56 protein-coding genes and 1 tRNA gene (2 of these 57 cut by a window edge) are annotated in these 57,671 nt (G+C 36.8%); 40 read left to right on the top strand and 17 right to left on the bottom strand.

Translation table 11 applies throughout. The features are described 5' to 3' along the window. The 3 genes in view from gldM to ASG31_RS13680 are tightly spaced (at most 54 nt apart) and all read left to right on the top strand, a layout consistent with a single transcriptional unit that may run on beyond the window. Positions 1-886: the 3' portion of a gliding motility protein GldM gene (gene gldM, locus ASG31_RS13690; protein ID WP_056033663.1), read on the top strand. The gene continues 710 nt to the left of window position 1, outside the view; the window shows 886 of its 1,596 coding nt (coding positions 711-1,596); its start codon lies beyond the left edge, outside the window; its stop codon occupies positions 884-886. A gap of 24 nt (positions 887-910) precedes the next feature. Further along, positions 911-1,849: a gliding motility protein GldN gene (gene gldN, locus ASG31_RS13685; RefSeq protein WP_056033661.1), complete on the top strand. Its 939-nt coding sequence runs from the start codon at positions 911-913 to the stop codon at positions 1,847-1,849. 54 nt (positions 1,850-1,903) lie between these two features. After that, positions 1,904-2,935, top strand: a complete 1,032-nt coding sequence (locus ASG31_RS13680; RefSeq protein WP_056033659.1) for an NAD(P)/FAD-dependent oxidoreductase — start codon at positions 1,904-1,906, stop codon at positions 2,933-2,935. A 21-nt stretch (positions 2,936-2,956) separates the two neighbouring features. On the opposite strand, the gene ASG31_RS13675 is transcribed toward ASG31_RS13680, so the two are convergent. From ASG31_RS13675 to ASG31_RS13665, 3 genes are all read right to left on the bottom strand, one after another. Then, positions 2,957-3,334 carry a hypothetical protein gene (locus tag ASG31_RS13675; protein WP_056033656.1) on the bottom strand — a complete coding sequence of 126 codons (378 nt, stop codon included), beginning with the start codon at positions 3,332-3,334 and terminating at the stop codon, positions 2,957-2,959. A 176-nt stretch (positions 3,335-3,510) separates the two neighbouring features. Beyond that, positions 3,511-3,597 (bottom strand) — tRNA-Ser (locus tag ASG31_RS13670). A 61-nt stretch (positions 3,598-3,658) separates the two neighbouring features. After that, positions 3,659-4,672 (bottom strand): asparaginase, encoded by a 1,014-nt coding sequence (locus ASG31_RS13665; RefSeq protein ID WP_056033653.1) that lies wholly within the window; start codon positions 4,670-4,672, stop codon positions 3,659-3,661. Between the two features lie 293 nt (positions 4,673-4,965). Here ASG31_RS13665 and ASG31_RS13660 point away from each other — a divergent pair, with 293 nt between their 5' ends. Beyond that, positions 4,966-5,625, top strand: a complete 660-nt coding sequence (locus ASG31_RS13660) for a TrmH family RNA methyltransferase (RefSeq protein WP_056033650.1) — start codon at positions 4,966-4,968, stop codon at positions 5,623-5,625. Between the two features lie 9 nt (positions 5,626-5,634). Beyond that, complete coding sequence (locus ASG31_RS13655) at positions 5,635-6,171, top strand: hypothetical protein (RefSeq protein WP_056033647.1); 537 nt, start codon at positions 5,635-5,637, stop codon at positions 6,169-6,171. Between the two features lie 26 nt (positions 6,172-6,197). Here ASG31_RS13655 and ASG31_RS13650 read toward each other — a convergent pair whose 3' ends face one another. The 3 genes from ASG31_RS13650 to tsaD form a co-directional block, all read right to left on the bottom strand. Then, positions 6,198-6,893, bottom strand: a complete 696-nt coding sequence (locus tag ASG31_RS13650; protein WP_056033644.1) for an RsmE family RNA methyltransferase — start codon at positions 6,891-6,893, stop codon at positions 6,198-6,200. A 121-nt stretch (positions 6,894-7,014) separates the two neighbouring features. Then, complete coding sequence (locus ASG31_RS13645) at positions 7,015-7,425, bottom strand: hypothetical protein (RefSeq protein WP_131725555.1); 411 nt, start codon at positions 7,423-7,425, stop codon at positions 7,015-7,017. Between the two features lie 71 nt (positions 7,426-7,496). Further along, positions 7,497-8,513 carry a tRNA (adenosine(37)-N6)-threonylcarbamoyltransferase complex transferase subunit TsaD gene (tsaD, locus tag ASG31_RS13640; RefSeq protein ID WP_056033638.1) on the bottom strand — a complete coding sequence of 339 codons (1,017 nt, stop codon included), beginning with the start codon at positions 8,511-8,513 and terminating at the stop codon, positions 7,497-7,499. A 4-nt stretch (positions 8,514-8,517) separates the two neighbouring features. Between tsaD and ASG31_RS13635 the strand changes: the two genes are divergently transcribed. From ASG31_RS13635 to ASG31_RS13590, 10 genes are all read left to right on the top strand, one after another. Beyond that, on the top strand, positions 8,518-13,296 hold the full coding sequence (locus ASG31_RS13635) for a hypothetical protein (RefSeq protein ID WP_056033634.1): 4,779 nt from the start codon (positions 8,518-8,520) through the stop codon (positions 13,294-13,296). 134 nt (positions 13,297-13,430) lie between these two features. Then, complete coding sequence (locus tag ASG31_RS13630) at positions 13,431-13,901, top strand: Lrp/AsnC family transcriptional regulator (protein ID WP_056033631.1); 471 nt, start codon at positions 13,431-13,433, stop codon at positions 13,899-13,901. Between the two features lie 68 nt (positions 13,902-13,969). Beyond that, the gene (locus ASG31_RS13625) at positions 13,970-14,359 is read left to right on the top strand and encodes a hypothetical protein (protein WP_056033626.1); all 390 of its coding nucleotides are present in this window, start codon (positions 13,970-13,972) and stop codon (positions 14,357-14,359) included. Positions 14,360-14,449: 90 nt separating this feature from the next. Beyond that, the gene (locus ASG31_RS13620) at positions 14,450-15,430 is read left to right on the top strand and encodes a pyruvate dehydrogenase complex E1 component subunit beta (RefSeq protein ID WP_056033622.1); all 981 of its coding nucleotides are present in this window, start codon (positions 14,450-14,452) and stop codon (positions 15,428-15,430) included. Between the two features lie 126 nt (positions 15,431-15,556). Beyond that, complete coding sequence (locus tag ASG31_RS13615) at positions 15,557-17,554, top strand: KUP/HAK/KT family potassium transporter (RefSeq protein ID WP_056033619.1); 1,998 nt, start codon at positions 15,557-15,559, stop codon at positions 17,552-17,554. A 69-nt stretch (positions 17,555-17,623) separates the two neighbouring features. Continuing rightward, on the top strand, positions 17,624-18,097 hold the full coding sequence (locus tag ASG31_RS13610; protein WP_056033616.1) for a Fur family transcriptional regulator: 474 nt from the start codon (positions 17,624-17,626) through the stop codon (positions 18,095-18,097). A 3-nt stretch (positions 18,098-18,100) separates the two neighbouring features. Further along, positions 18,101-19,840: an OstA-like protein gene (locus ASG31_RS13605; RefSeq protein ID WP_056033613.1), complete on the top strand. Its 1,740-nt coding sequence runs from the start codon at positions 18,101-18,103 to the stop codon at positions 19,838-19,840. A 256-nt stretch (positions 19,841-20,096) separates the two neighbouring features. After that, entirely contained in the window at positions 20,097-21,272 is a 1,176-nt protein-coding gene (locus ASG31_RS13600) for an aspartate aminotransferase family protein (protein ID WP_056033610.1), read from the top strand. Between the two features lie 125 nt (positions 21,273-21,397). Further along, entirely contained in the window at positions 21,398-21,784 is a 387-nt protein-coding gene (locus ASG31_RS13595; protein ID WP_056033608.1) for an START-like domain-containing protein, read from the top strand. Between the two features lie 129 nt (positions 21,785-21,913). Beyond that, a complete protein-coding gene (locus ASG31_RS13590; RefSeq protein ID WP_082504586.1) occupies positions 21,914-22,666 on the top strand; it encodes an aminotransferase class IV in 753 nt (250 codons plus the stop codon). A gap of 78 nt (positions 22,667-22,744) precedes the next feature. On the opposite strand, the gene ASG31_RS13585 is transcribed toward ASG31_RS13590, so the two are convergent. Beyond that, entirely contained in the window at positions 22,745-23,326 is a 582-nt protein-coding gene (locus ASG31_RS13585) for an N-acetylmuramoyl-L-alanine amidase (RefSeq protein WP_056034042.1), read from the bottom strand. 101 nt (positions 23,327-23,427) lie between these two features. Next, complete coding sequence (locus ASG31_RS13580) at positions 23,428-23,976, bottom strand: YqgE/AlgH family protein (RefSeq protein WP_056034040.1); 549 nt, start codon at positions 23,974-23,976, stop codon at positions 23,428-23,430. Between the two features lie 24 nt (positions 23,977-24,000). On the opposite strand from ASG31_RS13580, the gene pdxH reads away from it, so the two are divergent. Then, complete coding sequence (gene pdxH, locus ASG31_RS13575; RefSeq protein WP_056033602.1) at positions 24,001-24,642, top strand: pyridoxamine 5'-phosphate oxidase; 642 nt, start codon at positions 24,001-24,003, stop codon at positions 24,640-24,642. Between the two features lie 67 nt (positions 24,643-24,709). On the opposite strand, the gene ASG31_RS13570 is transcribed toward pdxH, so the two are convergent. Further along, the gene (locus tag ASG31_RS13570; RefSeq protein WP_056033598.1) at positions 24,710-25,012 is read right to left on the bottom strand and encodes an HU family DNA-binding protein; all 303 of its coding nucleotides are present in this window, start codon (positions 25,010-25,012) and stop codon (positions 24,710-24,712) included. A 398-nt stretch (positions 25,013-25,410) separates the two neighbouring features. On the opposite strand from ASG31_RS13570, the gene panD reads away from it, so the two are divergent. From panD to ASG31_RS13555, 3 genes are read left to right on the top strand one after another with little or no spacing between them, the layout of a single operon-like run. Beyond that, positions 25,411-25,761 carry an aspartate 1-decarboxylase gene (panD, locus tag ASG31_RS13565; protein WP_056033595.1) on the top strand — a complete coding sequence of 117 codons (351 nt, stop codon included), beginning with the start codon at positions 25,411-25,413 and terminating at the stop codon, positions 25,759-25,761. A gap of 6 nt (positions 25,762-25,767) precedes the next feature. Beyond that, positions 25,768-26,808: a lysylphosphatidylglycerol synthase transmembrane domain-containing protein gene (locus tag ASG31_RS13560; RefSeq protein ID WP_056033590.1), complete on the top strand. Its 1,041-nt coding sequence runs from the start codon at positions 25,768-25,770 to the stop codon at positions 26,806-26,808. A gap of 56 nt (positions 26,809-26,864) precedes the next feature. Next, positions 26,865-27,926, top strand: coding sequence for an NAD(P)H-dependent flavin oxidoreductase (locus ASG31_RS13555; protein WP_056033587.1), 1,062 nt, complete (start codon positions 26,865-26,867; stop codon positions 27,924-27,926). Between the two features lie 55 nt (positions 27,927-27,981). Here ASG31_RS13555 and ASG31_RS13550 read toward each other — a convergent pair whose 3' ends face one another. Genes ASG31_RS13550 through ASG31_RS13535 form a run of 4 tightly spaced genes read right to left on the bottom strand, consistent with a single transcriptional unit; the run spans position 27,982 to position 31,231 of the window. Beyond that, complete coding sequence (locus tag ASG31_RS13550) at positions 27,982-29,322, bottom strand: UDP-N-acetylmuramate--L-alanine ligase (protein ID WP_056033584.1); 1,341 nt, start codon at positions 29,320-29,322, stop codon at positions 27,982-27,984. A 2-nt stretch (positions 29,323-29,324) separates the two neighbouring features. After that, positions 29,325-29,765, bottom strand: a complete 441-nt coding sequence (locus tag ASG31_RS13545; RefSeq protein ID WP_056033582.1) for a hypothetical protein — start codon at positions 29,763-29,765, stop codon at positions 29,325-29,327. A 6-nt stretch (positions 29,766-29,771) separates the two neighbouring features. Continuing rightward, complete coding sequence (locus ASG31_RS13540; protein WP_056033580.1) at positions 29,772-30,575, bottom strand: lysophospholipid acyltransferase family protein; 804 nt, start codon at positions 30,573-30,575, stop codon at positions 29,772-29,774. A 26-nt stretch (positions 30,576-30,601) separates the two neighbouring features. After that, on the bottom strand, positions 30,602-31,231 hold the full coding sequence (locus ASG31_RS13535; protein WP_056033576.1) for an NUDIX hydrolase: 630 nt from the start codon (positions 31,229-31,231) through the stop codon (positions 30,602-30,604). Positions 31,232-31,460: 229 nt separating this feature from the next. Here ASG31_RS13535 and ASG31_RS13530 point away from each other — a divergent pair, with 229 nt between their 5' ends. From ASG31_RS13530 to ASG31_RS13500, 7 genes are read left to right on the top strand one after another with little or no spacing between them, the layout of a single operon-like run. Next, entirely contained in the window at positions 31,461-33,257 is a 1,797-nt protein-coding gene (locus tag ASG31_RS13530; RefSeq protein WP_056033573.1) for a beta strand repeat-containing protein, read from the top strand. Between the two features lie 29 nt (positions 33,258-33,286). Continuing rightward, the gene (locus tag ASG31_RS18590) at positions 33,287-33,484 is read left to right on the top strand and encodes a hypothetical protein (protein WP_157844470.1); all 198 of its coding nucleotides are present in this window, start codon (positions 33,287-33,289) and stop codon (positions 33,482-33,484) included. Positions 33,485-33,541: 57 nt separating this feature from the next. Beyond that, a complete protein-coding gene (locus ASG31_RS13520; protein WP_056033565.1) occupies positions 33,542-33,949 on the top strand; it encodes an RIP homotypic interaction motif-containing protein in 408 nt (135 codons plus the stop codon). Positions 33,950-33,951: 2 nt separating this feature from the next. Then, complete coding sequence (locus tag ASG31_RS13515) at positions 33,952-34,677, top strand: CsgE family curli-type amyloid fiber assembly protein (RefSeq protein WP_056033562.1); 726 nt, start codon at positions 33,952-33,954, stop codon at positions 34,675-34,677. A 12-nt stretch (positions 34,678-34,689) separates the two neighbouring features. Then, the gene (locus ASG31_RS13510) at positions 34,690-35,109 is read left to right on the top strand and encodes a curli production assembly/transport component CsgF (protein ID WP_056033559.1); all 420 of its coding nucleotides are present in this window, start codon (positions 34,690-34,692) and stop codon (positions 35,107-35,109) included. Between the two features lie 6 nt (positions 35,110-35,115). Beyond that, complete coding sequence (locus tag ASG31_RS13505) at positions 35,116-36,516, top strand: CsgG/HfaB family protein (protein WP_056033555.1); 1,401 nt, start codon at positions 35,116-35,118, stop codon at positions 36,514-36,516. Next, positions 36,513-38,015, top strand: a complete 1,503-nt coding sequence (locus ASG31_RS13500) for a carboxypeptidase-like regulatory domain-containing protein (RefSeq protein ID WP_056033552.1) — start codon at positions 36,513-36,515, stop codon at positions 38,013-38,015. Before ASG31_RS13505 ends, ASG31_RS13500 begins: the two co-directional genes overlap by 4 nt. A 97-nt stretch (positions 38,016-38,112) precedes the next feature. Here ASG31_RS13500 and ASG31_RS13495 read toward each other — a convergent pair whose 3' ends face one another. From ASG31_RS13495 to ASG31_RS13480, 4 genes are all read right to left on the bottom strand, one after another. Continuing rightward, positions 38,113-38,760 carry a response regulator transcription factor gene (locus ASG31_RS13495; RefSeq protein WP_056033549.1) on the bottom strand — a complete coding sequence of 216 codons (648 nt, stop codon included), beginning with the start codon at positions 38,758-38,760 and terminating at the stop codon, positions 38,113-38,115. A 249-nt stretch (positions 38,761-39,009) separates the two neighbouring features. Further along, on the bottom strand, positions 39,010-40,569 hold the full coding sequence (locus ASG31_RS13490; protein WP_056033547.1) for an Rne/Rng family ribonuclease: 1,560 nt from the start codon (positions 40,567-40,569) through the stop codon (positions 39,010-39,012). Positions 40,570-40,909: 340 nt separating this feature from the next. Next, positions 40,910-41,200 (bottom strand): HU family DNA-binding protein, encoded by a 291-nt coding sequence (locus ASG31_RS13485; RefSeq protein ID WP_034674127.1) that lies wholly within the window; start codon positions 41,198-41,200, stop codon positions 40,910-40,912. A 131-nt stretch (positions 41,201-41,331) separates the two neighbouring features. Then, complete coding sequence (locus tag ASG31_RS13480) at positions 41,332-42,003, bottom strand: response regulator transcription factor (protein ID WP_056033544.1); 672 nt, start codon at positions 42,001-42,003, stop codon at positions 41,332-41,334. 181 nt (positions 42,004-42,184) lie between these two features. Here ASG31_RS13480 and tssO (ASG31_RS13475) point away from each other — a divergent pair, with 181 nt between their 5' ends. The 14 genes from tssO (ASG31_RS13475) to ASG31_RS13410 all read left to right on the top strand — a co-directional run. Continuing rightward, positions 42,185-42,715 (top strand): type VI secretion system TssO, encoded by a 531-nt coding sequence (gene tssO / locus ASG31_RS13475; RefSeq protein ID WP_056033541.1) that lies wholly within the window; start codon positions 42,185-42,187, stop codon positions 42,713-42,715. Positions 42,716-42,731: 16 nt separating this feature from the next. Beyond that, complete coding sequence (gene tssO, locus ASG31_RS13470) at positions 42,732-43,253, top strand: type VI secretion system TssO (RefSeq protein ID WP_056033539.1); 522 nt, start codon at positions 42,732-42,734, stop codon at positions 43,251-43,253. 30 nt (positions 43,254-43,283) lie between these two features. Then, on the top strand, positions 43,284-44,192 hold the full coding sequence (locus tag ASG31_RS13465) for a PKD domain-containing protein (protein ID WP_056033536.1): 909 nt from the start codon (positions 43,284-43,286) through the stop codon (positions 44,190-44,192). 54 nt (positions 44,193-44,246) lie between these two features. After that, on the top strand, positions 44,247-46,649 hold the full coding sequence (tssR, locus tag ASG31_RS13460) for a type VI secretion system protein TssR domain-containing protein (protein ID WP_056033533.1): 2,403 nt from the start codon (positions 44,247-44,249) through the stop codon (positions 46,647-46,649). A 108-nt stretch (positions 46,650-46,757) separates the two neighbouring features. After that, positions 46,758-47,261 (top strand): DUF4280 domain-containing protein, encoded by a 504-nt coding sequence (locus tag ASG31_RS13455; RefSeq protein ID WP_056033530.1) that lies wholly within the window; start codon positions 46,758-46,760, stop codon positions 47,259-47,261. Between the two features lie 18 nt (positions 47,262-47,279). Beyond that, positions 47,280-49,715, top strand: coding sequence for a glycosyl hydrolase 108 family protein (locus ASG31_RS18770; RefSeq protein WP_206549400.1), 2,436 nt, complete (start codon positions 47,280-47,282; stop codon positions 49,713-49,715). 3 nt (positions 49,716-49,718) lie between these two features. Then, the gene (locus tag ASG31_RS13445) at positions 49,719-50,603 is read left to right on the top strand and encodes a hypothetical protein (protein WP_056033528.1); all 885 of its coding nucleotides are present in this window, start codon (positions 49,719-49,721) and stop codon (positions 50,601-50,603) included. 333 nt (positions 50,604-50,936) lie between these two features. After that, positions 50,937-51,890 carry a hypothetical protein gene (locus tag ASG31_RS13440; protein WP_056033527.1) on the top strand — a complete coding sequence of 318 codons (954 nt, stop codon included), beginning with the start codon at positions 50,937-50,939 and terminating at the stop codon, positions 51,888-51,890. Between the two features lie 138 nt (positions 51,891-52,028). Beyond that, on the top strand, positions 52,029-52,433 hold the full coding sequence (gene tssD, locus ASG31_RS13435; protein WP_056033525.1) for a type VI secretion system tube protein TssD: 405 nt from the start codon (positions 52,029-52,031) through the stop codon (positions 52,431-52,433). 236 nt (positions 52,434-52,669) lie between these two features. Further along, the gene (gene tssD / locus ASG31_RS13430; protein WP_056033522.1) at positions 52,670-53,074 is read left to right on the top strand and encodes a type VI secretion system tube protein TssD; all 405 of its coding nucleotides are present in this window, start codon (positions 52,670-52,672) and stop codon (positions 53,072-53,074) included. Positions 53,075-53,265: 191 nt separating this feature from the next. Further along, positions 53,266-55,398, top strand: a complete 2,133-nt coding sequence (locus tag ASG31_RS13425; protein ID WP_082504563.1) for a type VI secretion system Vgr family protein — start codon at positions 53,266-53,268, stop codon at positions 55,396-55,398. A 4-nt stretch (positions 55,399-55,402) separates the two neighbouring features. Continuing rightward, the gene (locus ASG31_RS13420) at positions 55,403-56,458 is read left to right on the top strand and encodes a hypothetical protein (protein ID WP_056033518.1); all 1,056 of its coding nucleotides are present in this window, start codon (positions 55,403-55,405) and stop codon (positions 56,456-56,458) included. Positions 56,459-56,471: 13 nt separating this feature from the next. Further along, the gene (locus tag ASG31_RS13415; protein ID WP_131725554.1) at positions 56,472-57,005 is read left to right on the top strand and encodes a hypothetical protein; all 534 of its coding nucleotides are present in this window, start codon (positions 56,472-56,474) and stop codon (positions 57,003-57,005) included. A gap of 9 nt (positions 57,006-57,014) precedes the next feature. After that, on the top strand, positions 57,015-57,671 hold the 5' portion of the coding sequence (locus tag ASG31_RS13410) for a DUF4280 domain-containing protein (protein WP_117585851.1). Its footprint extends 618 nt past the window's final position; only the first 657 of its 1,275 coding nucleotides appear in the window; it begins with the start codon at positions 57,015-57,017; its stop codon lies beyond the right edge, outside the window.

Genomic DNA, 57,671 nt, shown 5'->3' with positions numbered 1-57,671 from the left:
TGAAAAAGTGGATGCCAGCATTAAATTTAATCAGTATGAAGCTATTGTTTCGGCACCTACAGACATTGTTGCTGGCGGTAAAGCTGAAGCAGTTGTAATGTTAGGATCTTATTCTAACAGTGATAAAATCAGAATTCAGGGCGTGAGCAGACAGGAAAACGGTAAAGGTTATTTACCATTGAACACTGGTGGTATAGGTAAAAGAGAATTTGGAGGTTCTATTACTCTTACAGATTCTGAAGGTAAAGTACAGTCTTTCCCTTTCACACATACTTACAACGTGATCGCTGGTCCTCAGGAAGTAAAACTTGAAAAAGGTTTATTGCTATCTGCTGATAAGATGAATGTAATGTATAGAGGTTTAGAAAACCCTGTATCTGGTTCAATCCTAGGTGCTGATAATGCTAGATTATCACTAAGTGCATCTGCTGGTGCTACAGTGAAAAGTACAGGTCAAGGTAAATGGAACGTAATTCCTACAACTGGAACTGTGGTGAAACTTACACTTTCAGGAACTGAGCCGAATGGGAAATCTGTTTCTCAAGTATTTGAATACAGAATTAAAGGTATCCCTAAACCTCAGGGTCAAATTAGAGGTAAGAGTGTAAACTTTATGCCAGCAACTTCAATTGCTAATCAAATTGTTACTGCAGCTTTACCTGACTTTGATTTCCCTGTTTCATTTACAGTTAACAGTTTTATCTTAAAACTTCCTGGTAGAGCAGGTACAATGATCCAGGGTAACTCTCTGTCATCTGCTGAAGGTTTAATTAGAAACTTAAGGTCTGGTGATGTGGTACAGATATACGATATTAAAGTTACTGCGACAGGCTTGGGTAATCAGATCTTAAAAGAGCTATCTCCTGTAACAATTAATGTACAATAAGATTATAATTTGAAAAATCATATTATGAAAAAATATATAAGCAGTCTTTTAGTTTTAGCCTCTGGGTTAGCTTTTTCTCAGACTATTCTAAATGCTTCTTCTCCGGAAGAATTTAGACAGATGAGATCTGATAACATGAGAAAAGTAGGAGATACTGTGATCAGCAATAAAGTAGCACCTTTAGAGTATGGCTTTGTAGATGACAAAGATATTCTAAAGAGTATGATGGTATGGGAAATCATTGATTTAAATGATAAAATCAACCAGCCCTTCTACTACGATAACCCTAATGGTTTGTTATCTAAGAATACAAGATCTTTATATCAAATTTTGTTAGATGCAGCTTTGAACGGAGAAATCGAAGAAGTATATGATGATGAAAATTTCACAACAAAGTTATCACCGGATGGTATTAAAGCTAAATTAGAAAGTGTTAGAATAGCAGAGGAAGCTATTGAGATTCTTAATAGCGGAAGAGCTCTTACTGAAGAAGAAAAGAAAAGATATACTGACTACATTAGAACAACTACTGATAAAGTAAAAGTTCTGAAAATTATGGGAATGTGGTTTATTGATAAGAGAGACGGACAAATGAAGTACAGACCTCTTGGTATTGCTGCAATGGGTCCAGATCCAACTTCTCAAGGTAGAGTAGATGCTGAAGGTAAACTGATGGAAGGAGCTAACGATCTTGTTGATTTATTTTGGGTTTATTATCCAAAAGCTAGAGATATCTTAGCAAACAATTATGTTTACAACAAGAAAAACTCTTCAGCGGATATATCTTTTGACGATGTAATCAATGCAAGAAGATTCTCTTCAGTGATCTACAAATCTTCTACTGGAACTGGAGATGGAAAAATTGAAGATTATATTCCTAAAAACGCGGAAGAGCAGTTAGCTGAAAGCGAAAGAATCAAAGCAGAGATTCTTCAAATGGAAAATGATATGTGGAATTATTAATATCCACTTGATATTTATAAAAAACCTGAGTACTTTTACTCAGGTTTTTTTATTATGGAAAATGTAGATTATATTATTGTAGGAGATGGGTACGCAGCGCTTTTCTTTGCACATCATTTGATCAGAGAGCAAAAGTCTTTCAGGCTGTTTTCAGAGGGCAGAAAAGGTGCCTCTCAAGTTTCTGCAGGAATTATAAACCCTGTAGTGCTTAAAAAATTTACTACATTCTGGAAAGCTCAGGAACAAATCAATTATCTGAAAAATACCTTAGCTGAAATAGAAAGATATACCGGCAAAAATTATCTTGTAGCTCAGCCCATTCACCGAATCTTCCATGATGAGAATGAAAAAAATCTGTGGAAAAAAAAAGCCGGCACCGATGAACTGAAGGATTTCCTGGCAACAGAATTTTCTGAATTGAGTGAAGTGCGAAATCCATACGGAACGGGAACTGTAAGCCAATCTGCACGCCTTGATGTAGCCTCGTTTTTCAGCGATATGTTTACCTGGTTAATGAAGGAGAATTATCTGGTCAGCGAGAAATTTGATTACAGTAAGATCAGTCCTTCAGATAATATTTATAAGGAATATAAGTTTAGAAATATAATCTTCTGCGAAGGAATGGGAGTTGCTGCAAATCCGTTTTTTAAGGATATTCCCGTCATCCCGAATAAAGGTCATCACATCAAAGTTCAGCTACAAAATGATTTGAAAACCAAGGTTACAATCAAGAAAAAGCACTTCCTTTTTCCTTTAGACAGTGGATTGTATTTCTACGGTGGAACGTACGACAGAGACCAGCTGCATTTAAAAATTGATGATTCTGCTACAGATCAGCTCGTGAGTGGTCTGGCAGAAATATATCCTTTTGATTTTGAAGTAAAAGACATCAGCTTCGGCTTCAGACCTACCGTTAAAGACAGAAGACCAATTGTGGGAAGACATCACATCCACCAGAATTTCTATGTTTTCAATGGTTTAGGCGCACGCGGAATCCTGAATGGTTGTTACTTCTCAAAACATCTCTACGACTTTATTGAGACGAATGTTCCGTTGCCTGACGAGATTTCCTCAGACAGATTTTAAGCTAAAATTTATAAAAAATTATTAGTGCATTTGAGCAGTAGCCGGCTCGGCACTTTTCTTTGATGTAAAAAGAACCATGTTATAATTCTTTTTCAGAAAAGTAACTTCCCTGTTGTTCTCAGTAAACTGATATTCGTTATCAGATGTAGAATAGGTGTTGCTTTCGAAATCTTTCTCCAGAACATAAACGCTTCCGTTGTATTTAACCGTTTTAGCCTTATCTTCCTTGTGAGTTCCTACTGAAAGTTTCTCACCCATCATATCTGTATAGTCACGGTATTCAATTTCTTCGCTGGGCTTTACTTCCTGGTTGTTGATCTGCACATCCGGATCTTTTGATGGAGCGCTGCAGCTGAATAGAAGAACAGCCGTCATAAGAGTAAATAGTTTTGCAGACATATTGTGTTTGTTTTGTAGATTTAGTGTGGTGCAAAAATACAATATATTTCGATTATAAATGTTAATTTTTATTAAAATAACAAATAATTTTTAATAAAACTAAAATATTCTGCGAATGTGGTATTTTAAAGAAGGATAAAGCCACAAAAAAACCGCCTGTTAACAGACGGTTTCAGCAGAGAGGAAGGGATTCGAACCCTCGATACAGTTACCCGCATACTACCTTTCCAGGGTAGCTCCTTCAACCACTCGGACACCTCTCTATGTTTTGAAGACTGCAAAAGTACAGTAATTTATTGAATTTACAAAAGCTTAATTTACACTTTAGCTAATTTCACCACAAATATTTTCAGAAAAATGATCTGCAAATTTTCCCTGATACTTTGGGTTGTCGATTAGATGCATGGCCTTCGTTATTGCCGCTTCAGCAGTCATGTCTTTACCGCTGATGGCTCCGATTCTTGCAAAAATATTACTGTTTTCGTATTTTCCAAAAGATATTCCGCCAGAGATGCACTGGCTCACCACCACAATTTCAGTTCCGTTATTCCTGATCTGCTGGAGTGTTTCAAAAGTCTTAGAACTGCTGAAAATAGTTCCGGAGCCGAAAACCTGCAAAATCAACACCTTCATTTTCGGGATGTCTTTAAAATGATTCAGATTCATACCCGGGAAAATTCTCCAGAATAAAACATCCTCACAAATGTGATCGTCCACAAAAAAATCAGATTTTGAAGGCACTCTCCAGAGATTGTCTTTGTCAATATTCAAATGCACTCCGGATTGCCCAAGAAGAGGGTAGTTCGGACTGGAATAGGCATCAAAAAATTCCGCAGAATATTTCAAAGTACGGTTTCCTCTCAGAAGTTTATATTCGAAATAAATTGCAACCTCCTGAATAACCGCCTCGTTATTTTCGTAAAGACTTGCATAATATAAACTTGTCAGCAGATTTTCCTTCGCATCGGTTCTCAGATCTCCAATCGGCAATTGAGAGCCCGTTAAAATCACAGGTTTAGAAAGACCTTTCAGCATAAAACTCAGTGCTGAAGCTGTGTAAGACATAGTGTCAGTACCGTGGAGAATCAAAAAGCCATCATATTTTGTATAATTATTGAGAATGTAATTGGCAATAATTTTCCACTCAGTGGGTCCCATATCCGAAGAATCCAGTGGTTTAGCAAACGGATGCACAAAAACCTCGCACTCCATCAGCTTCATTTCGGGCATTTTCTCAAAAATATTTCCGAAATCAAACGCACGAAGACTTCCGGATTCGTAGTCCTTTTCCATCCCGATGGTGCCGCCGGTGTAGATCAACAGTACTTTTCTTTTCATGAATTCAAAAATACGTTTTTTTTACAATATTATTTTCGTTTTGGGCGCCTGACAACTACATTAGTAAATTTCTCTAAAAGCTTTCGCTTTTTACTCATTTATGTCTTCCACTCCCGCTTTTTTATAAGACAGCTTCGTACCTCAGCTATTATAAAAAGAGCTCCGTTCAAGCCGGAGCGCAGAGTTTTTTGTTAATCAACAGTATTTCGGTCATCACTTTCATTTTATTTTCCGTCTTATTTCAAACCCTTTGATCACTCGTTTTGCCTCGAAAAAATTATTATTTTTGCAGGATGAAAGACCAGCAGATTTACGATTACCTCAAAAATTTCCTTACAGAAGAAAGACTTTCTAAAATAGAACATTTTGCTCCCGAAAGTTCAGATTTTATACTACCCGTAATTGAGGATATTTATCAGTTCAGAAACGCAGCAGCCATTGTGCGTTCTGTTGAAGCTTGTGGTTTTCATAAAGTGGTGGCTCTGCAGGAAGAAAATAATTTCGAACCCAATCTCAGAGTCACCAAAGGTGCAGATACCTGGGTTGAAGTAGAAAGACTTCCCAGAAATATGGAGTCCTTCCAAAATATTAAAGACCGTGGTTACAAAATGGTCGCCGTTTCACTGGAGAAAAATGCAAAATTTATTCCCGAATACGAAATTACCGAACCCATTGCTTTGGTCTTCGGAACCGAAATGCAGGGTGTTACTGAAGAAATTCTTGATTTTGCCGACGAGACTTTAGCCATTCCAATGTATGGTTTTACGAGAAGTTTCAATGTTTCAGTTGCCGCTTCAATCTGTATGTATGAATTAAAACAGAAACTGATAAAATCGAATCTCGATTATAAACTTAATGAAAAAAAACTGCTTCAGATGAAAATCCGCTGGGCTGTAAATTCCATCAAAAGCGGACAGCAGATTTTGGAGAAATATTTACGTGAAAATTTTTAATTTTAGAGAATGAAACTTTTATTCTTACTGTTTATTCCTGTTTTTTGTTTTTCTCAGACAAATAATTTGAAATTTTCAAGTCCTTCTGAAACCAATGCGGTTTTAGTAGGGTATCAGGCATCATTCGATCCTAAAAAAAACGAAGATGACCATGATATTTTGAAAACGGTACACATTGTAGAAATCAGTTATTCAAAGATTTATGATAGAGGAGGAAGGCATCCTGCATCAGTCAATTATTATGTAGGTAATGATTTTATAGTTAATTTCAAACAATTTATCATCGGTCCTAAATTTGGAGTTAATTTCAGTGCAAGCGCGCTGAGTATTGGTTCTGAAATGAGTTTTTATACAGATTTTGAGAAGTTTTCGCCTAGATTAAGTCCATTTATAGGTTTCGGAGTAAATGGTTTCAAATTATTTATCAGCTTTCCGATAAAATTTTCAAAAACTGAATTTATACCTGTTAATACTTTAAATCTTGGGATAACTGTGCCTGTTTTTAGCACAAATAATAAGAAATCTCAAACAACCACGGAGAATTAGTTTAATTTTAGAAACAGTTTTGGAGATTAAAACATCTGATTGTAATTCCATGCAGCTACAAAAACGCCAGCAGTTTCTGTTCTCAATCTCTGATTGCCCAAAGAAACCGCTCTAATTCCCTTTTCGGCCAAAAATAAAATTTCCTTATCCGAAAAATCGCCTTCAGGGCCAATCAGAAAAGTATAATTTTCTAATTGTGGAATTTCATTTAAATTAATTCTGTCTAAATTTTCGTTGCAGTGTGCTACAAAAGTGGTTTTTGGATCAATACTTTTCAGAAAATCGGGTAATTTAATTAAATCATTAATAACAGGAAAGTGAAATCTTAAACTTTGCTTTGAAGCCGCAATCGCCTGTTTTCTGATTTTATCAATATTAAGATTTTTGCGCTCTGTTTTTTCGGTTTGAAGAATTGTTACTTCAGATATTCCCATTTCTACGGCTTTTTCTACGAAAAATTCAATCCTGTCAATGTTTTTTGTAGGCGCGATTGCAATGTGGAGCTTTGGATTAAAATCTGGAGTTTCAGTTTTAATTTGTGTAACCTCAATTCCTGCTTTTTTTCCTTCAATAATCAGTGTTCCGGAGGCCAGATTTCCCGTTCCATCGGTTACGTGAATTTCCTCACCACTTTTCATACGGAGAACTTTTACAATATGCTGTTGCTCTTCGTCGTTGATGATTGCCTTTCCGTTATTGATTTCTCCAAAAAAAAGTTTCATAAATGGAATAATTAAAATCGTCTAAAATTCTGTTTAATTTGTGTTGGAAGATTTTTGTGTTATCATATTGAGCCTGTCGAAGTTCCATTATATACACGTATCCCGTCAAGTGGTTTAATTTTTAAAAATAAATCTCATTCTCACTCACGAAAGCAACTCCCGTCTTTATTGTCGTGTAAACATCGCCTTCACAATCTCTGTAAGAACACATGTAAATTTCTTCCACCCAAAGATTATTCATAAAAATCAAATTCAGATATTCATTTTTTCTTAAATTATTTTTGATGGAAAGATAATCGCCTTCCTTCGGCTCATATTCAAAACTGAAAACATTCTCAGCATTGATTTTCTCAATAATTTCTTCCTTTACATTCTGAATAAAACCGGTCTCTGAACTGATCATCTGGAAATCATCTTCATCAAATTCAGACGTAGCATCATTTTTTCCGGTAATGGTTTCAAGGACCCAATAATATTTTGAATTCTTTTTAGATTGGGTTCCCAGTATTTTTTCTTCCAGTAATATTTTCATCTGTTGATGTTTGATTAAATTGTTTTTTAGAAATTTTATTTCCAATAAATGTGAAACAGAAAAATTTCTCTCTACAAATCATATCTTGAAGTCGCCGTCGTCCTCAAATCTGTAAATTCTCCTCTTTCAAATTTCAGTTGAGCCACCATCGCAATCATCGCTGCATTATCAGTTGTATATTCAAATTTAGGAATGTAAATATTCCAACCCAGTTTTTCGCTGTTATTCTGCATCACTTTTCTGAGTTCAGAATTGGCGGAAACACCGCCGGCAATCGCCACATCTTTTATATTTAAATCTTTGGCGGCTTTTTGAAGTTTATTCATTAAAATTTCAACAATACACTTCTGTACCGAAGCACAGATGTCATTCAGGTTCTCTTTAATGAAATCAGGATTTTTCCTAACCTCTTTCTGAATGAAATACAAAACAGAAGTTTTTACACCACTGAATGAATAATCATAATTTTCAAGCCGTGGCTTGTTAAACTGAAATGCATCGGGATTTCCTTCTTTAGCTAATTTATCAATAATGGGTCCTGCAGGATAATCAAGATTTAAAATTTTTCCGATTTTATCAAAAGCTTCGCCCGCTGCGTCATCTATTGATTTTCCGATAATTTCCATCTCAAAGTAATCCTTTACAAGCACAATCATGGTATGGCCGCCGCTTACGGTGAGGCATAAAAAAGGAAATGTGGGAGGCACAGGATTTGCATCGTCGATGAAATGTGCCAGAATGTGCGCCTGAAGATGATTTACTTCTATTAAAGGCACGTTAAGGCTCATCGCCAGAGACTTAGCGAAGGATGTACCCACAAGAAGAGAACCTAAAAGTCCGGGGCCTCTTGTGAAACCTATCGCAGAAATTGCATTTTGTTGTATATTTGCTTTGACGAAAGATTTTTCAACAACAGGAATGATGTTTTGCTGATGTGCCCTGGAAGCCAGTTCCGGAACTACACCACCGTATTCATTATGAATTTCCTGATTGGCTGCAATATTGGAGAGAATGGTATTTCCTTTGATAATCGCTGCTGAAGTGTCGTCACAAGACGATTCGATACCTAAAATAATAGAGTCGCTCATTATAATGGCAAAGTTAGAGAATAATAACGAAAATAAGAACAAAAAATCGGTGGGTGAAAATCTGGGAGATCAGGTGCAGAAAACCGTAGATAATGTTCAGGAGTCGGTGAAAGAAGCTTCAGATTTTGCTGCCGAAGCCATTAAACATCCAATAGACACAGCTCAGGAATTAGGAAAACAGGCTGCTAAGGATGTGGTGAGCTATTCCTGGTGGGCAAAATTACTGCTCATACTTTTCTGGACGGTACTTTCAATTGTTGTTTTGGTTTTTATTGCTATTAATTTGCCGGTTACCAAAAGATGGGCTGCAGATCAGGCTTTGCAGATTGTCAACAGAGATTTTAAAGCCAAAATGTCTACAGAAAGTGTTGAAGTGGATTTCTTTGGTGATGTTACTATTAAAGGTTTAAGGATAAAAGATTATAAGGATCTCGATTTTATTAAAGCAAGAGAATTTAAAGCCAATTCAGACTGGTTTTCTCTGGCAACCAATATCGGAAAACACAATTCTTTAAGTTTTAACGGGTTACGATTGGTTGATGCTGATATCAAAATAATTACTTATAAAGGCGATAGTATCTCAAATTTTATCAGATTTACAAAACTTTTCGACAGCGGAAAAAAGGCTGATCCCTCAAAGCCACCATTCCAGTTAAATGCAAGACTTGAACTTTTAAATTCCAAAGTCTCTATTGTCAACCAGAACTCTCCGGGTGAGCCGGGAAAATGGCTTACTGCAACCAACGTCAATCTGATTGCTCCAAAAGTAAAAGTGAACGGGGTAAATATTGCCGCTACAATCAATAATTTTTCATTTGTTACCAAAAGATGGGGCAAATCTCACGTTGTGGAAACTTTTTCTACAGATTTTGCAATGACCAAAGATTTCCTTCTGCTCAAGGATTTAACTTTCAATACAGATCATTCCCTTCTTCAGGGCGATATTAAATTTAATCTGAAGGACGGCTCGTGGGCTGATTTTGCTGATAAAGTGAAATGGGATATGGATATGAAGATTGGAAGCCAGATCAGTGGTTATGACATCAGCTATTTTGTGACCAACTGGGATAATTTTATTCCATTTAATGTATCCGGTAAAATGGCCGGGCCGTTAAATAATTTTACATTGGATAATTTTCTGATCAGAAATCCCTCAGTTAATATTGCTACCAAAAAAATGGACGTCAAAAATCTGTTGAAGGGTAATTTTTTAATTGAAACAAAAGCTCTTTCAGCAGATTTCACCTACAAAGATTTAAAAGCAATGATGCCAACATTCATTTCTGCTAAGATGAAAAACTTTGCAGATGATTTTGGTAAATTAAAATACAACGGAAGCGCAAGTGTAAATCCGAAAGAGGTTTTTGTTTCATCTGGAGATCTGATCACCGGAATCGGTCAGGCAAAAATCACCAATTTTTCTTTGAGAGAATACAGCTCGCCAGTTCCCAAATATTCAGGTTTAGCGGTTGTAAAAGATTTGAATACTTCTGTTATTACAAAAAACAAGGCAGTAGGCTTAATTTCCGGAAGATTTGATCTGAAAGGGGAAAGTTTCGATGTGAATACGATGAGAATTTCCACTAAATCTCAGATTTCCAGCATTGAAATTATGGATAAAGAAATCAATAATCTCTATCTTGACGGTTTGCTTGATCACAGAACGTACAAAGGTCTTATTACTCTGAATGATGAAGAAGTAAAAGGTTCTGTAAAAGGATTAATTGATTTCAGAACCAAAAGAATTTCTGCGGATGTAGATGCAGATATCAATTCTCTGAATCTGAATTATTTTACCGGGCAGCCTGGAAGACAGATCGTCAGCGGAAAGATCAGCGGGAAAATGGCGATGTCTGATCTTAATGATTTAGGTCTGGATGTAAGTGTAGATAATGTTTATTTTGCCAACGGCGGAAAGCAATATCACATTCCTCACGCAAAAATTAATACCAGAGCAGAGGGCGGAAACAGAATCATTGATGTTAATGCTCCGGGCGCTATCGACGGGCAGATTTCCGGGAAATTTAATCTCGCTGATCTCTCCGGAATGGTGCAGAATGGCTTCTCAAAAATTTTAGTAGGTCCCGCCCCAAGAAAACTGTACCGCGGACAGAGATTTAACCTCGATTTTAATGTGGAACAGGGCCTGGTGGCTTTGTTTATGCCGGATCTTCAGTTATCACAAGGTGCAAAAGTTTCGGCACAATATGATGGTGACAGCAATAATTTAGTTCTTGATCTCGATGCCGCTTCACTAAAGTACATCATGACCAGGCAGCAGGAAATTACAGATGCAGACCGCGCTCTGGCAGAAGCTAATCCTAATTATCAGATAAATGACCGGGTGTCAATCACCCGCGACAGTGCGATGGTTGACAGTGTGAAGGTGAGAATTAATACGGCAAATTTAGATCAGCAGATTTTCACAAAGATCAACAGACTTCAGTACAATCAGAATGTTATTAAAGATATTACAATCACAGGTGAGAATGAAGATAATACTCTTCTGAAAATCGCTGCGAGCTTTAAACATGGAAGCCCGCAGGATGAAGAAGATGAAAATCTTAAGAGTTATACCATCAATTTTAATCAGTCTGCCAACGAATTTGGGGATTATGTTTTCAGGTTTGAGCCTACGGAAGTTAATTTTAATAGTGTAAAATGGGCGGTTGATACCAGTCCTTCGCTCGACCACTCGATCACGTACCGGAAAAAAACTGCCGATTTTGAGATAAAAAATCTGAGGATTTTTTCTGATGAAAGTTCGCTTCAGATTAATGAATCCACTTTTAAATCTGCAAAAGATTTCTATCTGGATGCCGAAGTGAGCAATTTTGCTATTGGAAAGATTCTAGAGATGACTCCCAACGGAAATACCATGGATATTAAAGGTGTAGCCAACGGAAATGTGAAAATCAAAATGGATCAGAGCACACTCCAGCCATTGGTAGACCTTACCGTTGATGATATCATGATGAATGGAAATGACATGGGAGATATCACCATCTCTGCTACCAACAGTTTTTCTTTAAATGTGTATGATATTGATGTGAAAGTGGCATCTGCAGGAATTATCGGGAACAATAATCTTCATCTTACAGGAACTGTCAACAACAATACTGCTACACCTACAATTGATCTGAATGCTGCTTTGGATGATTTTGATCTTTCTTTTACACAGCAATTTGTGCAAACCGTTTTCGGAAATATGAGAGGAAAGGCTACCGGAGATCTGAAAATCAGCGGAACAATGAAAAACCTCGATTACAGTGGGAATATTGCGCTGAAAGATTTTGGATTAAAACTTCTTTTTACAGGTGTAGATTATTCTTTTGATAATACAACGATTGATTTAACCAAAGGTCTTGCAATCCTCAACAACATCGGCGTGCACGACGGAAGATCAAATTCTAAAGGAACCATTTCAGGATTGATCAGATTTGAGACACTTTCTTCTATGGGTGTTTCTTTGCTGATGAGAGCAGACAATTTACTGATGCTTGATACCACTCAGAAAGATTATGATTTGTTTTGGGGCAGAGTCTACGGTCAGGGCGAACTTTTCGTAGACGGGCCGGTTTCTGCTTTAAGTATTTCTACACCGAATATGAAAGCTCTCAACGGAAGTAATTTTACCTTCAATTCAGCTTCTACTTCAAATGTGGAGGAATTTAAAATGCTGAGATTCTTAAAGGAAAATAAAAGCGGATTCGTAGTTTTAGAGGAAAAGAAGAAAAGCGGTGCCAATATGGATATTGACTTCACTCTTGATGTAGATAAAGGAACAAATGTAAACGTTCTGGTAGGGGATGATGTAGGAAATATCAATGTGAAAGGAGTGGCTGATGATCTCAGATTCAGAATGAGCCGTGCCGGAAATATAGAACTTAGCGGTGATTATATCGTTGAAAACGGAACTTTCGTTTCTAAAGCAATTCTAAACAGAACATTCCAGATTCAGAAGGGCAGCAGTATCACCTGGGATGGCAACGCCATGACTCCCGTGCTTGATATCACCGCAAATTATGTAAGAATGGTTTCCAACGCCGCACAGTATCTGAATATCGGAGTGGGCCCAATCAGTGTTTTGCTGCAGGCTAAAATTACCAATACTTTAAATGATCCTGATGTGAAACTGGGAGTAACCGCTTTAGATGTTTCCAGCCAGGTGAAAGAAGCGTTGGCCACAAGAATTAATCAGGCGGAAGGTGAAGATGTTCTGCAGTTTGGTTCTATTCTGCTTTTAAACAGTTTCAACACCAGCGGTACTGTAAGTTTAGATGCGGCTGGTCTGGCAGAGTCATCCGGTTATAATCTTGCCCTGAAACAGCTGGGTTCTATCATCAATACCATGAGCAGCGAGTTTCAGATTGATTTGAATTATGTGAGAGGTGATCTGGGATCCAATACCGGAGACCGCGCCAATGCAGGATTAAGCTTCGCACTCTCACCAAGAATTGAAGTAAAAACAGGTCTTGGAATCCCTTTAAATCAAACCGAAGGAACTACTCAGAATTACCTGTCTGGCGAAGGCTCAATAGAATACGATATTTCTAAAAAGAATGACGGAACGCTGATCTTGCGAGGGTATTCCAAACCTACAAACATCGGGATGGGCAATGGTGCTGTGGTGTCTAACGGATCTGCAAATCAGGCGTACGGCGGTGGTATTGTGTGGAGTAAAAGTTTTAATTCTTTCTTTAAAAAGAAGAAAAAAGACAAAAAACCGCTAATAAAGAATGATTCGATAAAAACAGATTCCGTAAAATCAGCGAAGAAATAATCATAAAGTCATAATGATTTTTATCATATCTGTTAATTATAGTTAATATTTGATATTTTTTTTTCAGTTAAATTATTTTTCCTAATTTTGTAAAAAATTTATGGATTTTTTAGGAAAAATATAATTTCACTATTATGAACTATCAACTGGACGAAATAGACAAGAAAATTCTTGATTTCTTAGTAGAAAACACAAGAATGCCATTTACAGAAATTGCTAAGCAGATGGACGTATCTGCAGGAACAATTCACGTTAGAGTAAAGAAAATGGAAGATGCAGGTATTATTTTAGGATCATCTTTAAGCATCGACTACAGAAAATTAGATTATCACTTTACTGCCTTCATCGGTATCTTATTAACAAAATCAAACCGGACCCAGGAGGTTTTAAAAGAACTTTCTACATTACCAAACGTAATTGAAGCGAGCGTTATTTCAGGAAAATACAATATTTTCTGCAAAGTAAGAGCTAAAAATACGGATGATGCGAAGAGAATTATCTATCAGATAGATGATATTCAGGATGTTATGAGAACTGAGAGTATGATCTCTATGGAAGAATTCCTCAGCGACAAAAACAGATTGATCAACGCAATCACGATTTAATTTTTTTTACGATATAAATATTCAAAGGAACTTATGATTTTTTTTCATAAGTTCTTTATTTTTGCACCATGGAAAGAGAATATAAGGAATACAGCTATTTTGATGAAGACCCGAAGAAAGGCTGGGGTTTTATTTTGGCAATGGCTTCACTGCTGCTGTTTACTTTGATGGGTTTTGGGCTGGATTTTGACGAATATCTTCAGCACAAAACGTTAAACATTCCCGAAGGTTATTTTTATCTCATTTTCTCTGTTGACGTATTGATGATTACAGGAATAGTCCTGATGTATTTTTACAGAAAAGCAGGAATTATTTTGTTTCCGGTTATGTTGTTGCTGCATTTCTTTATGCACAACTATTATCTTTCTACATTTCTCTATTCAGATGTAACCAATCTTTTTCTGTTTACCGGCTTCGGAATGCTCGCAATTATCCCAAAATGGAAGTTTTTCAGATAAATATTTTCGAAAAATTAATATTGAAAAGAGCCTTTTCTTTCGATTAATAAATAAAAACATTATTTTTGTATCTAAATTTTTAAAATTACTATGGCAGAATATACTTTTCGTGAGGTGATTGCACAGGCAATGAGTGAGGAAATGCGCAAAGACGAATCTATCTTTTTAATGGGTGAGGAAGTTGCAGAATACAATGGTGCATACAAAGCATCAAAAGGAATGTTGGATGAGTTTGGTGCTAAACGTGTAATCGATACACCCATTGCTGAGCTTGGTTTCACTGGGATTGCGGTAGGTGCTGCAATGAACGGTAACCGTCCGATTGTTGAGTATATGACGTTCAACTTTGCTTTGGTGGGTATTGACCAGATCATCAACAATGCTGCAAAAATCCGTCAGATGAGTGGTGGACAGTGGAACTGCCCAATCGTATTCCGTGGTCCTACAGCTTCTGCAGGTCAGTTGGGTGCTACACACTCTCAGGCTTTCGAAAACTGGTACGCAAACATTCCAGGTCTTAAAGTGGTAGTTCCTTCTAATCCTTATGATGCGAAAGGGTTGTTAAAATCTGCAATTCAGGACAACGATCCTGTAATCTTTATGGAATCTGAGCAGATGTACGGAGATAAAATGGAAATTCCTGAAGAAGAATACTATTTACCGATAGGAAAAGCAGACATCAAAAGAGAGGGCACGGATGTGACTCTGGTTTCTTTCGGAAAAATTATGAAATTGGCACTTCAGGCAGCTGAAGATATGGCTAAAGAAGGTATTTCTGTAGAAGTGATTGATTTGATTACCGTTCGTCCTTTGGATTTTGAAAGCATTCTTACTTCGGTAAAGAAAACAAACAGATTGGTAATTTTAGAAGAAGCATGGCCATTTGGTTCAGTATCATCGGAGATTACTTATATGGTTCAGCAAAAAGCATTTGATTATCTGGATGCGCCAATCAAGAGAATTACTACTCCTGATGCTCCTGCTCCTTACTCATCAGCACTGTTTGCAGAATGGTTCCCGAAACTTGAAAAAGTGAAAGAGGAAATTAAAAATGCGATGTACGTAAAGTAAATCTTCAACGATTATAGAAAAAAACTTCCGAAAGGAAGTTTTTTCATTTATTATATTCATCGATAAAAATTCTTCGGGTTATAATTTTAGTATAAATTTGCCCGTTTAAAATTTAAAATTGCTGATATGGCAGAAGTTACAGAAGGCGGTCATCATATTGATCTTAAAAAGCTTTCTTTTGTTGGGGTTTTGGTCTCTTTAGGGATTGTATTCGGGGACATCGGAACCTCGCCTTTGTATGTAATGAAGGCCATTGTAAGTGCCAGACAGGCTGGCGCAGCGATGCCTTTTGACGAATATATTGAGGGAGCACTATCCTGTATTATTTGGACTTTGACTCTCCAGACTACTCTGAAATATGTTATTATTGCTCTTCGGGCAGATAATAAAGGAGAAGGAGGGATTTTAGCTCTTTTTTCACTGATCAAAAATCTTAAAAAGCGCTGGCTGTATTTAATTGCAATTATTGGTGCATCTGCCCTGGTTGCGGATGGAGTTATTACTCCATCATTAACTGTAATGTCTGCCATAGAAGGCTTGGAAATCTACAATCCACATACTCCAGTGGTCTTGATAACGTGCTGTATATTGGTAGTTATTTTTGTTGTTCAGCAGTTTGGAACCTCTTTTATCGGAAAGTTTTTTGGACCGGTGATGGTTGTTTGGTTTATCGTTTTGGGAGGTTTGGGATCTATCCATCTTTTTGAAGATTTTTCTATACTTAAATCTTTCAATCCCTATTATGCCTACAAATTAATTGCAGATTCTCCAAGTGCTATAATAATTTTAGGTGCTGTTTTTCTTTGTACTACCGGAGCTGAAGCATTATATTCAGACTTGGGACACTGTGGAGCTAAGAATATCAGAGTCAGCTGGGTTTTTGTAAAATTAATGCTGATATTAAATTATCTTGGTCAGGGAGCATGGTTATTAAAAAATCATCAGCTTGTACAGGAGAGTGGTGTTAATCCATTTTTTGGTATTATGCCAGAATGGATGATAATACCAGGTGTGGTTTTGGCAACTGCTGCGGCAATTATTGCCTCTCAGGCCTTGATTACCGGTTCTTTTACCATCTTTTCAGAAGCAATGTCGCTTAATCTATGGCCAAATCAAAAGATTGATTATCCTTCAGGTGTAAAAGGTCAAATGTATATTCCGAGAATTAATTGGGGGTTATTGTTGTTCTGTATCGTAGTAGTACTGCATTTTAAAGAATCTCATAAAATGGAAGCAGCATATGGGCTTTCTATTACAGTCACTATGTTTATGACCACAATATTATTGACATTCTGGCTACTTAAGAAGAGAGTGAATAAACTTTTGATTCTTGGTTTTTTCCTTATTTATGGAGCTATAGAGCTAGGTTTTTTCAGTGCCAATATCATAAAATTCTTTGATGGCGGTTGGATTACTGTGGTTCTGGCAGGATTTATCGGGGTTTGCATGTATTCTTGGTATAATGGAAGACAGATTAAAGGTAAATTTATTAATTTTGTTAAGATAAATAAATATGTCTCTATTATTAAAGACATGAAATTAGATGAAACAATACCAAAATACTGTACAAACCTTGCCTACCTAAGCAGAGCTAAGTATAATGATGAAATAGAATCTAAGATTATCTATTCCATTGTTAAAAAACAGCCTAAAAGAGCAGATCATTATTTTATTTTAAGCATTATCAATCAGGAAGATCCTTACACTTTTAAGTATACAGTGGAAGAAATCTTACCCGGCACAATTTATAAAATAAATTTTCTCCTTGGCTTTAAGGTTGACAGAAGAATTAATGATTACTTCAGTGTAGTGCTGAAAGATTTGATGGCAGAAGGTACAATACCGTCCCGAAGCAGTCATCCATCACTCAGAGCATACAATATTCCGCCAGATTTGAAGTATGTGGTTATTGATAACACTTACATCAACGATATACTTCTAACAGTAAAACAGAAAATAATATTAAGTTTATACAACTTCGTGAAATATATTGGCAGTGATGATTTCAAATCGTGGGGCGTCACATCACACAATGTTGTAGTAGAATCTGCACCGCTTACGGAAGAGGCAGTTTCAGACAAAGACAGAATTCAGCAGACAAAATTTGAACGTCGCAGCTCTTAAAAAGGGTCATAAAATTAAGCGGTGTGCTATTCAATAAAAAATCGGTAAATTTGTAGTATAAATTTTTTAATGGATACTTTACAGAAAGAAAAAAATATAACGCTGATAAAAGATGTTTTACGAAACTATTTATTAGAAAAAGGTTTTAGAAATACGCCTGAACGTTACACGATTTTAGAAGAAATATACGGTATGGAACATCATTTCAACGTTGATGATCTCTACCTTCTGATGATGCAGAAAAAATATCACGTTTCTAAAGCCACCATCTACAATACAATTGAAATCTTCCTTGATGCAGGGTTGATCCGTAAGCATCAGTTTGGTGAAAAGACTTTAACATCTTCTTCTTACGAAAAGTCTTATTTCGACAAGCAGCATGATCACCTGGTGATTTATAAGAAAGATTCAGACAAAGAAATTCAGGAGATTATTGAGTTTTGTGATCCCCGTATTCAAGGGATTAAAGAAGCAATAGAACAGGCTTTTGACGTAAAAATAAACTCTCATTCACTGTATTTTTACGGTACCAAGAATGATTAATTAATGAAGATATTCTGTTTTCTGTTAATTTTCCTTGCAGCATTATTCAATGCGCAGGATAAACTCAAACCTGTACAAAAAGATCCTTTTTTACAGAATAAATCTGCAAAAACGCCATCAGGCCCGGGAAAGAAGGTGAAGATTATCAATGCAGATGAAATTATAAAAGATCCTAAAATCTACGATGGCAATCAGACACTTAAAGGAAATGTGAAAGTTGAGCATCAGGGGTCTATTTTAAGTGCCGATATTATTGTAATCTATGAAGAAGAAAACTTTGCCAGAGCAATAGGAAATGCGAGACTTGAAAATCCCGACGGATCAGTAATTACCTCTTCAGAAATGGAATATGACGGCAATACCCAAAAAGGCGTTGCCAGAACAAACGTTGTTCTGAATGATCCAAAGGGCACCATCATCAAAACCGAAACTCTGTATTACGACAGATTGGGAAATCAGGCCTATTACAATACGGGTGGAACAATTAATGATGGTAAAAGTACAACCTATTCTAAAGCAGCAACCTACTTTTTAGACACCAGAACTATCGATCTTACGGGAAGAGTGAAGATTGAAGACCGTGAATACACGCTGGAAGGTGATAACGTGGTTCAGAACCAGAATACCAATATCGTAACTATCAACGGTTACACGGTAATCACCAACAGGAAAAATCCGAAGAACAGGATTATTACAGAAAAAGGTACTCATAATATGAATACCAAAGAATCTTTTCTGACAAAGAATTCCAGAATTTATTACAATGATAAAATCCTTACGGGTGACGCTCTGTACTTCAATCAACTCACGGGTTACGGAACGGGAACCGGGAATGTAACACTGGATGATCCTTTGGAGAAACGATACATCAAAGGCGGATATGGCGAAATTTATGAGAAAAAAGATTCTGCAATGATGACTAAAAGTCCGTATGCAGTCAAGATTTTAGAGAAAGATTCCATTTATTTTGCATCCGAAAAAATCCTTTCCTATCAAAAGCCCGATTCGGTAGACGCTACCAAAAAGAAAAGTTTTATACGCGCATTCAGAAAAGTAAGAATTTACAAATCTAACGCGCAGGGAAGAGCAGATTCTATCGCTTTCAACGAAACCGACGGTGTTATCCACATGTACAGAGATCCCATCCTTTGGAGCGACCAGAAGCAGGTAACGGGCGACAAAGTTGAAGCCTATTTCAATACCGGAAACGAAAATATAGATTCACTCAAAGTAATAGGGAATGCCTTAGCCATAAGTAAAGTAGATTCTCTGAATATGAAAGACGAGTTTAATCAGGTGAAAGGTAAACTGATGTCTGTATTTTATGAAGAAGGAAAAATAAAAGAGGTAAGAGTAATCGGGAATGCGCAGTCTATCGCCTATGTAGATGATGAAGATTCAGCTACTAAAAAGCCTGTGAGAATCGGAGTCAACCTTTCCTCATGTGGAATTATCGGAGCTTTATTTGTAGAACAGCAGTTACAGATTCTCTCCTGTAACATCGGCGCCACAGACGATACGTACCCGATGAGTATGATAGAACCCTCCAAGCGGAAATTCCCAGACTTTAACTGGAATACCAAAGACCGAATAAGGAAATGGCAGGACATTCTCGTTGATACTCCGAATTACGAGGAAATAAAATACGAATCGGATACCTCACTCTACGATCAGTCTCAAAAGATTATAGATGATGCTAAAGCCAAAGAAGAGGCAAAAAAACCGAAAAGAGTACGTAAATAAAAATAGAAAATCAGAGTTATTGGCTCTGATTTTTTTTGGTTAAGATTTTTTTTGAAAAGTTGTCAGCTTGAGGGTATCTTTAATCTTCTGCTGGCGCAAGCGTCTCGCTTGTGTCCGCATTATTAACGCTCGAGCCAGCGATGAGTACAAACTTACTCTCCGAAGCCTCCTCACTTCAAAGATTTATTTTAAACCAATTTCTAAAACACTTTCCTCCCAATCTTATTATCTTTGCGAAATCATTTTAAAGGAAATCATGCAAAAGAAATTTTTTAAATATCAGGCGCAGACAACGCAGTTTGCTGCAGGTTTTGAAGTTGAAAAAGCGGTGGGAAGTTACATTTACGGAACTGACGGCAGAAAGTATCTTGATTTTGTTGCCGGTGTTTCTGCCAATACATTGGGGCACTCTCATCCGAAAATTGTCAGTGTGATTAAGGAGCAGGCAGAAAAATACCTTCACGTCATGGTTTACGGAGAATATGCTCAGGAAAAACCGGTTGCACTTTGTCAGCTTCTGGCAGAATCTGTTCCTGATCCTTTGGAAGTGACCTACCTTGTAAACAGTGGTGCAGAAGCCATTGACGGAGCTTTAAAATTAGCCAAAAGATATACCGGAAGAGAAGAAATTATCTCGATGAAAGACGCTTACCATGGTAATACCCACGGTGCACTTTCGGTTTCCGGAAACGAATATCACAAAAGAGAATTCAGACCACTTTTGCCGATGGTGAATTTTATTGAATTTAATAATGAAGCAGATTTTTCGAAAATCACAGAGAAAACGGCCTGCGTTATTGCCGAAACTATTCAGGGTGCAGCTGGGTTTCTGATGCCTTCAGAAAACTATTTCAGAAATCTTAAAAAACGATGTGAAGAAGTTGGTGCTCTTTTAATTTTAGATGAAATTCAACCGGGCTTTGGTAGAACAGGAAAACTGTTTGCATTTGAACATTACGGAATCGTTCCTGATATTCTCGTCATGGGAAAAGGAATGGGCGGCGGTGTTCCGGTTGGCGCATTTATGAGTTCCAAACAAATTATGGAAACGCTTTCACATTCTCCGAAATTGGGTCATATCACAACATTCGGGGGAAATCCTTTGATTGCAGCATCAAGTCACGCTACTTTAAAAGAAGTTCTGGAAAGTGGTTTGATGAATGAGACTGATGCCAAAGAAAAACTTTTCAGAGAACTTCTGGTTCATCCCAAAATTAAAAACATCAATGGAAAAGGTTTGATGCTCGCAGTAAATTTAGGCTCACCTGAATACACTATCCATATCGCCAAAAAATGCATGGAAAAAGGTCTGATTGTTTTCTGGCAGCTTTACCGAAATGAATACATGAGAATTTCCCCACCACTAACGATTTCTGAAGATGAAATCAGAGAAGGGTGTGCTGTCATAATGAGTGCTTTGAATGAAAATTAGTCCGGAAAAAATGGTTTTATATATTTTATGACAAAAATCATAAACCTTTTATAAAAAAATATCCTCTGTTTTGTTAAATAAAAAAATTAATTTATATATTGCGACACGATTAAAATAGAGAATATATGGCGAAAAATAAGGTCCATTATGAGTTTCCAATGCACTGTCTTTCAGAGATTTTATACGAATATCTGGCTACAGCAGAGGGTTTGTCAGAATGGTTTGCAGAGGATGTTGTAGAGAAAGGAGACGATTTCTTTTTCAGCTGGGGTGGTGGTCCTGCTGAGAAGGCTACTTTGATCAGATATAAGCCTGAAGGTTTTGTACGTTTCAGATGGGAAGAAGATGAGGGAACCAAAAATTTCTTTGAAATGACCATCACAATTGATGATATTACAGAAGATTTAGCTCTTAATATTACCGATTTCTGCGAAGAAGGAGATGAGGAAGAAAACGCAATGTACTGGGAAAATCTGATCGAAAACCTCAGAATTAAACTTGGCGCTGCTTAAGAATAAAATATCAATGAAGAAAACTGATGAACGATTTATCGTTCATTATTTTTTTAGCTAAATCAAAGAAAATTGAAAAATTACACTTTTAATTCCGGTGCTGTGGACCACGCAAACAGAGCATTCACAATGGGAGACGCCGTAAAAGTTTCCTTCTTTATCCGAAATTCAAAACTGATTTTGGATGAAGAATGCTATTTCTTTTTAATGGCATCCATGCGTAAAATGAGATTGAATATTCCTTTGAGCTATACTTTGGAATTTTTTCAGAACCTTTTCACCTCAGAAATTATTCAGGGCAAATCAATAGAAAACGGAATTATTAATTTCTTAGCATACAGAAACAACGACGGAATCACGCTTTCAAAATCTACTGTTTCCTATTTTTTTGAAGTTAACGAAGTTGATGACGTCTTGAATATTCATCAGCGTTCTTTGGAACTCGATTTAATTAAAGAAATCAACGTCAATACCAATCTTCTAAGCAATATCAGAGTGCATTCCCCCGAAAATATTTACGGAAGTATCTACGCTCAGGAAAATGATCTCGATGACGTCATTTTTCTCAATCCGAACAAAAGGATTGCACGAACTGCAATGGGAAATCTTCTTCTTTTGGAAGACAATACTGTCAAAACTCCGAAGCATACGGAAGGTGCCTATATTTCGCCTTTGCTGGAGAACTTTGTGACGTTTTTAGATAAAAATAAACTGGCAGCGATTCAGGAAAGTGAGATGATTGCTTTTGAGTCTCAAAAAGCGGAAGAAATACTTTTAATTTCTGATGAGAAGGGAATTTTCTTTGTAGGAAAAATCAGAAATAAAACTTTTGCCAACGCGAGATTTCATGATCTCGTGCAGAAATGGAAAGAAAGTTTCTAAAATTGACAAACCCGGTAAACAACGTTTCAAGTCCTTTACCGGGTTTTTTTCTGAACTGGTCAGAATTGTATTTTTGATTTATAATTCTTTAAAAATTTTATCAAATTTTGCAGCCACTTCTTTCTGGCCTTTTTCACTTGAAAGATATTCTCTGTCTTTCGTGTTGTTGATAAAGCCTAATTCCACCAAAACTGCGGGAGATTTTGACTCTCTTAAGATATGAAGATTTTTCTCTTCGATATTACATTCACCAAGATTTTTAGAAATAGTTTTAGCTAAATTTTTTGATCCTTCAGAAGATTGAGTGTAAATTTCAGATCCATGTCTGTCAGACTCGCGCTTCGGGCTACTGTTCATGTGAAGAGAAATAACAGCAACAGGATTTAGTGTATTGATTTTTTCGGTTCTCTCTGATAAAGAAATGTTTTCATCAGAAGTTCTTGTCATAATGATTTCATAGTCATCATTATTTTTATTAAAATTTATGATTTCGTGAGCGATATTTAGAACAAGGTCTTTTTCGAAAATATTTTCTCTGTTTGACCCGAAGTCATTACCACCATGACCTGCATCAATGACGATTATTTTTTTATTTAACGGTGCAAAAAATAAAAATGATGCTGCAATCAGGCTGCAGCTCAGGAGTTTAATTGCTTTCATTTTCATTAATTTATTTATCCAAAGAACGTGAATTCTATCTTAAAAATTAGTTAAAGCAAACTTAAAGATTTGTTAATTGTTGATAGCCAAATATTTAAAATCTAATTCATTGAAATGTCTTCAGGAGAATTAGCCCAAAGTAAGAAATCACCGCCAAGATTCTGCATAATGGTTTTCCATAAAGTCTGATCGTTTGGTAAGGTGTAATCAAGATTGTAAACATCCACAACCGTCCAGACTTTTAAGGCAATTTCATTTTCAAGCTGTCCTGCAGACCATCCGGAATAACCTGAGAAAATTTTCAGATCCTGAACACTCAGTCTGTTGGTCATCACCGCATTAATCACTTCTTCAACATTTTCTGTAAGATAAAATTCTTTCGTGATTTCAGAATAAGTGTCTGTAATTTTTTCTCCTTTGATGATGAAAAATACTTTGTCATTTTCTACAGGACCGCCGTCATACACGTCAATCTTAAATTCAAAAATACTTTTGAATCTGCTGCTGATCTGGGTGTTTTTCTTATTGAGAATCAAACCGAAACTACCGTTTTCATCATGATCTATTATGAGTACTACAGACCGCGAAAAAATATCCCCCGAAATATCAGGCGTAGAGATTAATATTTTACCTTTGTATGAGTAATTCATACTCAAAAGTAATAAAAATTCTTTATGGAAAATCTGCACGATAAGAGAAAAGTTTATGCAAAATCACAACTTATTGAAAATGAGATTAAACAAAATCCTTTTGAGCAGTTCAGAGATTGGTTTGCAGATGCTACAGACAGTCCTCTGGTAGCAGAATCTAACGCCATGTGCGTCTCTACAGTGGAAGATGACGGATGCCCGCGAAGCAGAATGGTACTTTTAAAATCTTACAGCCATGAAGGATTTGTTTTTTACACCAATTACAGCAGCAGAAAAGGAAAGTCTATCGAAAAGACCCGCAAAGCATGTCTTCATTTTTTCTGGCCTTCTTTAGAAAGACAAATCATTATTAAGGCAGATTTAGAAAGGGTTGCAGAAAATCTGAGCGATGGTTATTTTCATTCAAGACCGAAGGGAAGTCAGCTTGGAGCGGTGGTTTCTCCTCAGAGCGAGAAAATTCCAAACCGTGAATTTCTTGAGGAAAAACTTAAAAATCTAGAGGAAGAATTTGAAAATAAAGAAATCCCACGACCTGAAAACTGGGGCGGCTATGTAGCAAAACCCTACGAAATCGAGTTCTGGCAGGGAAGACCAAACCGTCTGCACGACAGAATTATGTACAGTCTTGGAGATTTAGACTGGGAAATATCACGTTTAGCTCCGTAAGCTCAATTTCACAGCAGAAAAAAAACCTCATCAGACGATGAGGTTCAGTTTTTTTATAATCGTGTGATTATTTCTTCTTTTTCTTGTCGCTTGCACCTGCAACAGCAGTAGCAAGCTCAGCGCCAGCTTTAAATTTAGCTACTTTCTTGGCAGCGATTTTGATTGGCATCTTGGTAGCAGGGTTAATACCTTGTCTTGCAGCTCTTTCAGCTACAGAAAAAGTACCGAAACCTACTAAAGAGATTTTTCCGTCTTTCTGCTGTAAAGTAGAAGTTACGTTAGACATAAAAGATTCTAAAGCAGCTTTTGCTGCAACTTTAGTAATTCCTGCATCCTTTGCAATTGCGTCGATTAATTCAGACTTGTTCATAATTTGTAATATTAAAAGTTAGTTTGTTATAAAAGCAAATTTAAAACAATTTTCATATTGTGCAAATTTTTTGATAAAACTTATTGAAATTTTCATAAAACTGAAAAATTCTTTACAATATGTTAATTTGAAAATTGTTGAAAAATACGCATTTACGGCGGCTAAAATTGTGCCAAATGCCCTAATTGAAAGGTTTTAGGATTTTGCATAAATTATTTTATCATTTTATTAAATCCGAAATTTGTATTAAACGTAATGTGTTTTAAAATTATGGTTGAAAATATGCTAAATTTAATCGATTATAATTCAATTATTTTTAATTTTCAGAAACCTAAAATTAAACGTTCAGAAAACCGGTAAAGAGTTACATTCTGAAAAATAATTAATAAATTTGCACCATGTTTATAGAAGTTTTCAAATCTAAAATTCACAGGGTAAGAGTTACGGCTTCAGACCTCAATTATATCGGAAGTATTACCATTGACGAAGATCTGATTGATGCTGCAGGATTAGTGGTAGGCGAGAGGGTTTATATCGTGAATGTGAACAATGGTGAGCGTTTCGACACGTATGTGATTAAAGGAAAAAGAAAATCCGGGGAAGTTTGTCTGAACGGTCCTGCGGCAAGAAAAGTGCAGCGTGACGATATCATCATCATTATTGCTTATGCACAGATGAGCCCTGAAGAAGCGAGAGATTTTCAACCAAAAATTGTTTTTCCTGACGAAAAGACCAATCTTCTTACCTAAAACAGAATGGAAGATAAGAAAAATAATCCTCTGAAAAGTTTTATAACGATTCTTATTTCATTGGCATTTGCTGCATTTTTTTTGTGGCTGGCTTTGAAAGATTTTGATTTTAAGAGATTTCAAAATTCAATGTCGCAGGCAAACTACTGGTGGGTTGCTTTTGCTGGAGTTTTCGGGCTTTTGGCCTATTGGTTTCGGGCTGTACGTTGGAATTTACTCATGGAACCAATGGGTTACAGTATTTCAAACTCAAACGCACTTTGGAGTATTTCTTTCGGATATCTGATGAATCTTACCATTCCCAGAAGTGGGGAAGTGGCTCGTGCAACGGCTTTGTATGGTGTTGAAAAAGTTCCTGTAGATAAATCTGTAGGTACAATAATTTTGGAAAGAGTTGTAGATCTAATCTGTATGATTGCTTTTCTTGGTCTTACTTTAATTTTTAAATTTTCTAGTATCCTTTCTTTTTGGAAGTATATCGAAAAAGAGTTCTCAAAGAAATTAAATAATGCATTAATTTATCTTTACATCTTTATAGCCGTCTCTATTTTTCTTGTTGTGGTCTTTATTCTTCTTAGAAAAAAAGTCAATGGTAGTCCAATTTATAAGAAAATTCGAGGCATAATCTATGGTGTTGTTGAAGGTATAAAATCAATATTTAAGTTAAAGCAAAAAGGCAAATTCATTATCTATACTATTGCGATCTGGGTTTCGTATTACTTTGCTTCTTACTTGGTATGCTTTGCTCTTCCGGAAACTTCTAATTTTGAATTCTCAGATGGTTTTTTCATACTTGTAGTGGGCACTCTAGGAATGATTATCCCTGCCAGTGGCGGAATTGGTGCGTTTAATTTTGCCATGAAATTTGGCTTCATGACACTCTTTATTGCTATGGGGAAAGACGGAGCAGCAGGTGGTGAGCTTGGTCTTACATACTCCTTTATTACTTTGCCTTTACAATTGTTTTTAATGCTGATTATGGGAGGAATCTCAGTAGTAATGCTTGCAAGAGAGCGAAACCGGATTGTAGAATCTTCACAAAATTAATCTGAAATAAAAGTCAGTCTGACATTAATTTTTTAATTTTACTGAAACCGATTTTTATGCATTTAAAAAACGATCTCAGTAAAAAGCTTCGTACCCAGTTTCCTGTTATTCAGGCACCAATGTTTGGGGTGAGCACTCCGGAAATGGCTGCTGCTGCTAATAATGCAGGCTGTCTGGGTTCTTTGGCTTTGGCAGATTTGTCCGCTGAAAAATCTTTAGAATTGATTCAAAAGACGAAAAAACTTACGAATCATGATTTTGCCGTTAATATTTTCGTTCATCATATTCCGGAGATTACTGAAAAACTGAAAAGTGATTTTTCTGAAACTAAAATGTTCCTCGAAAATTTCGCTTCAGAAAATAATATTCAAGTTGATTTGCCTGATTTTGAAGATATTAAACTGAATTCTTACCACGAGCAGATTGATGCCGTAATTTCTGAAAAATGCAAAATCCTGAGTTTCACATTTGGGAATTTAGATTCTGAAAGTATTCTTAAATTAAAAAATAATAACGTCCTTCTCATCGGAACCTGCACTTCTGTGGAAGAGGCTCAAGAGCTTGAAAATTCCAGAATCGACGTCATTTGTGTTCAGGGTTGGGAAGCTGGCGGTCACCGGGGAAGTTTTACCTCAGAAAATATTCCTGAGATTGGCGGTTTTTCTTTACTGGCACAGGTTTCTGATGCTGTAAAAGTTCCTTTGATTTACGCTGGCGGAATTTACAGTGCTCAAACTTTAGTTGCTGCAAAACATCTGGGAGCAAGCGGATTTCAGATTGGAAGCATGTTTTTGGCTTCAAAGGAAAGTGCTTTACAGAATTTTGAAAGACGACGTTTGTTTGAAGTTAAGGAAAACGAAATTATCATTACAAAATCTTTTTCCGGGAGGTTTGCGAGAGGTATTAAAAATCAATTTACAGAAACGCTTGATTCCTCAAAATATATTTTGCCCTATCCATATCAGAATAAACTCACTGGAGCTTTGAGAACAGCAGCAAGAACAGCCAAAAATGCTGATTTTGTTAATCTTTGGCTCGGGCAGTCCGTTCAAAACTACAGCGAAGATTCTACTGAAGATATTTTGAAAAATTTCATCAGAGACTGCGAATCTTTATAACGAAAAAATCCCTTTCAAATGTGAAAAGGATTTTGAATTTTTATTTTAAAACCAGTTACTTCGTCAGATCAAGCCCGCCGAAATTTCCTGAGCTCATCATCATATAAACGCCGTCGGTTTTGTCTAAGGTATTCCAGTATTCATGAAGATCTTCAGCGTTTGTAAAGACTTTCAGATTTTCATTTTTAAACTTTTCCTTAATCAATTCAGGAGAAATAGCTTCCATCCTTTTGATTTTCAAAGCGTCTTCAGAATAAAAAACTACCGCATCTTCCGGTCCGTCCATCGCATGATCATATTGCTCCAAAAATACAGGATTCAGACTTGAATACGTATGAAGCTCAAGAAAAGCATGTTTTTTTTCATTTTTAAACTGTTCACAGAATGCTTTTACAGCAGCTTTTACTTTGCTGGGAGCGTGTGCAAAATCTTTGTATAGAATTCCGCCGTCATTTCTTTCCACCTTCTCCAGACGTTTTGAAGCACCTTTAAAACTCATGATTGCTTCATAGAATTCTTCATCCATAATGCCTAAAGTGTGGCAAATATGTCGTGCTCCTTCAAGGTTTAATAAATTATGAGCTCCAAAAACAGAAAGCGGAACATCGCCCATTACTTCTGTCTTCAAAAGAACTTTTCCGTTGCTGATTTCGTATTCAGGAGTTCTGTAAGGCATTTTTCTGAAATAATTTTCAGCATTTTCGACTACTTTTACGACTTCGGCATCTTCTTCATTATAAACCAAAACACCCCCAGGCGTAATGCTTGCGACGAATTTTCTGAACTGCTCTATATAATCATCAAAGGTTTTAAATACATTAATGTGATCCCACGCAATGCCGCTCAGAAGAGCAATATTTGGCTGGTACAATAAAAATTTTGAACGTAAATCGATGGGAGAGCTTAGGTATTCATCTCCTTCCAAAACCATAAAATCGTTATCCTGAGTAAGTTTTACCATACAGTCAAAACCTTCCAACTGTGCACCAACCATGTAGTCAACATCTTTATGATGAAAATTAAGTACGTGCAAAATCATTGATGTGATCGTAGTTTTACCATGAGAGCCTGCGATTACCACTCTTGTTTTGGTTTTAGACTGTTCGTACAGAAATTCTGGGTAAGAATAAATTTTTAAACCTAATTCTTTTGCTTTAGCGAGCTCGGGATTATCCTGATGCGCATGCATTCCCAAAATAACGGCGTCAATATCAGAAGCGATTTTTTCGGGAAACCATCCCAGTTCTTCGGGAAGAATATTTTTGTTTTCGAGTCGTGATCTTGAGGGTTCAAATATTGCATCGTCTGATCCTGTTACAAGATATCCTTTGTCTTTTAAAGCGATGGCCAGATTATGCATCGCACTTCCTCCAATGGCAATGAAATGGGTTTTCAAAATTATTTTGTGTTATTTACGTTGTTGTCTATAATTTTCTGGAAAACTTCTACAATGTTTTCCCATTTTCTTTGATCTACAGCCATGATGAGGCTTGCATCAGATTTGCTTCCGGAATTTTCGCCTTTATGCACGGTGATGGTTACAGATGCACGGTCGTAAATCTTTTTACGGTCTTCGATGATTTTTCTAAATTGATTTTCACCTAAAACTTTATCAATATTCTGAATTTCTGCATCAGAAATATTAAATTTTTTATTGGTTTTTTTTCCGTTTGATTCCAGAGAGTATTTTACTTTATTGCCTTTAATCAGTAGGTTTTCGTACATCGGGGCATATCCTCCGCTTTTTGAATAACTGAAATCGAAATCTGAAAATGCTTTCTGCGTATTGCAAGAAATGAAAAAGGTGATCAGCAGAAAGACGGCGATTAATTTTTTCATTGGTCTTTAGTTTTGATTATTTTCCTGAGATTTTTTAGCCTTAAGTTCTTTGTCGTAGGTATGAAGTACGTTGAAATCTTCTGTCTGCTCAATGGCTGTCATAATTTTCAAAAGAATATCGTTAGAATTTTCTGTTTCGTAATCGATATCAAGAGGGGCTTTAAATTCCATCGTTGGTTTTACACCGGTAACCTTTACACGAAGTCCTTTTTTGTCAAACGCTCTTCTGAAACCGTTTATTTTAATAGGAATTACAATAGGTCTCTGGTTTTTTACAAGTTTTGCCGTACCTCTTCGTCCCTGGGCAAAAGCGGCGGTAGTTCCCTGCGGAAAAGTTGCAACCCAACCGTTTTGCAGTGCTTTCATAATGTTATCAACCTCGGTGAGATCCACCATTCGGTTGACGTTCTGACCTTCGGCTCTCCAGGTTCTTTTTACGGTAACGGCACCGGCAATTTTAAATATTTTCGGAAGAATACCTTTATTCATAGTTTCTTCTGCCGCCACGTAATAAAAGTCAATTTTAGGATTCAGAAGATAGATTGGGTTTTTAATGCTGTTCAGATATCCATTATTCAGTGAATTGATGGCGTGATACATCGCAGCAACATCTGCAAAGTAAGTCTGATGATTGGATACAAAAAGAACATTACAATCCGGAAGATCCAATAAATGCTCAGTACCTGTGATTTTCAGTTTGTTGAAACCGTTAAATCTTCTGTAAGAAACGATACCGAGTATGAAGATGATTAATCTTTTAAGAAAGTAAGGGGTTCCGAATGCATCGGTAAATATATTTTTTTTGGCCATGCTTCAGTAAAAATGATTGTACAAAGTTACATTTTTTTAAGTAATTGGCTGAATTCACTGAGGATCATCGCAGTAGCTCCCCAAATAATATATCCGTTAAAATTGATTACAGGAACTACATTTCCGCCTGCTGCCTCAAGTGCCATCAATTCTGGTGTATCAGACAGATTCAGGAAAGAAGTAATTGGAAATTCTATTATTTCCACTGCTTCAGTTTTCTGGAGTATGAATTCAGGATTTCTTTTTGAATAGGAAATGAACGGATACACATAAAAATTACTTGGCGGAATATAAATAGGCGACATCTCACGTATAATCCTTACATACGGTTTTTCCAGACCAATCTCTTCGGAAGTTTCGCGGATGGCTGTTTCTGCAAAATCTCTGTCAGACTCTTCTCTTTTACCTCCCGGCAAAGAAATCTGCCCGCTGTGTTTGTCTCTTTTATTTTCTGTGCGTTGAATAAGAGGGAAATACCATTCATTATCTTTCAGATAGATCACAATATTAACTGCTGCAAGTTTTGGATTTTTCTCTAAAATCTGGTCATAGCTGAACAGTGGTCTTGACGGGGGCGAAAAAATGCCGTGTGCGTACTCACCATTGAGTTCTGTGTTTTTAATTTTATTCAAAAGGTCTTTTCCGAAACTTTTCATATTGTAAAAATAATAATATATGATAAAAATCCGAAATAAACTTTCTCAAATAACGTACCGTATTTCTACGGTAAAAAAAGTAACGGTTTACAGTGATGGGGGAGTAGCTGGATTCTTTATACAATATAGCTGAAACCATGATTTTTGAAATTTACCCTTTTCAGGTGGCATTTCGGGGTTGCTGATAGGTCTATATTTGTTTCATTAACAAAATAAAAATTTTTACACCATGAAAAAATTGATCTTTAGTGCAATTGCACTTTCCGGGGCATCACTATTTTATGCTCAAGGAACTAACAATAACAATAGTGTGACGCAATCAGGAGGCGGCGGCAATCAGTCTAACGTTAATCAAATGGGGTTATCTGAAAAAAATACAACTATTCAGAATGGTAACAATAACCAATCCATAGTTGTACAGAAACATCAGCTGAACGAAACTTCTACAACGCAGACGGGCGACAGTAACAAAGCCAGTTCTATACAGGGAGGCACTTCTAACTGGTCAAACAAAAGCTACGTAACGCAGGTACAAAGTGGCAACGGTAATGAAGTAAATGCCTTGCAGACAGGTACATACATGACTGTAATTAACCAGACGCAAACTGGTGGAAATTCTAACCTGGCAAATGCATCCCAGGCTACTGCACCTAGAATGTATATTGATCAGGTACAGACAGGTTCTGGTAACGTTGCTGGTGCAAGTCAGACTGGAGCTAATCCGCTTGGAGCTGCTGTAGATCCAAATAACAGTAGAGTTGATCAACAGCAGACGGGTCTTAGCAATTATACCAGTGCAAACCAAAATGGGTTTAACAACAACTCTAAGCAAACCCAAATGGGTAACAGCAACCAGGCATTTACCAACCAACAGTATTATAACAACAAAGCAACACAACTGCAGGATGGAGATGCTAACTTCGTTAGTTCACGTCAGGAAGGAATGGCATCTGACAACATTTCAAATCAAAATCAGGACGGTAATAATAACTCAGGCATTTCTCTACAGGAAGGTTCTTTAAACCTTGCAAATCAAACGCAGACTGGTGACCGTAATTATGCTAATGCATATCAAAATAACAGTGGGCACAAATCTACTCAGACACAAACTGGAAATGACAACGTTGGAAACGCTCTTCAATATGGTAATGGTAACACTTTAACTCAAACTCAAAATGGGGATGTCAATAATGCTTACACATATCAAAGTGGCAGTACCAACTTAGCAAGTTCCACTCAGACTCTTAACAATAATATCTCAAACCAAAGCCAGGTTGGTAATACAAACAATGTTCAGTCAACACAAAATGGCCTGAGAAACCAAAGTTATCAAAATCAACAGGGTAATAGCAATGTAATTTTCGCTGTGCAAAGTGGTAATGATAACGTTCAGAATCAAGTACAAAATGGTAGTAATAACGTTGGATACGGATTCAATGGTGTAGAGCAAAATGGCAGCAATAACACATCTTCTCAATCTCAAGTAGGAAATAGTAATATCAGATTACATGTTATTCAAAGTGGCAATGGAAATGCAGCAATTCAAAACCAAGCCGGAAACCAGAATGATTCTGATGCTCACACTTTTGGAAGCAATAACAAAACTACACAGGTTATAACCGGTAATTCAAACTTTGAAGGTATTTATCAAAATGGTAACAGCAGTGAGGGTACTCAAAGTCAGACAGGAAGCAACAACAGTGCTTATCTATCACAGGTTGGCGACTCACACAAATCTGTGTCTACTCAAAACAGCAGTAACAACATTTCTAATACATACCAGTACGGAGGAAACGGAAGCCAGGCTTACACAACTCAGTCAGGAGGAAATGGAAACAACTCAATGATTGAGCAAAATGGATCTTTTAACTGGACTTCTGTAAACCAATTGGGTCTTACCAATACTTCAAACAACACACAGAACGGCAGCTATAACCAAGCTACAATATCACAAAATGGTACATCAAACGTACACATGGGTATGCAGTCTGGTACAGGCAACGTGATTGTTGCAACACAGCATTAATCTTGTGAAAAATCGTCAATATGGGAGTCATGAATGATATAACATTGAATCAAATCGGATCTGATCATATTTTGCACTCTGAACAAAATGGAGTAAACAAAATGACATTTTCAATACAATGGGGTAATCAAAACAATGCAGCCATGAGCCGAATGAATAAAAATCAATCACACAACGATTTACAGCAAGGTAGTGGAAATTCTATTGTAGTAACACAATCTAACTAGAGTTTCTTCAAATGTATAGGAGAGCAATCTCCTATACATTATACTATTTTTTTTAAGATGAAAAAACTGGCTTACATATCAATACTACTTTTTTTCTGCTCTTTTTTTAAGGCACAGAAAAATATATCATTTGAACAGCTGAATTCACAGAATGTCCTGCAGCTTTTTGGCAGCGCCAATTCTACGGTGAATGCAACAACGGGTTTCAACTCCAATGTTGTGCAGATTGGGAACAATAACGACGTTCAGATTTACGATCTTAATCCTAAAAAGCTTTCTATAAGCCAAATAGGGAATGACAATAAAACTGTTTTCATCAACACCGGTAATAAACCCAGCACGGCAACCATCAATTCTGTAGGAAACAGAAATTATGTGGATGTGGTGGGCAGCAACAGCATCTCAGAAAAAATGAAAATTAATATCCAAAACAGTAACATGATTATTTTTATCAGAAATTATTAATAATGAAAATTAAATTTCTATGGATAATCTCAATACTTTTTTACTGTAATTTTTTCTCACAAAGTAAGGCCTACAGTGGTCTTAAAGCCAAAATAATTACAGAAAGCGCAGACGGTCTTTACAACATTATTGCTACAGCAGAAAACCAATCAGATTTCCATTACCCAATAAACTACATTCTGCTATCAATAAAAAAAGGAGCCACAGGCAACACTTCCACCAATAAACAGGAAGGTAAATATGTCGTAAAACCCAAAGAAACTTTAAAACTTTCTGAGGTGAAAACCAATCTCGACAGAAAAGATGTGCTCAAGGTTTTCCTCTTTATAAAAGACGAAGAAAGCGACAAGGTGATTTCTAAAGACAGTTTAGAGATACGTCCGGAAAAAATTGCTCAGCAAAATACACAGTCAATTTCTGAAAATGATATCGAACTATCGGGCCTTACCATAGACGATACCAGAAGCAGAAACGGAAAGTATTATTACGATCAGTTTTACATGAAGTATCTGCAGACCGACGAGAAATTTCCCGGTACCGTAAAAATCATTGAGATCCCCGGATTAGGACAAAGTACCAGAATTTCTGTACTGTACAATGAGCAGGAGATTTATCTCTTCAATACATCCCCGGATGAAGAAGCGATGGAACAGGAAGCTCAGACTACTTTGCAGATTCTCAAAGAAATGATTCTTCCCAAGAACGAATTGTTAAGAAGTTCAACTTAAAAACTTTACAAAATGAAACTCTTTTATACTACTACAATATTATTTCTAACAGCATTTGGCTTTACCCTAAAAGCACAACAGCTGGTTTACAAACCCATAAATCCCGCGTTCGGCGGCGATACGTTCAATTATCAGTGGCTTCTGAGCTCAGCAGCCGCACAAAATCAGTTTGATAACAATACAGGAGGCAGCTCTCTTTCAAATCTAAACTCATTAGGCAGCTTTACAGACAGTTTAAACAGACAGCTTTTAAGTCAGCTTTCTACAAAACTGTTTGGTAATCAGTTTGGTGATGGTGATCTGAAACCGGGAACTTACGTTTTCGGTTCAATGTATCTTGAAGTGACGCAGGCCAATGGTGGGCTTTTGATTAAAATTCTGAACACCAGCACCGGCGAACAGTCTGAAATTATAATTCCCGGACAAAACTAATTTACCATGAAAAAGACATATACATATCCAAAATTTTGGATATCATTACCTGTGTTTTTTATGGTAATGATTGGATGTAATTCTTTACTGAATTATCCCTCGCACAGCGAAAAATCTACGTTGGGCGAAACCACAAATTTTACTTCAAAAATTAAAAATCTGCCGGTGCCAACTGAGAAAGTGGTGGTGGGAGTTTATAAATTCCGTGATCAGACCGGGCAGTACAAAGCTGCAGAAAATGGTGCGAGCTGGAGTACAGCAATTCCGCAGGGAACAACCACCATTCTTATTAAAGCTCTGGAAGACAGCCGCTGGTTCAGACCTATTGAAAGAGAAAATATAGGCAATCTTTTGAATGAAAGACAGATTATACGCTCTACAAGAAAAGAATATATGCCAGGGCAGATCAATGAATCGGGAAATCTTCCGCCGCTTCTGTATGCCGGCATTATCCTGGAAGGCGGCGTAATTTCTTACGATACCAATGTTGTAACAGGCGGTTTGGGAGCAAGATATTTCGGTATAGGTGCCTCTACACAGTACAGACAGGACAGAATTTCTGTATATCTGCGCGCCGTATCTACGCAGACCGGTGAAATACTTAAAACCGTTTACACTTCCAAAACTATACTTTCCACCTCAATCAGCGGAAGTTTCTTCAAATACGTAGATACTGAAAGACTGATGGAAGCCGAAGTGGGAATCACTCAAAACGAACCCGTGCACCTTGCCGTAACCGAAGCTATAGAAAAAGCTGTTTACGGAATGATAGTAGAAGGTGTAAGAGATAATATCTGGGGCAGTACCGTGCAGGATCCCGCCAAATTTACCGGCCTTATTAAAGAGTACAGCACTGAACAGGCCGACAACGATATGAAAGTTTTAGGCAAAAAATTAGCAGATAACCAACGCGCAAAATTTTCGATGTACGGTATGGCAGAAGGTACGCAGATCCGCGGGGATTATGTGAATGCCAAAATACATCCCGGAGTAAAAGGTGGATTGAAATATTTCGTAAGTGACCATTTTAATATTGACGGAAATGCAAGTTATTTCATCTTCGAAAATAAAAATATCTTCTGGCGGCGTGCCATCGCTTTTGATTTAAACGCAGAATACATGCTTTTGCCAAAAAGTAAATTTACACCCTACGCATTTGGCGGCATTGGATCCGTATTCTATAGAGACAAAAATTATTTCAAATCTCAGTTTGGCGGAGGTCTGGAATATCTGGTTAACCGAACTTTTGCATTGCGTTTAAACGCACAGTATGATCTCGGATTTAATGACGACTGGGATTTTAAAGTGCAGGGAAAGAAAAAAGATCAAAGTGTAAGAATTGGTCTGGGAGTAAATGTGTATCTCAACCGAAAATCTACGAAACCTTTAAAAACAGTGAATCCATGAAAAAATTATTAAAATATATATTGATTTTGATGCTTGGCGCTTTAGCAAGCTGCAGTGAAGATTTAATCGCTGAAAACACAACGGGAGCTATCAGAGGAACCGTGGTGAAAAAAGGTACGAATACACCACTTGCGAATGTGAAAATCTCTACGAGCCCCACCACAACCACCACTTTCACGGGTACGGACGGAAGTTTTACCATCACTGATGCCCCAGTAGGAGACTATTCTGTGAAAGCAGAATACAGCGGATATGTTACAAATTATCAGGGGATTAATCTGAAAAATGAAGGTCAGACGGTAACAGTTGTATTTGAAATGTCTGATGACGCAAGTTTAAACTCTCCTCCTACAATTCCTGTGTTGGTGAGCCCTGCAGATAATTCTGTGGAACAACCTTTATCACTTAATTTATCATGGACGGCAACTGATCCGGAAAATGACAGCTTAAAGTTTGATTTGATTTTGAAAAATGCCAACAATACCATAGTTCAGAATATCAACGGAATTAAAACCAAAAACTATAACGTTACCAATCTGCAGTACAACAATACTTATTTTTGGCAGGTCGCAGTTTCAGATGGGGTGAATCCTAAAGTTTTCAGCGAAACAAGACAGTTTAAAACCGTAACTACGCCTACCAACAGATTTCATTACGTGAAAAAAGATTCTAACGGTAATTATTACATTCTTTCAGCCAACGAAACAAACGTTAATTTTAATCTTACATCCAGCTCGCAGAACTCTTTCAGGCCGAGACTGAACAATGATGCCAACAAAGTGGCTTTCCTCAGGAATGCAGGCGGAAATTTTCAGATTTTCACCTCCAAAAGAGACGGTTCAGATATGATGCAGGTAACCACTCTTCCGGCAACAGGATTCAGCAATGCTGAGATTGATTTTTCCTGGAACAAAGTAGGAAGCCAGTTAATTTACGCAAATTTTGATAAGTTATACAGAATCAATTCAGACGGAACGGGTCTTACATTAATTTACTCTACCCCAGACGGCAGCCTTATTTCAGAATGCGACTGGAGCTATGACGGCAGCAAAATCGCCCTGAAAACAAATAACCTGAGTGGTTATGGTGTAAAGGTATTCATTATAAATATGTCGGGAACTGTTACACAAACCGTTCTGAGCGGCGTAAGCGGTGGAGCAGGAGGTATCAACTTCTCAGCAGACAGCAAAAAACTTCTGTATACCCGTGATTTAGCAGGCTTTGAAAATGTGCAGTACAGACAGCTGGATTCCAGAATATATATATATGATCTGGAAAATAATACCCAGCAGGATATTTCAGCAATGAGCCAGAAGGTAAACGGTACGAACGATCTGGATCCGAGATTTTCTCCTAACGATGCCGAGGTCATCTTTGTCAATACTTCCAATGATAATGTCTCGGCTAAAAATGTAGTGAAAATTACACTTACAGCAACCAACGGAAATTATCCCCGAACAGTACTTTACACAGATGCAGAAATGCCGGATTGGGAATAAAACACATTACCCAGTACTATAAATTAAAAGTCAAAACCGGATATTGGTTTTGACTTTTTTTAGTAAAATTAAATTTAAAATGATGAAAGGCATGAAGTTACTCGATGATGTTGTTTTCCAGTGCATATTTTACAATGCCTACAGAATTCCGTACATTGAGCTTTGTCAGTATTTTTTTTCTGTGAGTTTCCACTGTGTTGATGCTGATAAACAGTTTGGTGGAAATATCCTTGCTGCTGAGGCCATCGCAAATCAATTTTAAAATTTCTGTTTCTCTTTTTGTGAGACAATCTTTAATTGGAGCGGCTTCAAAATTTTTACCGTTACTCACAAAACTGATCATTTTTTCTTTAGCGTGTGCACAGAGAAATATTTCTTTCTTGGCTAGAGCCTGCAGACAGTCTGTAAACTCGTCAAAAGAACTCATTTTATCAAGATAGGCAGTAATACCTTTATTAAAAAGTTTACGGATAGATGTTACATCATAATCATTGCCGATGATGATGATTTTGAGATTGGGATTACTGCTTTTCATCTGTTCAGTACACTGATAGATTTCTGAAAGCATCATCATATTGGAGCTGAACATTAACAGATCAAATTCTCCAGATTTCAAATATTCCTGAAGATTAAGGTGGCAGCTGCAAACCTGAATACGGTCTATAAATGTAGTTTGTGAGAGAAGTTTTGCAAGACCTTCTGCGTATAAAGCAGGCTGATCAAAAATTATTAAATTTGATTCCATCTAGGTGTGTGTTAGAAGTTCATAAAAATAATAAAAATTATTCAGTTAGCAATAATATTATAAAAATTTTACATAAAAATACTCCATTAGTGGTATGTTTTCTCATAGAGTTAGCCGTAATGAATAAAATTTACAAGTAATGTAAAATATATAAAAAGATATTAAAACCGGCTCAAAAGTATTCTCTGAAGGGTATTGTACTGCTGCTATAAAGAAAAAACCTCTATCGGTATAGAGGTTTAGTTGATTTTAGTTTGAGTAACTGGCGAGTTCTTCTTTTTTAGAATTATAAACCCTGTATTCTAGGTATTTAAAAGAATCGCGAGGGATGATAGTTACCCATTTTTTGTACTTGATGAACCATTTCATCTGAATACTTTTAATTCCCTTCGTAAGGTAAGCCTCTACGAAAGGATGTACGTGAAGGAAGAGTTTTCCTTTTTCTTTTTGCAGAATCGTTCTCAGGGTATCACCCATTTTTTCAACGATTACGATTGGTGCAACGATTTCACCGGCTTTGTTCGGGTTTTCTTCGCTGGTTTCAATCTGTTTTTCCGGGCGGTTTCTTTGCCTGGTAATCTGGATAAGTCCAAATTTACTTGGAGGAAGAATTTTGTGGCGGGCTTTGTCTCTGCTCATTTCATTGCGGAAATGTTCGTAGAGTTCCTTTCTGTGCTCGGGATTTGTCATGTCGATAAAATCAACAACGATGATGCCTCCCATGTCACGAAGTCTCAGCTGTCTCGCAATTTCTGTAGAGGCCATTTTGTTTACATTCAGGGCATGCTCGCGGTTGGCAGTATTTCCAAGGCTGATGTTGTTGCCGGAATTTACGTCTACCACGTGCAGAGCTTCGGTATGCTCAATAACCAGATAAGCACCTTTTGAGCTGGGGATATTTACATGTTTCCCAAAACTCTGCTTCATCTGCTTTTCCACATTGTAATGTTCCATTAGCGGAATGTGCGAATTGTGATACTGAACGATGTTTTTACGTTCTGGAGCAATGACCTCAAGATACGCTTTCATTTCTGAGACCATCTGCTCGTCATCACAAATGATATTCACAAAATCCTGATTGAAATTGTCTCTCAGAATCGCAGAAGCTTTATCGTCTTCGCTCAGGATCTTTGAAGGAACTTTGTTTTTCTGAATGTTTTTAAAAGTGCTTTCCCATTTCTGAACCAGCTGATTCATGTCATTATGCAGGTCTGCTACTTTTTTTCCTTCAGCTACCGTTCGGATGATTACGCCGAAGCCTTCAGGTTTAATACTGTCTATCAGCGTTTTCAGTCTTTCCTTTTCTTCCGTAGTTTTGATTTTCTTAGAAACAGAAATCTTGTTGTCGAAAGGGATCAGTACTAAAAATCGCCCTGTGAGAGATACCTGTGTAGATATTCTTGGGCCTTTTGTAGAGATAGGTTCTTTGGTAATCTGCAGAATAACGATGTCGTCTTTTGCAATTACTTTATCTACAATTCCGTTCTTATCGATTTCCGGTTGAATTTCAAAATTCTTCAGGCTTGAAGAGCTTTGTTTTTTTGAAATACTGTCTTTCAGGAATTTTTTGTAGGTAAGAAATTGGGGTCCAAGATCCTGATAATGTAAGAATGCGTCTTTTTCGTAACCAATGTTTACAAAAGCTGCGTTGAGATTCGGAGCCAGTTTTTTCACTTTTCCGATGAACAGGTCGCCTACTACAAAGTCATTTTTGTCTTCTTCCTCATGAAGTTCGCAGAGTTTTCCGTCTTCCAGCAAAGCAATTTTGGTGAAATCGTCTTCATGCGAAACTAGCAGTTCTGTCTTCATTTTGTTGTAAGATAATTTTTTTTGATTGAGGAATTTTTTCTAAAGTCCGGAATTTTTAAAAATACAGATAATCCCGGTATTTTTAAAAAAAAAATTATGAGTTGTAGATATCCCTCCGAATCACACTTTGTACAAATAAAAATATAGTTAGTGATTTATTAAATATTAAAAAAACACCAACTATATTATTATATTAGAAATCTCAGTTGAGATTATTTCTTCTTATGTCTGTTCGCTCTTCTTCTTTTCTTTCTCTTGTGAGTCGCTACCTTGTGTCTCTTTCTTTTCTTTCCGCTTGGCATAATTTTAATTTTTAATAACTAGTTAATATTCTATTAATTTATTTTACTGCAACTTTAGTTTTCACTTTCTCCACAAAAGATTTTGATGGCTTGAAAGCAGGAATATTGTGTGCAGGTATTTCGATTGCAGTATTTTTAGAGATGTTTCTTCCCGTTTTTGCTGCTCTGGTCTTCACGATGAATGATCCAAAACCTCTTAAGTAAACATTATCCCCATTGTACATAGAAGTTCTGATTTCCTGCATAAACGCCTCTACAACTTTCTGTGTTTCATTCTTTTCTGTTCCCAATTTATTTGAGATGGTGTTTACCAATTCTGCCTTTGTCATTTCCTGTGTAATTTTAAATTTTAGGTGTGCAAATTTAGTTAAAAAAATTGAATATTAGCAAATTAGTAAAAAAATAATTTTCTTTCTGAAGGCGAAATATCAGGCAGATAAACTTTGAATAATGCGGAAAATTACATGCTGCTGTTGTAATATCCGTTCTCTACACAGAATCTTATGAGATGCAGTTTGGTTTTAAGACCCAGTTTTTCCGTAAGTCTGTTGATGTAAGTGTCAATCGTCCGTGTGCTGAGGTTCAGTTTTTCGCCTATTTCCTTGTTGCTGAAGCCTTCATAGCAGAATTTCATCAGCTGGATTTCTGCTGGCGAGAGCTCATCCTGGCTGTTTTTCTGCCTTGCCATATATTCCTGTACAGAAAGGGGCTGCTGCCTCCATTTCTCTGTGTATTCGGCATAGTTGAAAGCATCTGCTTTGGTAAGTCCTTTTATCATTTCTTTAATAATCAGACTGTTTTTCTGGCAGTAATACACATTGGGAATTTCTGAAAGAATATCCGCAATATCTTCCTGATACATCCCGGAATAAGTAATAATAGGCGTTTCTGAGTTGTTTTTACGGATGATTTTAATGGCTTCAAGACCGCTTAAAACCGGCATAAAAAGTTCAATAACAAATACGTCTTCCTGGCGGCGGTAAATTCTGTTAATAAGCTCGTGGCCGTTATTGCAGTCATTCAGGAGAATGTAAAACGGATTGTCTAAAAGTGATTTTACCATTATTTTTTTAAAATAGTAATCACTGTCGGCAATAGAGAACCGAACGGTACTGGAGATAATCTTATTCATGTAATGTCTGTGAGGTTTGGTGCCTGTAAATTAAGAAAAATCTGCGGAATGTGAAATTAATGTTTGTTAAATCTTGGTTAAAGACTTTATTATCCTTTGAAAACAATAATTAATACAGTTTTTTTTTGTGAGTCTGTTTTTTTTTTATAATTTTCACCTACCAAAAAACCAAATACTTAATATGTCTGTTTATAATGATAAAAAATTAAACAGAAGTGACGTCCGTACAGGGATCTGGCGGTTTGTTATTTCATTTATCGTATTATCTGCTGTTTCCTTCACGGCAGTTTTCTTCTTTTTTAAAAGCTACGATACGCAGCGTGCAGGCATTTCCAAAGAAGTGGAAAAATACGAAAACCTTCTGAGCAAAAATCAGCTTCTGAAAATCTCTTTAGACAGCATTCAGTACAATATGTCTATTCTCGGGGCAAACCGTGTAGAAAACGATATTTATCTGCGCGAATCTATCATGGGGAAAATGCGTGATGCCAAAGATATTATGGGAGAAGACAGCGCTACCAATTTTAAGCATTACAATGTTCTGCTTAAAAAGGTTGAAAAGATGCTTCTGCTTAAAAGCCAGATCATTACGGCTAATAATGACGAACAGGCAATCCTCAGGAGTTTAAATAACTGTCAGAGCAAAGATCATCAGATACTTGGCGAATTGAGAAAAGATCCTTCGAGAATTTTTACAGGAAGAAGACGTTAATCCCAAAAACAGTATTATGCAGGCTCACATTACCTTATCAAAAAAAGAAAAACGGTATCAGTTTTTGTATCTTATTTTAATGCTTCTTTTGGCGCTTCTGCTTTTGGGAATTATTTTTCTGCATCAGTTCAGATCTCCTTTTTCTGAAACAGATATTCTGAAAGTGCAGACTCTGGAACAGAAAAATAAATTTGATATTCAGCAGAAAGTTACCCAGCCCATAGTAGATACCACTTTTTCTAAAATCGTTTCTTTATCTGAAGAAAATCCCGATCCCGTAAAAGAAAGTCAAATCGAATACGATATCAGTACCATCAGAAATTCTTTTGAAAATGCAGGCATCAATGACGAAAGAAAAGTAGGCTACCCTCTCATCGCAGAATTCTACAAAATGTTTCTGGAAGACAAAAAATGGCTCGTCAAGAAAAAAGAAAACATCAAAAAATACGAAAAACAGTATGATGACTGCACAATTGGCTATCAGCAGAGAAAAGATCAGTTAATTGACCGCAGAAATTCTTTTAATGCCCAAAAATAATCAAACACAAAACCATCACAAAAATTTATTATGAATTACTTTCAGAAAAACCGAACAAACATCATCATAGGTGTAATCGCTACTTTGCTTGTGGCAGCACTTATCGCGTTGTGGTTTCAGAAAAAAACAATACACTCTTCCGATGATATTGTTGCAGAAGTTTATCCTAAAACAGTAAATGTAAAAGACAGTCTTTTTTTTGTAGATAAAACCCCATTTGCCAAATCAAAGAGATGGGATTTCGGAGACGGAAGTACCTCAGACAAATCTAACGGAGTACATTTTTACAGCAAACCCGGATATTATCAGGTAACTTTAATAATTGATAATAAATATTCTAAAAATTATGGGATTTTAGTATCTCAGCCACAGGCGGTAAGAAAAGACAGCCTTGGGTTGTTTACCGGCATTGAGGCTGTGTCACAGGCACGTCAGTTTGAGAATGTTCAGTTTAAAGCCATTTCAAACGCGAAACAGTTTACGTGGAGATTTGGAGAGACAGGTAATATTGATTCAAAAGACAAGCTTGCTTATTTTACGTACTCGAAACCTGGAAATTATGTGGTAACTCTCTATACAGAAGAAAATACAGCTCCCGTGCAGCACGCAATCACCATTTTACCTGCTTATGATCAACTGGATGATTCTGAACTGAAAATTGAAGACAACTATCAAAAAATGGATAACGATTTTAAATACCGCCTTCAGCAGATTGCCAATGGCAACAGTTTTAATCTGAATTACAATTATCTTTTAAACAAATATCTGTGTAATAACGAAAACGCAACCGTAAGCGTTAACGACAGTAAAATCAATAATTTCTATCTCTACTGCGCAGGTCTTCAGTTTGACAAAAATACAGTGATACAAACCGTAAAGCTGAATTTTGATGACGCACAGAACTGTGTAACCAAAGTAGATATCAACCAGACCAAATAATTGAAGATTTTAATATTTAAAATTAAAATCAACCAAATCATAAAGTTTATCAAGATGAAAAATAAATTTCCTCTCGCCGCCTATTATGCAGGGTTAAGCATTTTGTTGACCGCCTGCAGCGTGAAACTTCCTTCAAAAAAAACTCCCGAGCCGGAAAGATACGGGCAGATTGACGGTAACGCAGTGATCAACGGTTTTCCTAAAAATTCTGTGCCCTGGATCGTTATTTCAGACCGTTCCAGAAATACGGCGTATTTAGATAAAAATGACGAGAAATCTTATAAAGAAGTCAAATTTTTAGAACCTCTGATGGTTGTGAAAAAGCGTGACGGAATGCTCAAAGTTGCAGAGTACAATCCAGATGCTTTGATGACAAAAAAAGTTTCTGCAAAAGAGGTGAAAACTTACGGCTGGATTCCTGAATCTGAACTTCTGCTCTGGACGTCTTCTCTCAAGAGCGAGAAAACAGGATATCCCGCAAGAGTTGCCGTTGTGCCAAGTAACAGTGAAGTCATCCGTTCTTCAGAAAAATATTATAAAAATGACTCTATTGTTGTTTTTAATTCTCCGGCACTCATTGAAGCTGCTAACGTAAAAATACCGAACGGACAAATGGTTTACGTTTACAAACAGGCAGAAAACAACAGGAGATACCTTGTGGGGAAAAAACCGTCTCTGGAAATCGACAGCATTGGTAAAGGTCTTTATGGCTGGGTAGATTCTCACGTCATCTCTTCGTGGGGAGAAAGATCTGCGGTGAAGATGGTTAATATCACAGGAATCAAAGAATCTGCGTATGGTATTCACGAAGGGTCACCCAATTCTGCTGATACAGAAGACCGTACAGCAGTTCTGCTTACAGACGTCAACAAAAGAGCTCCTCTGGAAAATATTTTCCCCGTAACTCTTCCTTTAAATGAGGCCGAAACGCCATACTACAAAACTAAATATTTCACCAATATTTTAGATTACAGCAAGAATTATGTATTTAATGTTTTAGGAGAACCGGTTTATTTTGACCGCTACCGGGAAATTACCGAAATGAGTAAAAAGCTTAACATTGTTTTTGTACTTGATACAGGCAGCTCTAATGCTCCGTATATCCCGATAGTAAAATCTTTACTTCAGGATTTGCAGTTGAAATTTGAAAAACCTACTTATTTTACCCAAGTAAAATACGCAGCAGTACTGTATAAAAATAATTCCTGCGGAGACAATGTAGTTCCGTCTGGTCTTTCTTCAGATTATAATACAATAACTAAGTTTATCGACGAAAAAATGATTGAGACAGACTGCCCGGGAAGCAATATCAATCAGCCTTTAGCAGAAGGTCTGGTGGCAGCAGGAAATCTTCTTTCAGGAGTTCCGGATGAAACCAATATTGTGGTCACTTTAGGCACATCAGCAAGCAGGAGCACAAACATGTATGAAGTGATTAATTCCCTTACGCAGGCGCAGGCAAGGCTGATTATGTTTCAGTCTAATTCAAGGTCGTCAGACACGTACAATGATTTTGTTCTGATGTCTGAAAATATTGTTACAAATACTGCTAAAAACTCTGCGGAACTGAAAAAGCAGAAAATTATAGATCAGAACGAGGTTTTAACCAAGAATAATTTCAGTCTTACGGAAGGTGATGAAGGATTTTACAGTTTAGATTTCCCTAAAAAAAGCATGTCTCAGGGGTTTGTAATTTTCCCAAAAAAAGGGGATGTGGCACCTCCGGGATATCTGAAAAAATCGGTTGACAGTCTTTTGGCCCAGGTAACCTTGGATAATGAAATTATTGAGCGTTCTCTGGATAAAAGCTTTCATTCTTCGGTAGGAGCGGGGCATACAGATGTAGATTTTAAGTATAAATATCTGTATCCGGGACTTACGAATCCTGTGCCCTCCGGAATTGCTGCTCAGCTGATCAATTACGGGAATCCGTTTTTAGAAAAAGGGTACATTCCTGCTGATTTAAAAAACTTTGAGCCAGGTCTGGAAAAAGGAATTCTGATTTCTGAAAAAGAATATGACCAGCTCAAAAATTTCTATCAGGAAGTTTACGAAAATACCGGTGCCGCTCGTACAGATTTTAAGCAGTCAAGAGCTGTAAAAGAATATGTAAAACTTCTGAAGAAATACAATCCCACTTTAGAGTTTGCAAAAGATACCGATATTTATGAGCAGCCCATGGCTTACGCAGTAGGCATTTCAACAGGGTTTGATCTTTCCGGTGAAGAACTGATGGCAAAATATAAACTTAAAGCCTGGAAGAAATCAGATATCATAATACCCGGTACAGCCAAAACTTATTTTGAAAACTACAAAAGACTTTCAGACAGAATGCTGGCACAGAGAAACAATCCTGCGGTAAAAATTCAGCATAACGGGCAGACGTTTTACTGGCTGAATGAATATTTTACCCCAACCATGACGGAAGTGGAAGAGCCAAAATATAACAAGCATTAGATTTTATATTTAATTCATTAATAATATGTTAAAACGGAAATTTTTGTTTCCGTTTTTTTTTATGTTAAATAAGTTTTATTTATCTTTGATTACCAAATTTCGCAGAATATGTCTACTCAATCATCATCCCATGATGGCAAGCACTTCGTTGTTCAGAAAGGAACATGCAAGTGTGATCAGGGAGATCTCTTCCCGAAGCATATCGTAAGCACGCATCAGAAACATTATTGGAATGATTCTGCAGGTGAAGCAGATTATCTTGCTGTAACCGAAGAGGACTTACAGTTCAATCCTCCAGGCCCAAGTTTCGGAAAATGTAAACTCAAACCCAGCTCCGGCGGCTATCTTCCCTGTGCCTATGCGCCGGCCGGAAAATGGCAGAAAACCTATGACAAGGTTTTGATCTTGGGTAAAAAGGCTGTTACCGAGGTCTCGGAACTGCAGTGTTCTACAGGGGGCAAAATAACCATTAAAGATCACGGACAGCGGGGTGAGATGAGCAAAAGTAATGTGAAAAATGCTGATCCAAAGACGGCTCAGCACATCAATCCTTTGGTGGATATGAATGACTATCAGGAAACTGTTTCAGAGAATGAAATAGACGCTTATTAACCTAATTTTCTTTTCACCATGTCAAAAAAAGGAGTTTCAGGAATTTCAGGAAATACATCTCCCAAAACAGGAGAAGCCACCACCTATACCATTACAGACTGGTATTCGGCAACCCCACAAAATGAGAGAAATCCGGCAAATGTTACCTGGGAGCTGTTTAAAAAAAGGGAAAACGGCAGATTCACTACCACCAATATAAAAAAAACTGGAGCGGGAACTTTCACTTTCGGTGAGGTAGCACACCGTCATACTTACCGCATTGAAGCGTATCTGTACGAATCTGAAGGAGATGGTGCTTCCACACTGGAAATCACTCCTCAACCTGCGGCCATCCCAAGAATCAATAAAGTTGAACTAAAATACATCGACGATACACCAGGAAAAGTTTTCAGCTATACAGAAAAGCTTGTTGCAAGTGCGGAAACAGTTAATTTGGGTGGGGAAAAACTAAAATTCAGCCTTTGGGAAGATGATGTCACAGGAGATGGTCACAGCTCACGAAACCTTTTAATTGAAACCAAAGAAGCCACTGTTAACAGACAGGGAACTGCTGCGGCGGAATTCATGTTAACAAGAGCTCTCTTGCAGAAGGCAATGCAAGGGGAAACCGATCCCGGAAAACTTGAATTTTATGTGACGGTAGAATATTTTTCTCACAACAAACATGCTACCAACAATGTACATGTAAACAATCCGCTTCCTACACCGCCCAGACCTCAACCCAGGCCACAGACAAATAACCGTCCGGCTCAGCCAGCCCAAAATCAAAACAGAAATACGCCGCCACGCGCTCAGAATTCTCCTGCCGCCGAAAAGCCTCAATCCCAAAAAGAAGAAAAGGGAATTCTAGATAATGTACGCGACTGGTGGAATAATCTTGAACTTTGGGACTGGGGTGAAGCCAGAGGAACTGTACAGCCTCAAAAAAAGCCAACTCCACCTGCTGGTGGTGGCAGAACGGTGAGTGTAGTAAATCAAGCCCCGGCAAGCCAGCAGAATTGTGGCGAGAGATATTGTATTAAAATAGGTGATAAAAATGAACTCATCAGAGAAATTAATATCAGACTTGCTGGTTTTGGGGGTAATATTCCTACCGATGAGTTTACGGAACGGACTGAAAAAATGGTCAAACAGTTCCAAAAAGATTACATGAAAGTTCCTGAAACAGGAAAGGTTTGTGGAAATGTCTTGCTGGCAATCGATGATTTTACCACAAAATGGACAGAAAATATCAGCAATTATTTATGCTTATGTAAAAATGAAAGAGCTATTACAAATAAATGTACAGGATTTGGTAAGGGACGATATGATGGAGAGTATTCTAATAGAAATCACATAGAAAGATATCATAAATATGAAAGACCGGGAATTCACCGAAGTTTACTGTGGGGAGTGAGTGCTCTGAAATTCTATTTGAGCACACAGACTGTTTATAAATATTATGGCATCACAGCAGGATACAGATGTTGGGAACACAATACACTTAAGGGTAGAACCAGCACAAACCATATGGGTAAAGCTGTAGATCTGCAATTTTCAAAAAATGGAAGAGCAATTACTGGGAAGAGTCAATCCAACGTTGCTTTGTTGGTAGAGCTTAGAGATAATTTTTTTACAAAATACCTCAACAGCAAATATCAATGGGTAGATGGACAAAACAATTACTCACTTGAACCTTTTGGTCTCGGATCGGGGCAGACTTGGAGCTGGATTCATATGGACGTAAGAGAATTTCAAAATACTTATTTAGATGATAAGTATTTTGTAAAGACACAGGATAAAATAAGAGGAAAAAGCATTGTAGAATTGGCAATAGAATCAGGATTTCAAAATACATGTAACTGTCTTAAAGGGTTTGTTGCTCCTGTAAAACCTGCTGAAACAAAGGCGGAAGTAGGAAACTGTGAAGATAAATTTGCGAAAGTTGCACCAATTATTTTACGACATGAAGGAGGTTTTGTAGATCATAAAGCAGATAAAGGAGGTGCTACTAATAAAGGAATAACATTTGCCACATGGCAAAGGTATGCAAAGGAAGATTTAAATATTGATCCTACACTGGATAATCTTAAAGCGATTACCGATGAGCAGGCTACAAAAATCTACAGAAAAAGATATTGGGAACCCAAAGGATTCTGTAGAGTTGAAGATGAAAGAGTCAGCCTCATGATTTATGATTGGACGATTACTTCAGGTGGTGCTGCAAAGCAGGTTCAGAGGTTGCTGAAAAACGAATTTGCTCAGAATATAGATGATGACGGCAACATCGGCTCATTAACAATTGATGCCATTAATAATGTGGAAGATCAGGATAAATTACTGCAGAGAATAGCCGAAATCAGAAAACAATATTATACCGATCTTACCTTTACAGACGGTAAAAAGAACAGTCAGCAGGTTTTCTTACAGGGATGGCTGAATCGTGTGGATGATTGTTTAGAATTTAAACCATAAATTATGAAAAAACTGTTAGCCGTAATTTTAATTACACTTGTAAGTTGCACAGAAAATACGAAAGCTTCTAAAATACAGACTACTCCGGCAAAGGAGAAATCGGAAACTCAGGTACAGGAAAATAAAAATATATCAGGAAATTGGATTTTTACGGAAAAATCACAAAATTCTGACATTCCTACACTTCAGTTTACAGTTACAGTTAAGCAGGATGGAGAAGAAATCAGCGGTCAGTATTGCGCAGTCGCCAACAGTGGAGCGAAAATAGACTGTGAAAATGAAACCAGATATAATTTAAAAGGTAAATTGATTGATGGAAAATTTACCGGAAGTTTTTACAGTTTTTTCGGGTCTTCAAAAGATCAGGGTACATTTGAAATATCAGTGATTGATAATAATACCATAAACTGGAAGGTAATTTTATCTCCAAAAGGAGAGTTTTATGCTCCTCAACTGTGCAGACTGCAACGGGAAATATCAACTGTCTCATCTACAGATACGAAAAAAGTTTTTCCTTTATCTTCCACAGGGCTTGACCATCTGAATTGGGATGAAAGTAATAAATATGTAAATTATAATTATACATATAACCTTCCCGATTATAAAAACTCAGCAGTTATTCTTGCTAAAAATGATTTGAGTGATGACCCTTTTTACACCCTGTTTACTTTGAATAAAACTAACAAAGTCATTGACTCTCTCAAAATAAGTTATACAGAAGACGGTTATCCGGAGAACGATAAAAGATATTTTTTTGATTTTGTAATTAATTCTGATTATACGGTTACAGTGAGTAAATCCGAAAGGAAGGATTATAATAAAATAAAAATTCGGGACTTAAAATACAAAATTTCAGACGGAGGAACTTTCGTGAAAATTGCAAAGTAAAGACATTTTGATAATCCAAGATTAACAAAATATAATTGCTTTGGAAGTATTAAACCATCAAGTGGGACCTATGGATGGTCTAGGAGAAATTCAGATGGCTCAAAAAAATTCCACTCAGGATTTCATTTTTTTGCCAATCCCGAAAAAGATAAGGTTTTACATTTGGAAGTTGCTACAGTAATGGATGCTTATGGAAAAGGACAATCTGTGAGAATAAACTCTGCAAGATTTGTAAAATTAAACTCATACAATACTAATGATCAGGATGAAGCTGCAAAAAAAAATTAAATCTAAATATGATAAAATCTAAATTTTAATTCTACAGATCAAGGCATGAATATTCATTTTATTTTGCCAGGAGAAACACTGGAAATCATTTCGAAAAAAATTAAACTTGAAAATCCGGTTTACCTGAAAGAATTTCACAATTCTCACTGTACACCTTATGATTTTATACAGGATGACCTGCTGCCGGGCAGAAAACTCCTCATTCCGGATCTTAATAAAGTGAATTTTTACAACTCCAGAAATGACGCGCCTCACAAACTTGCCAACCGCAATCCCAAACTCAGTTTTAATCCTGAAAATCTTAAAAAAAAATACAGAGTTTCAGTAATACAAACTTCTGAAACCGATGGAAAAAAGAAGATTTCTCAATTTTCATACAACATCCATCTGGAGTGGACGGGTAAGGTTGAAAATATCCATTATTTTAATTTTTCTAAAACGGAAATCAATGAGCAGAACCAAACCAAAATGTCGGCGCTTGCTGCGGCCTTCGCTCAGTCTGTTAATCCAATAGAATTGGCAGTTTCAGAAACTGGAAATCTTCTGGAAGCAAAACTGAATGATGAGGTGAAAAGAAAATTCCATGAAATCAAATCAGGTCTTGAAGATCAGTTTCCTGATGAATTTGCGAAGATTTATCTGGATAAATTTGAATTCAGCATTGCCAATCATCAGATTTTTAATGATAAGATGAAGGGTGACTGGTTTTTAAAAACGTATTTCGCCCAGTTCAGAAAGACTTTCGTTAATGGCCAGTCAGAATATCCAATGGCTGTTTCATGTCTGCCGCTTACTCTCGTTCAGGAAGGATTTGAGGATGACCACATTGTTCTTCGTTCTGCTCTGAAAAATCAGGAAGATGAAACTCAATTTACTTCAGAATATCATCTCTATACAGAAAACGGAATCATTCAGTATTACCGGTATACCCTTGCAGAAACAGAATTTGGAAGTTTGTACACCACTGTTTTTAAAGCCAGAGAAACAGAAAAGTCGTAGTTCTACTACACAGAATCGTAGAATTACTACAAAATCTGAAATAATTGAATTTTAGGATTAATTCTTAAAAATGTGGTTCTATCTTTGGAATACCAAAAACAACAGATCACAAAATATTAATTTTAAAAATTTACAGTTATGGCACTTAATTCAAGAGGAATCTTAAAATTCAACGGAGGCGAAGGACAGAAATTATTAAAGCTGAATTACAGCGTTTCGAGATCTACAGACGTTTCAGGACGTGTAGCTTCAGATCCTTCAAACGCAATCATCAAAGTAACCGTGGAAGCTACAGAAAAATCTGACATTCTGGAATCTCTGCTTAACGGAAAATACAAACCAACCACAGGCGAAATCACTTTCAACAAATCTCACGAAGAAGGTACTTTAATCACTTTGAACTGGGAAAACGGTTACGTTATTCAGCACGCCGTTGATTTTGATGCCACAGACGAAAATTCAATGTATATCAGTTTCATTATTACTGCAGAGAAAATCAATTATGGTAACTCTGCTTACGAAGGTCTTTGGCCAACGGTATAAAAGAAATCATCAGACTTTTATAGTTATTAAGGGAAGAAGACCACTAGGATTATCTGGTGGTCTTTTCTTATTGCGAAAATGTTGGTAATCAATATTTAACATTTTTTATGATTCAAAGTCGTAGTTCTACTACAATTTTGTAAATAAAAGTCTTACCCCTTCGTTTTCTAATCAAATGGCTTTATCTTTGAGTTTACCACAACAATACAGAATATTAATCTCAAAAAATTTACATTATGGCACTCAATTCAAGAGGAATCTTAAAATTCAACGGCGGCGAAGGACAGAAATTACTGAAGCTGCATTACAGTGTTTCAAGATCTACAGACGTTTCGGGACGTGTAGCTTCAGACCCTTCCAACGCAATCATTAAAGTAACTGTGGAAGCAACAGAAAAATCAGACATTCTGGAATCTCTTCTTAACGGAAAATACAAACCAACCACAGGCGAAATCACTTTCAACAAATCTCACGAAGAGGGAACTTTAATTACGCTGAACTGGGAAAACGGTTACGTAATTCAGCACGAAGTAGATTTTGACGGCACAGACGAAAACTCAATGTACATCAGTTTCGTGATCACAGCAGAAAAAATCAACTATGGAAACTCTGCTTACGAAGGGCTTTGGCCATCATCTTAACAGCAGAAAATCAGTCTCTGAAAGATTAAAGTTAAAAAGAATAGCATGCTTGTCTCAAGTGGGCTATTCTTTGGTTAAAGGTGATTTCAAAATGATTCAGGATTTCGGTCTGTGCATCTAATAATTTGTAGAAATTTCTAATCACCTTCTTTTAAAGGATAAAATTAAATTCACAAATAGAAAAATCTGTTATGTTCAAAGAAAATAAATCTACAGCAAAAACAGTTTCAAAAAACTCAGCACAGTCTTCGGGGTCAGCAAACGTTACAGATACTGTAACATCTCAGACTCAGCCTGCATCGGGTACGGCATCAGCTTCTTCAGGAATGTTTTTGAATCAGCAGATTCAACCTGAAAACAGAGCTGTTGTAAATGATAAGCTATGGTCAGATCAGCCCACGTCCAAAATTCTGAACGCAGGCTCCATCGCTACAAGTCAGATTTTGGGAATAAACAGAGTAGTTCAGCTTCAGGTGATAGTAGAAGGAAAAACCATCGCACACTTCAAGCATTTCATTCTGAAACAGAGTGCTGTAAAACATCATCAGTTCAGCCTTACTCTTGCTCATGACAGCCTGGGAAACGCTGAAAATTACCAGCTCAGCGAGGCTCAGAATTTTTTAGGAAAGAGGCTTACTGTCATTTTTAAATATAAGGATGTCGAAGGTGGTCCCGAAAGAAACTTTGTCGGTGTCATTACAGAAGTAGGTTTCAGTCAGGAAAAAGGCAGTCTGGGAAATATTGTTCTAAAAGGATACAGCCCGACGGTGCTTCTTGATGCTGCTCCGCATATTCAAAGCTTTGGTGGTGCACAGGAAATCAGTTTAAATAAAATTGCAGATCAGGTCATTAAGGAAGCCTTCAGTTCCAATAAATTTGATTTCAGAGTAGATGCTCAGTATGGCAATGTTTCTTACAGCTCACAATACGAAGAAACGCATTACAACTATCTTGCGAGAATTGCTGAAGCCTATGGCGAGCAGTTTTTCTATGACGGCGAGGTGCTGCATTTCGGGAAACTTCCTCCTCAGGAAAAACCTGTAAAACTGGTATACGGTAGCAGCGTGAGTGATGTGAGCATTACCATGAAAGCACAGCACGTAAACCCTTCCTTCTACGGCTACAACAGCAGCAAAAACGAGAAACTCACAACAGGAAGTTCCACTATATCACATGCGTCAGAAATAGCAAAACGGGCGTATGATATTTCACAGAAAACCTTTACAACACCATCTTTGAGAGTGGCTCCGATTAAAGCTGCATCTTTTACAGATATAGATGCCTCCCAAAAAGGAACAGCAGGAAGTAAAGCTTCAGATGTTTTTGTAACGTCGGGCAATACTACGGTTCCGTTTTTGTATCCCGGCTGTGCCGCTGATATCGAAATGCGTAAAAATGGCAGCAACGAAACAGCATATTTCACAAAATTACTGATTACCGATGTCACCCACGAGGTAGATGCCAGAGGTTACTACACCGGAACTTTTGAAGCCATCGCAGCAGACAGCGGTTACCTTCCAAGACCCGAATTTGAAACTCCTAAAGCCGAAGCTCAGTTTGCAAAAGTCACAGAAAATGCCGATCCTAAAAATCAGGGCAGGGTGAAAGTTCAGTTTGACTGGCAGAGCGGTTCAGACACTTCAGAATTTATCCGCGTAATGACTCCGGATGCTGGTGGAAGCGATAAAGTCAGTAAAAACAGAGGATTTATGGCGATTCCCGAAATTGGCGATCAGGTGGTTGTTAATTTCGTTCATCAGCATCCTGACAGACCTTTTGTTATGGGAGGAATGTTTCATGGCGGAGTGGGCGGTGGTGGCGGTGCCGGGAATAATGTGAAAAGTTTGAGCAGTAAAAGCGGAAATATTATCTGTTTGAATGATGGTGCCGGAATTGAAATTAAGGACCGAAACGGAAATCATGTGACTTTGAGCGGCACGGGGGATGTAACGACTTTTGTGAGTAATAATAATAATGAGGATATTGGGAATGAGCATACGACGAATGTTAAGACAAAAACGACTATAAATGTTGGTGGCGAAAACAACAGTCTCTTAACTATGGATAATGGAGGTAATATAGTTGTTAAGAGTAAAACAGAAATAAAACTTGAGACAGGAAGCAGCTCTATCACAATGAAACAGGATGGAACTATTGATATTAAAGGCGTCAATATTACCATAGCGGGTTCAATAATTAAAATAAATGGCTCTACGTCGGTTACTGCTGATAATTCATCTGACGGTTCATGTTCGGCATCGGTGGTGAATATTACGCCGGGCACCATTTCGATCAATAATCCTTGTCAAGTAGATATTAATTAATTTTATGGAAGACTATATTAAATATGAAATCAAAGATGGGGATACCCTTGGATCTATTGCTGCAGCAAATTCTTTGAAGATTGAAGAGTTAGTAAATTTTCACAATTTATATTGTGGGACAACAAATTTTATCCTGGGAGATAAGTTTCCTATTCATCTTCAGTTTGTATTATTGCAGAGGAGAACAGAAAAGGATGAAATAGAATTATTGGCAAAAACTGAATATCAAAAGAAGGCGAGATACAGATGTGAACAGTTTAATACTACAAGAGTAGAAGACAGAATAACATTTCACTGTAATACTAAAAAAGAATATGAATTTGAAAAAGATTCTGCAAAAGCAGAAGCAAGAGTGAAGCTTAAAGAATATTTATATAAAATAAATCCGGAAAACCTTTCTCCTGCTATTGAAGCTGTAAAGGAACTGGAATTTGACAAAGAAAATGTAGTACTTTCTCTTAATAAAAATAATACAATCAAAGAAGTTATTAATTTTGAAGAAATCAAAAAAAAGTGGAACAGTTTTAAGCCAAAACTAAGTTCTTCAAAATTTTACAGTCAGATTGAGAAGATTAATTCTAAGGCAGCTGAAGATATTTTAAAAGGCGGGCAACTTGAATTTGAAAGCGAATCAAATCTAAGAAAAACGTATGACAAACAGCTTCTATTTCATGTCTTATTTAATGATTATGATGCTCATAAAAAAAGGGAGAAAAGTGCAGTTTTAAAGTTCATTTCACAAATATTCGTCAATATTCCATTGGAAATAGAACTCCAACATTCAGTGATCAGAGAGGATGATTATTTTGTAGAATACAGAACCGTAGGAACTCTTTTGAGAGAAAAGATTGACAATCGAGTTTTGGAAGAGCAATATAATAAATTTTACAGACCAATCATAGAATATAGTTTCAGTGAATACAACTATGAATACCGTATCCGAAGAATGGTAGATAAAAAAACCGGTTTCATAATCAATGCAACCGCATTTATGAAAGAAGAGGTTAAAAATAATTATCAGTTTGTTACCCAGTTTGATTTAAAAAAAATTGAATTCTAAGAAAATAGGATGTATGTCTAGTAATAGAAAATTTGTACTTTTTAATGTATACATGCACCACGATGCGTGGGGAGTATTAATTGCATTACCTTGCCTACTTCTATATGGATTTTTGTATTACATATTTCTTGGAGATAATTTCAGGCTTGGTTTTGTTATGATTTTCACAGGATTATGTTTTGGTACAATTGTACTTATTATAAAAAAAAGTTCGAGAAACATATCTATATGGTTTAGTGAGCAATATATGTTTATCGAAAGCGATGGAAAACAACAAAAATATTTAAAAGATGATATATCTGGTTTTTACAGTTATGATTATGAAACAACATCAGTTTTACTGAAAAAATCATTGATAAAAATAAAGTTCGAATTTACAGATGGAAAAATAATTTACCTGAATGATTCCGGATATCGTAATAAATATGATGATGAAAAAGGCAGCGTATTGAAAAGTTTAATTCAAACAACACAATCTGAATTAGGTTTCAAAAAAGTAAAAAGTATTGGAATGTCAAATAAGTATTGGTATTCAAAACCAAAATAAAAATTCACTATGAGCGCTTCGTACATACCAAAAAATGTTTATGCCATCTGTACTTTTCAGACAGATGCAGAACCAAGGATGTTAATTCCTACCAGAGCAACAATAACTGTTTTCTATGGTGATGATAAAACAAGACCATTATTAAATGTTGATGATAAGAATATAAATATAGAGTTTCCCTGCAAAAGTCCAAAGAACGCAATGTGGAGCTTTTTATGTTTTGGGGCAGGACTTATTGTTGGGGCAGCTTTGGTTTTGTCAGGACCAGTGGGATGGGCAGTTCTCGCAGTTGGTGTAGGCTTTATGGCTTACGGTGCTTACAAAGCAACAAAAATAGATCACATGTGTTCCGGTTCTCTGGAAAAAGGAAATTGGAAGATAAAACATGAGAAAGTATATTTTGATAAAAGTAATGCAATCACTCAAAATTCAATGCTTTCATGTGATGCGGGAGGAATAATTACCCCCGTTTTTAGTTATGCAGTAGCCAAAAAATATGCTCAGGAAATTCATGATAATAACAGTAAGGAAATAGCTTTTAATGCAGTTGCATCATTTTTCGGAGGAGCAGGATTTGTAGTGGCTGCTGTAGAAATCGGAATTGCTAAAACATTGCTATGGATGGGAGGAACTATGGCTTTTATGCATGTTGCAACTACCGGTGAA

This window comes from Chryseobacterium sp. Leaf404, assembly GCF_001424145.1.
In the GTDB taxonomy this organism is placed as follows: domain Bacteria; phylum Bacteroidota; class Bacteroidia; order Flavobacteriales; family Weeksellaceae; genus Chryseobacterium.
This window is presented reverse-complemented; position numbering and strand designations above follow the sequence as displayed.

What these genes read in the sequence shown, in the direction of transcription:
- gldN (WP_056033661.1), top strand. Translation starts at nt 911, where the DNA reads ATGAAAAAATATATAAGCAGTCTTTTAGTTTTAGCCTCTGGGTTAGCT.
- ASG31_RS13680 (WP_056033659.1), top strand. Translation starts at nt 1,904, where the DNA reads ATGGAAAATGTAGATTATATTATTGTAGGAGATGGGTACGCAGCGCTT.
- ASG31_RS13675 (WP_056033656.1), bottom strand. Translation starts at nt 3,334, where the DNA reads ATGTCTGCAAAACTATTTACTCTTATGACGGCTGTTCTTCTATTCAGC.
- ASG31_RS13665 (WP_056033653.1), bottom strand. Translation starts at nt 4,672, where the DNA reads ATGAAAAGAAAAGTACTGTTGATCTACACCGGCGGCACCATCGGGATG.
- ASG31_RS13660 (WP_056033650.1), top strand. Translation starts at nt 4,966, where the DNA reads ATGAAAGACCAGCAGATTTACGATTACCTCAAAAATTTCCTTACAGAA.
- ASG31_RS13655 (WP_056033647.1), top strand. Translation starts at nt 5,635, where the DNA reads ATGAAACTTTTATTCTTACTGTTTATTCCTGTTTTTTGTTTTTCTCAG.
- ASG31_RS13650 (WP_056033644.1), bottom strand. Translation starts at nt 6,893, where the DNA reads ATGAAACTTTTTTTTGGAGAAATCAATAACGGAAAGGCAATCATCAAC.
- ASG31_RS13645 (WP_131725555.1), bottom strand. Translation starts at nt 7,425, where the DNA reads ATGAAAATATTACTGGAAGAAAAAATACTGGGAACCCAATCTAAAAAG.
- tsaD (WP_056033638.1), bottom strand. Translation starts at nt 8,513, where the DNA reads ATGAGCGACTCTATTATTTTAGGTATCGAATCGTCTTGTGACGACACT.
- ASG31_RS13635 (WP_056033634.1), top strand. Translation starts at nt 8,518, where the DNA reads ATGGCAAAGTTAGAGAATAATAACGAAAATAAGAACAAAAAATCGGTG.
- ASG31_RS13630 (WP_056033631.1), top strand. Translation starts at nt 13,431, where the DNA reads ATGAACTATCAACTGGACGAAATAGACAAGAAAATTCTTGATTTCTTA.
- ASG31_RS13625 (WP_056033626.1), top strand. Translation starts at nt 13,970, where the DNA reads ATGGAAAGAGAATATAAGGAATACAGCTATTTTGATGAAGACCCGAAG.
- ASG31_RS13620 (WP_056033622.1), top strand. Translation starts at nt 14,450, where the DNA reads ATGGCAGAATATACTTTTCGTGAGGTGATTGCACAGGCAATGAGTGAG.
- ASG31_RS13615 (WP_056033619.1), top strand. Translation starts at nt 15,557, where the DNA reads ATGGCAGAAGTTACAGAAGGCGGTCATCATATTGATCTTAAAAAGCTT.
- ASG31_RS13610 (WP_056033616.1), top strand. Translation starts at nt 17,624, where the DNA reads ATGGATACTTTACAGAAAGAAAAAAATATAACGCTGATAAAAGATGTT.
- ASG31_RS13605 (WP_056033613.1), top strand. Translation starts at nt 18,101, where the DNA reads ATGAAGATATTCTGTTTTCTGTTAATTTTCCTTGCAGCATTATTCAAT.
- ASG31_RS13600 (WP_056033610.1), top strand. Translation starts at nt 20,097, where the DNA reads ATGCAAAAGAAATTTTTTAAATATCAGGCGCAGACAACGCAGTTTGCT.
- ASG31_RS13595 (WP_056033608.1), top strand. Translation starts at nt 21,398, where the DNA reads ATGGCGAAAAATAAGGTCCATTATGAGTTTCCAATGCACTGTCTTTCA.
- ASG31_RS13590 (WP_082504586.1), top strand. Translation starts at nt 21,914, where the DNA reads ATGGGAGACGCCGTAAAAGTTTCCTTCTTTATCCGAAATTCAAAACTG.
- ASG31_RS13585 (WP_056034042.1), bottom strand. Translation starts at nt 23,326, where the DNA reads ATGAAAGCAATTAAACTCCTGAGCTGCAGCCTGATTGCAGCATCATTT.
- ASG31_RS13580 (WP_056034040.1), bottom strand. Translation starts at nt 23,976, where the DNA reads ATGAATTACTCATACAAAGGTAAAATATTAATCTCTACGCCTGATATT.
- pdxH (WP_056033602.1), top strand. Translation starts at nt 24,001, where the DNA reads ATGGAAAATCTGCACGATAAGAGAAAAGTTTATGCAAAATCACAACTT.
- ASG31_RS13570 (WP_056033598.1), bottom strand. Translation starts at nt 25,012, where the DNA reads ATGAACAAGTCTGAATTAATCGACGCAATTGCAAAGGATGCAGGAATT.
- panD (WP_056033595.1), top strand. Translation starts at nt 25,411, where the DNA reads ATGTTTATAGAAGTTTTCAAATCTAAAATTCACAGGGTAAGAGTTACG.
- ASG31_RS13560 (WP_056033590.1), top strand. Translation starts at nt 25,768, where the DNA reads ATGGAAGATAAGAAAAATAATCCTCTGAAAAGTTTTATAACGATTCTT.
- ASG31_RS13555 (WP_056033587.1), top strand. Translation starts at nt 26,865, where the DNA reads ATGCATTTAAAAAACGATCTCAGTAAAAAGCTTCGTACCCAGTTTCCT.
- ASG31_RS13545 (WP_056033582.1), bottom strand. Translation starts at nt 29,765, where the DNA reads ATGAAAAAATTAATCGCCGTCTTTCTGCTGATCACCTTTTTCATTTCT.
- ASG31_RS13540 (WP_056033580.1), bottom strand. Translation starts at nt 30,575, where the DNA reads ATGGCCAAAAAAAATATATTTACCGATGCATTCGGAACCCCTTACTTT.
- ASG31_RS13535 (WP_056033576.1), bottom strand. Translation starts at nt 31,231, where the DNA reads ATGAAAAGTTTCGGAAAAGACCTTTTGAATAAAATTAAAAACACAGAA.
- ASG31_RS13530 (WP_056033573.1), top strand. Translation starts at nt 31,461, where the DNA reads ATGAAAAAATTGATCTTTAGTGCAATTGCACTTTCCGGGGCATCACTA.
- ASG31_RS18590 (WP_157844470.1), top strand. Translation starts at nt 33,287, where the DNA reads ATGAATGATATAACATTGAATCAAATCGGATCTGATCATATTTTGCAC.
- ASG31_RS13520 (WP_056033565.1), top strand. Translation starts at nt 33,542, where the DNA reads ATGAAAAAACTGGCTTACATATCAATACTACTTTTTTTCTGCTCTTTT.
- ASG31_RS13515 (WP_056033562.1), top strand. Translation starts at nt 33,952, where the DNA reads ATGAAAATTAAATTTCTATGGATAATCTCAATACTTTTTTACTGTAAT.
- ASG31_RS13510 (WP_056033559.1), top strand. Translation starts at nt 34,690, where the DNA reads ATGAAACTCTTTTATACTACTACAATATTATTTCTAACAGCATTTGGC.
- ASG31_RS13505 (WP_056033555.1), top strand. Translation starts at nt 35,116, where the DNA reads ATGAAAAAGACATATACATATCCAAAATTTTGGATATCATTACCTGTG.
- ASG31_RS13500 (WP_056033552.1), top strand. Translation starts at nt 36,513, where the DNA reads ATGAAAAAATTATTAAAATATATATTGATTTTGATGCTTGGCGCTTTA.
- ASG31_RS13495 (WP_056033549.1), bottom strand. Translation starts at nt 38,760, where the DNA reads ATGGAATCAAATTTAATAATTTTTGATCAGCCTGCTTTATACGCAGAA.
- ASG31_RS13490 (WP_056033547.1), bottom strand. Translation starts at nt 40,569, where the DNA reads ATGAAGACAGAACTGCTAGTTTCGCATGAAGACGATTTCACCAAAATT.
- ASG31_RS13485 (WP_034674127.1), bottom strand. Translation starts at nt 41,200, where the DNA reads ATGACAAAGGCAGAATTGGTAAACACCATCTCAAATAAATTGGGAACA.
- ASG31_RS13480 (WP_056033544.1), bottom strand. Translation starts at nt 42,003, where the DNA reads ATGAATAAGATTATCTCCAGTACCGTTCGGTTCTCTATTGCCGACAGT.
- tssO (WP_056033541.1), top strand. Translation starts at nt 42,185, where the DNA reads ATGTCTGTTTATAATGATAAAAAATTAAACAGAAGTGACGTCCGTACA.
- tssO (WP_056033539.1), top strand. Translation starts at nt 42,732, where the DNA reads ATGCAGGCTCACATTACCTTATCAAAAAAAGAAAAACGGTATCAGTTT.
- ASG31_RS13465 (WP_056033536.1), top strand. Translation starts at nt 43,284, where the DNA reads ATGAATTACTTTCAGAAAAACCGAACAAACATCATCATAGGTGTAATC.
- tssR (WP_056033533.1), top strand. Translation starts at nt 44,247, where the DNA reads ATGAAAAATAAATTTCCTCTCGCCGCCTATTATGCAGGGTTAAGCATT.
- ASG31_RS13455 (WP_056033530.1), top strand. Translation starts at nt 46,758, where the DNA reads ATGTCTACTCAATCATCATCCCATGATGGCAAGCACTTCGTTGTTCAG.
- ASG31_RS18770 (WP_206549400.1), top strand. Translation starts at nt 47,280, where the DNA reads ATGTCAAAAAAAGGAGTTTCAGGAATTTCAGGAAATACATCTCCCAAA.
- ASG31_RS13445 (WP_056033528.1), top strand. Translation starts at nt 49,719, where the DNA reads ATGAAAAAACTGTTAGCCGTAATTTTAATTACACTTGTAAGTTGCACA.
- ASG31_RS13440 (WP_056033527.1), top strand. Translation starts at nt 50,937, where the DNA reads ATGAATATTCATTTTATTTTGCCAGGAGAAACACTGGAAATCATTTCG.
- tssD (WP_056033525.1), top strand. Translation starts at nt 52,029, where the DNA reads ATGGCACTTAATTCAAGAGGAATCTTAAAATTCAACGGAGGCGAAGGA.
- tssD (WP_056033522.1), top strand. Translation starts at nt 52,670, where the DNA reads ATGGCACTCAATTCAAGAGGAATCTTAAAATTCAACGGCGGCGAAGGA.
- ASG31_RS13425 (WP_082504563.1), top strand. Translation starts at nt 53,266, where the DNA reads ATGTTCAAAGAAAATAAATCTACAGCAAAAACAGTTTCAAAAAACTCA.
- ASG31_RS13420 (WP_056033518.1), top strand. Translation starts at nt 55,403, where the DNA reads ATGGAAGACTATATTAAATATGAAATCAAAGATGGGGATACCCTTGGA.
- ASG31_RS13415 (WP_131725554.1), top strand. Translation starts at nt 56,472, where the DNA reads ATGTCTAGTAATAGAAAATTTGTACTTTTTAATGTATACATGCACCAC.